Source organism: Lysinibacillus sp. CTST325 (genome assembly GCF_054665055.1).
This window is the reverse complement of record NZ_BAAFHO010000001.1, coordinates 115,343-173,013: the sequence shown is the minus strand read 5'-3', so window position 1 is coordinate 173,013 and position 57,671 is coordinate 115,343. Positions and strand designations below refer to the sequence as shown.

Here is a 57,671-nt window from a genome sequence, read left to right as displayed (position 1 = left end):
CATACTTTAGCGAGTTGAAGGGAGAAAGCGTTTATGCGTTACTTAACAGCGGGAGAGTCACATGGACCCCAATTAACAACAATTATTGAGGGCCTACCGTCGCTCTTACCAATCACAGCAGAAAAAATTAACCACGATTTAAAACGTCGTCAAGGAGGACATGGACGAGGCCGCCGTATGCAAATCGAAACAGATACAGTGGAAATAGTCGCTGGTGTTCGTCACGGACAAACACTTGGTTCTCCCGTAGCACTCGTAGTCACAAATGATGACTGGAAGCACTGGACAAAAATTATGGGAGCAGAACCGTTAGAAGAAGATGTGAATCCTGAAGATATCAAACGTCAAATTTCCCGTCCTCGTCCAGGACATGCGGATTTAGTAGGTGGCATGAAATACGGACACCGTGATTTACGTAATGTACTTGAGCGTTCTTCTGCTCGTGAGACAACTGTTCGTGTAGCAGTAGGTTCTGTTGCCAAAGCGCTATTAAATGAATTAGGCATTTCCATTGTGGCACATGTAACAGAAATCGTTGGTATTAAGGCAGACACTTCCTTAGTGGAAGGGAAATCTGCAGATGAAATTCGTGCCATTGTTGAAGCCGATCCTTGCTATTGCGTTGACCCAGAGGCTTCGGCAAAAATGGTGGAGGCAATTGATGAAGCGAAAAAAGCGGGTGACTCAATTGGTGGTGTTGTTGAAGTCATCGTTGAAGGAATGCCAGCTGGTGTTGGGTCATATGTTCATTATGACCGTAAGCTAGATGCAAAATTAGCAGCTGCCATGTTATCTATTAATGCATTCAAAGGTGTTGAATTTGGAATTGGCTTTGAAATGGCACGCCGTAAAGGCTCTGAAGTACATGATGAAATCATTTGGTCAGAGGAAGAAGGCTATACACGTGCAACAAATCGACTTGGTGGTTTAGAAGGTGGAATGTCTACTGGCATGCCAATTGTAGTACGAGGTGTAATGAAACCAATTCCTACATTATATAAACCGTTGCAAAGTGTAGATATTGAAACGAAAGAGCCATTTAAAGCAAGTGTAGAACGCTCGGATAGCTGTGCAGTACCAGCAGCATCAGTTGTTGCTGAGCACGTTATTGCCTGGGAAATAGCGAATGCAATATTGGAACAATTCCATAGCGATCAATTACCTCAACTAAAAGCTCAAATCGACGAACACCGTCGTTATACAAAGGGGTTCTAATATGCGAGTACCAGTAGCGACGAAATCGCATCAATATGAGGTTGTCCTTGGTCATAAATTTTTAGCAGAAGCAGTAAAAGCATTTGACGATAAGCTTCAAAAAGCGGATAAGCTCATTGTGTTTACGGATACTAATGTGTGGGCAGCTCAAGGAGATTATTTCAAGGCTAATTTCCCTTATCATTTTGAGGTCTTTATCTTACCAGGTGGTGAGGCATGTAAAACATTTGAACAATACAATGCAGCGCAAACATTTTTACTTGAACAAAAATGCTCGCGTAAATCATTTATTTTTGCATTTGGTGGGGGAGCTGTAGGTGATTTAACAGGCTTTGTTGCAGCCACTTATATGCGTGGGGTGCCGTTTATTCAAATCCCAACGACGATTTTGGCACATGACTCCGCAGTAGGCGGTAAAACAGCTATTAACCATCCGCTAGGTAAGAATATGATTGGTGCGTTTTATCAACCTGAGGGAGTTATTTACGATACTGTCTTTATCGAAAGCTTACCTGAACGCGAGGTACGTTCAGGGACAGCAGAAGTGATCAAGCATGCGATGATTTCTAATGCAGTGTGGTTAGAGGAATTAATGGCTGAAGAGACAGTTATTCATTTCACCACTGAAGAATTAGCGGAGCAGCTTAGAAAAGGTATTGAAGTGAAAGCGCAAATAGTAGCAGAGGACGAAACCGAGCAATCTGTGCGAAAATTTTTAAATTTAGGCCATACTTATGGGCATGCCATTGAAGCGGCCGCTTGTTATGGAAAAGTAGCGCATGGTGAGGCTGTAATGATTGGACTCGTATATTGTTTATTATTAAGTGAACGATACGGTGAATTAGATCGTAACTTCACTACAGCATTTTTGCAGTTTGCAGTGAGGAATGGCTATCCATTTGAAGCTGTAAATGAATATTCCTTTGAACAGTTAACAGAGTATTTAATGAAAGATAAAAAAGCGGAGTATGGTATTTTACAATTTGTGTTGTTGGATAAAATTGGTAAACCTTTCGTGCAACCAATTGATTTAGCGGAGTGCAAAGAAGTAGATGCCGAATTCCGACAGCTATTAGCGGAGGTGCTTGTATGATTCGTGGACTTAGAGGAGCAATTACAATTGAATCTGACAAGCCAGAGCTTGTATGGGATGAGACAGCAAGATTAGTGCGTGAAGTAGTAGCAGCCAATAATGTGGAAGTAGATGATATTGCTTCTATACTAATATCCACAACGCCTGATATTACGTCAGCATTTCCGGCACGTGCTGTACGGTTAATGGACGGGTGGCAATATGTACCTGTCATGTGTACGCATGAAATGGACGTGCCAAACGCATTGCCACTTTGTATTCGTGTATTAATCCATGCAAATGTGGAAGTAGCACAAAAGGATGTAAAACACTTGTATCTCAATGATGCAGTGAAATTAAGACCAGATTTAGCCCAAGCTAATAAATAGAGGAGATGTTTGAGATGAAATGGAAACAACAATTGGACGGAATGCAAGCATATAAGCCTGGTAAACCAATTGAAGAAGTACAACGTGAATATGGCTTACAAGAAGTCGTAAAATTAGCATCTAATGAAAATCCATTTGGGTGTTCACCTAAGGTAACTGCTTATTTACAAAATAATTCAGTAAATCATGCGATCTATCCAGACGGCTATGCGCAAAATTTACGTACAGCTGTTGCAAATCATCTAGGTGTCAAAGAAACACAGCTTCTTTTTGGTAACGGCTCTGACGATATCATTGCAATTATTACTCGTGCATTGTTGTATCCAGGTGTAAACACAGTGATGGCAGACCCATCCTTCTCTCAATACTGGCACAATGCTGAAATAGAAGGCGCAGAGGTACGCAAAGTTCCTTGTATCGAAGGTGCCCATGATCTAGATGCAATGGCAGCAGCAATTGATGGTAATACATCGATCGTTTGGGTTTGTAGTCCAAATAATCCAACTGGTGTGGTGATACCTGATGTTGAATTGCGTGCATTTTTAGCTAAGGTTCCAAGTGATGTACTAGTAGTATTAGATGAAGCATATATCGAATACGTAACGCATCCTGGTCACAAAGATACTCTACCTTTAATAGAAGAGTTTCCAAATGTACTATTAATGCGTACATTCTCAAAAGCATATGGCCTTGCTTCTTTCCGAGTTGGTTATGCAATTGGGCAACCAGAAGTAATTGCAAAGCTTGATCCAGTAAGAGCGCCATTTAATAATACAATTTTAAGTCAAGCAGTTGCGACAATCGCTTTAAGTGATCAAGAGTATATAAATGCTTGCCGTGAAGCAAATGAAAAAGGTAAAAAACAATATATTGAATTCTGTGAGAAACATAATTTGAACTACTTCCCTTCTGATACGAACTTTATTTTCTTTAATACGAATGCTGATAGTGATGTTGTCTTCAATGAGCTAATGAAACGAGGCTTTATAATCCGTAGTGGAAATGCGCTAGGATTACCTGGGTTTATCCGTGTGACAATCGGAACAGAGGCTCAAAATGCAGCATTGTTAGGTCACCTTAAAAACGTCCTAAAAGAGCAAGGAGTTTTTGCATGACGACACGCAAAGTGCTCGTTATTGGGCTAGGCCTAATTGGGGGCTCGATTGCCTTGGCATTGCAAAAGGCACCTGAAACAAAAATTATTGGCTATGATATGGATGCGAAAACACGTGAACATGCGAAAACATTAAATATTGTTCATGATATTGTGACAGATCCAAAAGAAGTTGTGGACGACGTGGATGTAATCATTTTTGGAACGCCCGTCAACGCAACGCTTGAATGGATGGAACAATTAAAAACATGGCCGTTAAAAAATAAAGTAATCGTAACAGATACAGGTAGTACAAAAAAGAAGATTATGCAAAAGGCTGGGGAACTACGTGAGTTAGGTATTACCTTTATTGGAGGACATCCAATGGCAGGCTCACATAAAAGCGGTGTTTTAGCTGCTAAGGCTCACCTTTTTGAAAATGCGTATTATATGCTAACACCGCTCGCAGGTGAAGAAATTGTCAATATGGCACAGCTTGAAAGTCTATTAAAATTTACACATGCAAAAGTTGTTAGTGTATCTGCTCGTGAGCATGATCATATGACAGCTGTAGTTAGTCACTTTCCACATGTCGTTGCTGCTTCTCTTGTGCATCAGTTGGGCGGAGAAAATGGGGAATATCCAATGACACGTTCACTTGCTGCAGGTGGCTTCCGTGATGTAACGCGAATTGCCTCGTCCAATCCGATTTTATGGCGAGATATTACATTACAAAATCGAGAAGAGCTTATTGCACAGCTAGAAGGCTGGGAAAAGGAAATGAGTCGTGTTAAGGAGTTGCTTTTCAATGGTAGCTCGGATGACATAGAAACATACTTTGCGGTTGCTAAAGAGCTAAGAGATGAATTACCGATTAGTGCAGGTGCAATGTTCACATCATTTGACTTATATGTTGATGTTCCTGACTATCCAGGGGTTATTTCTGAGGTGACAGGCTTACTTGCAGACGAAGCGATTAGTATTACAAATTTACGTATCGTCGAGTCACGAGAAGACGTTTTCGGGATTCTTGTTATTAGCTTACAAAGTGAAAGTGACCGTGAACGTGCAGCAGCGTGTATACAAAAGCGTGCTAATTATGAAACATATATTTCATAGGCATCCAGGAAATGCCTTTTTAAAAGAAAGCGTCGGAAATACGGCGCTTTCTATCTTCATATTGGAGGGAAGAAGACGATGACTGAAAAAGTATTACAATATGATAAACCTTCCTTACAAGGGACTTTAACGATTCCAGGTGATAAATCTATCTCTCACCGTTCCGTTATGTTTGGAGCCATTGCAACGGGTAAAACAACAGTTGATGGCTTTTTGTTAGGTGAGGATTGTTTAAGTACAATTGATTGCTTCCGCAAGCTCGGTGTGAAAATTGACGTAGAAGGAACAAATGTATCCATCGACAGCCCAGGTATAGAGGGGTGGCAAGAGCCTACAGAGGTACTATACACAGGAAATTCTGGTACAACGACACGCTTAATGCTAGGGATTCTAGCTGGATCTACTGTACATTCAGTAATGACAGGCGATGCGTCCATTGGAAAGCGACCGATGCGCCGTGTTATTGATCCGTTACGTCAAATGGGTGCACACATTACTGGAAGGGCAGATGGACAATATACACCATTAGCCATTCAAGGTACAGTATTACAAGCTATTGATTACCACATGCCTGTTGCAAGTGCACAGGTGAAGTCAGCTGTTTTACTTGCTGGTTTACGTGCTGAAGGTACTACAATTGTGCGAGAAATTGAAGTATCTCGAGACCATACTGAGAGAATGCTACGTCAATTTGGTGCACAGGTTGATGCGGTGGAAGGTGTTATTTCATTAAAAGGAGGCCAAACTTTAACAGGGACACATGTGTCTGTGCCAGGTGATATTTCATCTGCGGCCTTTTTCTTAGTAGCAGGGGCCATCTGTGAGAATAGTAAAATAACGCTGGAAAATGTCGGAATTAATCCAACACGAGATGGTATTATCGAAGTGCTTCATAATATGGGAGCTTCTATAACACTTATACCGGATGAAGATAGCCAATCAGAGCCGACAGCAACAATTACAATTGAAACATCAACATTAAGAGGCACTACCATTGAGGGAGATATTATTCCTCGTCTTATCGATGAAATCCCGATCCTTGCTTTACTAGCAACGCAGGCAAACGGTAAAACTATTATTAAGGATGCCGAAGAGTTAAAAGTGAAGGAAACAGACCGGATAACGGCTGTTGTGGATGAATTGAAAAAACTTGGTGCTAATATTGAAGCTACTGAGGATGGAATGATTATTGAAGGACCTACTCCATTACGTAGTGCTAGTCTTCAAACCTATGGTGATCACCGTATAGGGATGATGGGCGCTGTTGCAGCACTAATAACAGATGGGGCTGTAACTTTAGATGACGCAGAATGTATTGCGGTTTCATATCCATCGTTTTTCGAGCATTTAGAGGAAGTAAAGTAATAAGGTGCTTGACTCTCCAAGTCTTTTGGGGAGTTTTTTCTTGTTTCGAGAGAAAATGTTTTGTAGCATAAAGGTATTAATGAAAGAATAGGTGAATAACTGTGAACAATGCGATGACTGAAATGATGCAAGCACTTGAACAAGGGGACTTAGCATTAATTGAACAGCTACTTGAAACATTTTTAACGAAAGAGCTACCTGAGGACATTTATGCGCTAGCTGAAGTTTTTATGCAGTATGGATATATGAAGGAAGCTGACCGTGTACTGGAGCATTTACAATTTTTATTCCCAGAAGAGGCGCAGTTGAAAATTGATCGTGCAAACGTCTTAATGGAACTTGGCGATGAAGATGAAGCGTTAGATTTTTTATTAGAAGTAGAGGAGACAGCTCCAGAATATCCTCAAGCATTATTAGTATTAGCGGATTATTATCAAATGCAAGGATTGTTTGAAGTAGCAGAAATGCGCATTAATGAGGCACTATCTATATTACCTGATGAGCCATTATTACAATTTGCTAAAGCGGAGCTTTTATTTGAAACAGGTCGTTTCTTAGAGGCTGCGAGACTATATGAAGAATTGTATGAACAACAAGTTGAATTTGCTGGGGTAAGCCTTACTGAACGACTTGCTGAGGTGTATCGAGCAGGAGCTGCCTATGAAACAGCCTTAGACTACTATTTAAAAGCACTGGAAGATGAAGTAAAGCCAGATGTTTTATTTGGTGCAGCGTATTCAGCCTTTCAATCACAAAAATATGAAATGGCCATTAAACAATTAGAGGAATTAAAAGAATTAGATCCTGATTACTTTTCTGCCTATTTATTGCTTGCTGAAAGCTATGCCATGACGGAGGACAATAAAAAAGCATACGCTGCCATTCTAGAAGGATTAAAGCGTGACGAATACGATAAGTCCTTATTTTTATTCGCCGGTAAAATGGCTTTAAAAACTGGTTTGCCAGCTGAGGGTGAGCAGTATCTACGTGAAGCTATTGCCTTAGATCCTGAATACATGGAGGCAGTATTAGCGTTAATCTCCTTATTGGCACAGCAAGAGCGTCATGAGGATGTAATAGAATTATTTGAAACGTTGCAAAAAAATGATTTTGAATGGAGTACCTTATATCCATTTGCTGCGGTTGCATATGAAAATTTAGAATTGTACGACCGTGCATACGAATTTTACCGTTTGGCATATAATGATTTTAAGGAAGACGCAGCATTTTTAGAAAAGTATGTTTATTTCTTGTTAGAGGAAGGAAAGCGTTCAGAAGCTAAAGAAGTGCTCGGTCAATTAATAACTATTCAGCCGGGTGAACTGGAGTGGCAAGAGAAGTTAGAAACCTTAGAATTTGAGTAAAGGAGGGAGTGGGTATGACTGCTTCTGTATCAGTTGTCGATAAAAAAGCATTTGTTAGATGGTTTTTAAAAAATTATCAATTGAAACGTCGTGAGTGTGTATGGATTTTGAATTACTTATTAAGTAACGATGAGTTATTAAAACGAATTCGATTTGTTGAAGAAGCTCACTATTGCCCTAGAGCAATGGTAATGTCAACGGTCGATTCAACAGGAGTGCCGTTTCGTTTTTACAAAGGCAATGTAATGACAGCAGATGCTGAGAAATCCTTCCATGATTTACGTTTACATGAGCATGAAGATATGTATATACAATTGAATTTTCCAAATGTACCACCAAGTGCACAATACTTAGCAGTTCTTGAAGAAAACCCTTATATGCCAGAAGCACTGATTGTTAGTGAAAAAGATCGCTTACTGGCTGAAGAGCTGCTTTCCAACAGCTTACTCGTATTCCAAGAAGAAAAATTACTCGCGCAAATTGATGAAGCTCTCGATCAGGGAGATGAAGATCGCTTTTATGAATTGTCTAATTTGTTACAAGCTTTAAAGGAAACGGCTAATTTACGTTAGCTATAAGTAAAAATGGAATGTCCTTTATCTACCTCAATATGATAACATAACAAGTGAATGATTGTTTTCACTTTTTATTGGATATCCTATTGAAGAGTGGAAAAGGGCATTTTTTTATCTTCATGCAGTGGGGGTACCAAACCCCCTGGCGGATGTCACGGATTTTGAATTGTGCAGGCACAATTCAAAATCCGGACGCCATTACGCCAAGGCGAAATTGATTTATGCAACTAGAGGAGGTTTGTGAGATGTATTTTAATGCAAGTGATGTGACATTATTTATGGCACAGAAGGAATTTATCGATACAGCAATTGTTCCACTCGTAACCGTCGATTTAACTCCTGAAAAAATGAAACAGAGCGGTACAGAGGTGGATTTTTTGTTATCGCTTACATCTTTTATCGAACAACAGTTTAAAGGTCGTTTATTACTGATGCCACCATTTACGTATAGTGCAACATTAAAAAACGAAGATATGCCGAAGCAATTAGAGGCACAATTACATAATGCTGGTTTTAAGCATGTGTTCTTCATTACTTGTGACCATTTTTGGACAAATATTGGAGATGAAGTAAATGTTATTTGGTTACCAGCGATTCCGTTAGAAAGCATGGATAAAGGCGTGAAAAACTCCATTCTCGAAGATCAATTGCGACAAGTGATTCCGATGTTTTCGACCAAATGGACACAGATTTAACAATTAGTTTCAATAATTGTTCACATTCTCCAGCTTTCCACAGAATGCTATATTGACCAAGCTATGGAGTTGATATATCATAGATATGTCCTAGTATTACTATTTGTAAAAGACTGTCCGTTGGACTGACCTTTAAGTTAGAGGGGGGAAAAAAATGAGTAATAATCGAGTTTCACGTCGTCAATTCCTAAGCTATACACTAACTGGTGTAGGTGGATTTATGGCGGCAGGTATGCTGATGCCAATGCTTCGTTTTGCAATAGACCCAGTACTACAAAGTCATGCTGGTGGGAACTTTGTGAAAACAGAGCATAAAATCGCTGATATTACTGACAAACCTGTTAAAGTTGACTTAAAATTTGAACAAGTTGATGCATGGTACAAATCAGAAGTAACAAACGTAGCATGGGTTTTCAAACAAGGCGATCAAATTGTTGCATTATCTCCTGTTTGTAAGCATTTAGGATGTATGGTTGATTGGGGAACAGATTCAACACACCCAGATCAATTCTTCTGTGCTTGTCATGGTGGACGCTATGAGAAGAATGGTAATAACGTAGCAGGAACACCACCATTAGGTCCATTGGATGAATATGAAATTAAAGAAGATGATGGTTACTTATCGCTTGGGCCAATTCATCCAAATACTCTAGTTAAGTAAGGGGGTACAAAACAGTGCTAAATAAAATTTATGATTGGGTCGATGAACGCTTAGATATTACACCGATTTGGCGTGATATTGCCGACCACGAAGTGCCAGAGCACGTGAACCCTGCACATCATTTTTCAGCATTCGTTTACTGTTTCGGTGGATTAACTTTCTTCATCACGGTAATTCAAATTCTATCAGGTATGTTCTTAACAATGTACTATGTACCAGACGTAGTGAATGCTTGGAAATCAGTTTATTATTTACAAAACGAAGTAGCATTTGGTGAAATCGTACGCGGTATGCACCACTGGGGAGCTTCATTAGTAATCGTTATGATGTTCTTACATACACTTCGTGTATTCTTTACAGGTTCTTATAAGAAACCTCGTGAATTAAACTGGATGGTTGGTGTAGGTATTTTTGGTGTTATGATGGGTCTTGGTTTTACAGGATACTTATTGCCTTGGGATATGAAAGCATTATTCGCTACAAAAGTAGGTATCCAAATTGCTGCATCTGTACCGTTTATCGGTGAATGGATTAAAATCTTATTAGCGGGTGACTCAACTATTCTTGGTGCTCAAACGTTAACACGATTCTTTGCGATTCATGTATTCTTCTTACCTGCAGTATTGTTTGCATTACTTGCAGCACACTTTATCATGATTCGTCGTCAAGGAATTTCAGGGCCGTTGTAATAGTTCTTGACGGTTCGATGATTTTTTAAAGGAGGGGACATAATGCATCGCGGAAAAGGAATGAAATTTGTTGGTGATTCTCGTATTAAAGCGAATCACAAAATGCCGAACGTTCCAAAGGATTATTCCGAATATCCAGGTAAGACGGAAGCTTTCTGGCCGAACTTCTTACTAAAAGAATGGATGGTTGGTGCTGTATTTTTAATTGCTTATTTAATATTAACAGTTGCACATCCATCACCACTTGAAGGACCAGCTGATCCGACAAGAGCGTACATTCCATTACCGGACTGGTACTTCTTATTCTTATATCAATTATTAAAATACACATATGCTTCAGGTCCATATAATGTTATTGGAACAGTTGTAATTCCAGGTCTTGCATTTGGAGCGCTATTATTAATGCCATTTTTAGATAAAAGTCCAGAACGTCGTCCATCTAAACGTCCGTTACCAACAGCGTTTATGTTATTGACTCTGGCAGCTATGTTTTACTTAACATGGGAAGCAGTTGCTAACCATGACTGGGAAGCTCAAAAAGCAATGGGTGCAATTGAAACAGAAGTTAAAGTTACTATTGATGAATCACTACCAGGTTATAAAATTTGGACTGGTGAAACAAGTGAAGCAGCTCAATCTTGTATCGGCTGTCATGCGGCTGACTTAAAAGGTGGCCCAGCTGCTCCAAAATTACTTGGTAATACACTAACAGCTGACGAAGTTGAAGATATTATCCATAATGGTCGAGGCCAAATGCCAGCTGGTGTATTCAAGGGTACAGATGAAGAAGCGAAGCAAATAGCTGAATTTGTTGCGAGCTTAAAAGAAGATAAATAAGTATAGTTTAAAAGAGTCAGGAAACTGGCTCTTTTTTTCTTCTAGTATAATAATGTGACTGTTACAACTTCAAAAAAGTTCCCGCAAAATGTATTTTAGTTCTATAATATTTATGAGGACATACATACTATTTAACATAGAGGCAAATATCCCGCCTCTCCTGCGCCTAGTCGGAACGAAAATCAAACCCACATTATGGAGATTGCAAGAAAGTACTACTATATTCATTTTCGATAGTATGTAGCAAATTAAAGACTGGTTTATACATAATAACAATTAAAAAAGGCATCTTAGTAAAGACAGAAGATAAAGGAGCTTTAATTATGCAAATTACACGTGCAAACATCTGGTATCTCCTTACACATAAATCATTTTTAATATTATTACTTATTATCAATCTATTAGGAACTATTTACGGTTATTATTGGTATGGAGGCCAGCTTGCCATCACGAAGCCCATCTTTTATATTTTTGTGCCGGATAGCCCGACAGCCAGCCTATTCTTTTGTTTTGTATTGTTAGCATGGATTATGGGGAAAAAATGGCCGCTAATGGAAGTGCTAGCACTTATAACACTAGTGAAATATGGAATCTGGGCTGATGTTATGAATATTTGGACGCTGATTGAAACTGGATCTATTGGCTGGCAAGGCTGGATGCTTATAGGCTCACATTTTGCAATGGCTGTCCAAGCAATTTTGTATCTCGGTAAATATGTTTTTTCATATTGGCATATTGCTGTGGCAGCGGTATGGACATTGCATAATGATGTGATTGATTATGTATTTGGCCAAATGCCGATGTATCGTGATTTAGCAGATTATACAAGTTATATTGGCTATTTTACTTTTTGGTTATCAGTTGCATGCATTTTTGTAGCCATCTTCTCAATTAGGTGGCGCAAATATTTGCCGAATTAGGTAAATGATTATAGAATTATAGTATCGAAGTAGAAAGGGGTTAGAAAATTGTCAACAAGTATGTATATTGTTTATTTTGCAATCATAATGCTGCTACCACTTTACGCACAGATGAAAGTAAAGGGTACGTATAATAAGTTTGCAAAAGAACGTACAATGAAGGGACAAACAGGTGCAGAGGTAGCGCGTGCGATTTTAGATGCGAACGGCTTATATGATGTACGAGTTGTTCCAACACAAGGTGTGTTGTCTGATCACTATAATCCGGCAACAAAAACAGTTGCTTTATCGGAAAGTAACTTCTACGAAGCGAGTATTGCTGGTGCAGCAGTTGCTGCCCACGAGGTTGGCCATGCCATCCAGCATAAAGAAGCTTATTCAATGCTGACATTACGTAGTAAGCTAGTGCCAGTTGCAAATATTTCATCAAATGTGTCTTGGATATTTGTAATGATTGGTATTTTTGCAACTAATCCGAAATTTTTACTTTTAGGTATCGTATTATTAGCAGCAGGTGTGGTTTTCCAATTAGTAACGTTACCAGTAGAGTTTGATGCATCCAAGCGTGCGTTAGTGCAAATGAATTCTCTAGGAATTATTACGAATGAAGAAGAGCGCCCAGCACGTAAAGTGTTAAGTGCTGCAGCATTAACATATGTTGCCGCAGCAGCAGTAGCTGTATTAGAATTATTACGTTTAGTATTAATCTTTACAAATATGCGAAGTGACGACTAATAAAAAACTTGTTGTAGTGGTAATTCACTATAGCAAGTTTTTTAATCCGTTAATTTACTATGTAAAAAAAGCCTACCTTCAACGAAAAAGTAAAATGTTTTATTCGAGGAGAGCAGGCAGATTATTAATGTTAATGGAGCGGTTGTTTTTGGTCGTCTAGTGTGAAGCCTTCACCTGCAACATCTCGTACTTCTATGATAGAAACGAATGCGTGTGGATCCACCTCATGAACAATAGATTTTAAGCGTACAACCTCATTGCGACCAATGACACAATAAATAACTTCTTTTTGTTGCTTAGTAAAATGGCCATGACCTTCAAGTATAGTAATACCGCGTTCCATTCGTAATGCGATCATTTCAGCAATGGCGCTAGATTTTTCAGATATAATAAGTGCTCCACGTGCTGCATATGCTCCTTCTTGAACAAAATCAATAACGCGCGCGCCAACAAATACCGCAACGAGGGTATACATCATAGAGCGTGCATCTAAAAACGTTAGCCATGATAAGATAATGACAATGGCGTCAAAGATGAACATCGTTTTCCCCATACTCCAGCCAAAATATTTATGACCAAGGCGAGCCAAAATATCTACACCGCCTGTTGTACCACCGAAGCGAAAGACGATACCGAGCCCTAGTCCAACAAAAACCCCTGCAAAAAGAGCAACAAGTAACAAATCGTCCTCTAAATGAATAGTAAATTGATACTTTTGGAAAACTTTAAGGAAAACCGAAACAGATAAAGTTCCAACAAGCGTATAAATAAATGATTTTTTCCCTAGTAAACGATAACCAATAATAAACATAGGAATGTTTAATAGTAAATTCATTAAAGCAGGGTCCCAGCCAAGTGTGAAATAAAGTATGAGTGTAATCCCACTTAGGCCACCTTCACCAAGTTGATTTTGCATGTTGAAGTGGACGAAGCCGAAGCTAAAAATTGCAGCTCCGAGCATTATTGCAATGATATTGCTGATTTTGATCTGTTTTAGCATATGACCTCCTGAAGTTCCAAACAAATGAAGTAGTGCTATCTATTATCTGACATTTTATTGTTTTTGACAACAATGGTGTAAATTTTATACGATGGTAAGTAGGAGTGTGATTTAGATGACTGAACAAGTGACAATGCAAGCTTTACAGCAGTGTGTAGATGATTATATAGGACAATTTAAAGAAGGCTATTTCCCGCCATTCGAGTTATTGGCACGTCTAACCGAGGAACTTGGTGAATTGTCTCGTGAAGTGCAGGATGTTTACGGGCAAAAGAAGAAAAAGAGTACAGAGGAAGCAAACAGTATTGAAGAAGAATTAGGCGACTTTTTCTTTGTTTTAGTGTGCTTTGCAAATGCACAGGGCATTAAATTAGATGAAGCACTTTTACGCGTTATACATAAATTTGAAACAAGGGATAAAGATCGCTGGACTAGAAAGGATGAAGAATAATGTCAATTCGTGTAGCAATAGCAGGACCTAGGGGAAAAATGGGGGCTGAGGCTGTACATACGGTCATGAAGCATGACAAAATGGAATTAGTAGCTGTACTAGATTATAAGGAAGTAGGAAAAACATTAGCTGATTTGGAGATGTTTCCGTCAAGTTATACGGCTCCAATCTTTACAGATATGTCTGACCTTGTAGAGGCGACTGCACCAGACGTATTAGTAGATTTAACTAGCCCGCATGCAGTATACAAACATACTAAAGAGGCCTTGAATTTAAATGTACGACCTGTAATTGGTACAACAGGCTTTACAGATGAACAACTAGTGGAATTATCAGCAATGGCTAAAGAAAAAGAACTAGGCTGTATTATTGCTCCAAACTTTGCGATAGGAGCAATCCTTATGATGAAATTTGCTAAGGAAGCGGCAAAATATTTACCTGATATTGAAATTATTGAAATGCACCACGATCAAAAGCTGGATGCTCCATCAGGAACAGCTGTTAAAACGGCACAATTGATTCAAGAAGTGCGAACACAAAAGATGCAAGGACATCCAGAAGAAAAAGAAACGATCGAGGGTGCAAGAGGTGGAGAATTTGATGGCATGCGTATTCACTCAGTTCGTTTACCTGGTTTAGTGGCACACCAGCAAGTGTTATTTGGCGGTGATGGGCAGCTATTAACAATTCGTCATGATTCGTTAAACCGTAATTCTTTTATGTCTGGCGTAGCATTCTGCGTAGAAGAGGTCATGAAAATGGATCAACTTGTATATGGTTTAGAAAACATCATCTAAAGATTGGGATGGAAGCATTATGAAAATCGCATTAATTGCACATGATCGTAAAAAAGATAATTTAGTACAGTTTGCTATTGCTTACCGAAATATTTTAAATGAGCATATGTTGTTTGCTACAGGTACAACAGGACAGCGTGTTATGGAAGCTACAGGTTTAGAGGTAACACGTTTTCGTTCAGGGCCACTCGGTGGCGATCAACAAATTGGCGCAATGATTGCCAATAATGATATGGACATGGTCATTTTTTTCCGTGATCCATTAACAGCACAACCACATGAGCCAGATGTTTCTGCACTTATTCGTCTTTGTGATGTTTACCAAGTGCCACTGGCCACAAATATGGGAACAGCAGAAATATTACTAAAAGGCCTACAAGAAGGCTTTGTGGATTGGAGACTGATTCAAGAAAGACGAAATTAAAAAGACGTGATTTAGAAAGGATGATAATCGAATGAAAAAGCTAAAAATCGGCATTACCTGTTATCCAACAGTTGGAGGCTCTGGTGTTATCGCAACAGAATTAGGAAAAATGCTTGCAGAGAGAGGGCACGAAATTCATTTCATCACCTCAAGCGTACCATTTCGATTGAATAAAATTTATCCAACCGTCTTTTTCCATGAAGTAGAAGTTAACAATTATTCAGTATTTCAATATTCGCCATATGATATAGCATTAGCGAGTAAAATGGCGGACGTGATTAAGGATGAAGAACTAGATGTGCTTCATGTGCATTATGCAATACCACATGCTGTCTGTGCTGTTTTAGCACGTGAAATGAGTGGTCGTGACATTGGGATTGTCACAACGTTACACGGTACAGATATTTCTGTGCTTGGGCAGGATTCCACTCTTTCACAGGCAATTAAGTATGGCATCGACAAATCAGATATCGTTACGACAGTGTCAGAGGCATTAAAGCAACAAACCTACGAGCTTATCGATACAGTAAAGCCGATTAACTCGATTTACAACTTTGTTGATGAACGTGAATACTTCCCGCGCAATCCAGGAAACTTAAAGGAACAATTTGGAATTGAAGAAGATGAAAAAGTTATTATTCATGTCTCTAACTTCCGTAAAATTAAAAATCTTCCGCATATTATTGATGCCTTTATGAAGATTCGTGCAAATATGAAGGCAAAACTATTGCTTGTAGGAGATGGTCCAGAAAAGCATCGTGTAATGGATCAAGTAAAGGAAAGTCCTTATATGGAGGATGTTCTATTTTTGGGCAAACAAGAAAATTTGGCTGAATTGTATGCGATAAGTGACCTTAAATTATTACTATCACAGCAGGAATCATTCGGGCTAGTTTTACTTGAAGCAATGGCTTGTGGTGTACCTTGTATTGGATCAGATGTAGGCGGTATTCCAGAAGTCATTGAGCATGGTGTAGATGGCTATATAGTGGATTTAGGTGATACGGACGCAGTGGCAGAGTATGCCGTGAACCTATTGAAGGATGATGAGAAATTACAACATTTCCGAGAAGCAGCTATCCGTGCTGTTGATGAAAAATTCCATTCATCTAAAATTGTAGAACAATATGAAAAATTGTACGAAAAGGTTGCTGAAAGAAATCATGCAAAACAATAAAGAATGGCAAGCAGCCTATTCAGTTATTGAACAACTAGAAAACGCAGGCTTTGAAGCAGTGATCGTCGGTGGTGCAGTACGAGATGCTATACTCGGTCGTCCTGCCCACGATGTAGATGTTGCGACAAATGCGATGCCAGACGAAGTAAAGTCTGTCTTTAATCGCACGGTTGATATAGGGATTCAGCATGGGACGGTACTTGTTATCGTGCCAGCTGGATCGGTGGAGGTAACGACATATCGCACAGATGGTGAATATACGGATCACCGTAGACCCGAGGAAGTGCAATTTGTACGTTCGTTAAAAGAAGATTTACAACGCCGAGACTTTACGATGAATGCCATTGCGATGCGTCGTGATGGTTCTTTTGTTGATTTTTACGGAGGACGCCAAGATATTGAGGCTGGTGTAATTCGAGCTGTTGGTGATGCACAGAAACGTTTTTCGGAAGATGCATTACGAATGCTGCGGGCTGTGCGTTTTTCGGCTCAGCTTGGTTTTCTAATTGAATCAGAAACATTGAAAGCAATGCAGGACAAGGCTGATAATATTTCTTGGATTGCGAAGGAGCGCATAAAGGCAGAGCTCGATAAGCTATGGGTAGGGAAAGATGTTCTTAATGGTATAAAAAAGCTTGAGGAAAGTAGCTTAGTGAATTATTTGAATGGTACTTTTCAAGCTGATGATTGGAATGAATTTAACACGCAGGACAAGCTATTAGGCTGGGCATATTTTGCGGTATTACAGTGTGATGATTGGCGAGAAGTGCTAAGTAGCTATCGTTTATCCAATAAAGAGATGGCATTTGTAAAAGCTGTGTTAGAAGCATTAAAAGCGTTAAAAAGTGGCTGGACGAAAATGGATTACTTTTTATATGCTCAACAGGAACTAAAGGCAGCTTGTTATTTTGCGGAATTGAGACAGCTTGATGTTCAAATGCCACAGCAAAGTATCCATGAAATACAGACGAAGCTTCCCATTAGACACAAGCGAGAGCTCATTGTAAATGGTACGGATTTATTGAAATGGTCTGGAAAAAAAGGTGGACCATGGGTAAAAGAAGCGTTGCAGGCGATGCTTGAAGCTGTTGTGAATGGTGAACTTCAAAATGACCGACAACAGATAAAGCATTGGATAGAACACGATTATTTCAAAAAAGAATGATCAACATCGATTTTTAAACAAGGAGCCGTCTCAAAAAATGAATGAGACGGCTCCATTTTTTTTTTTGCTAGCATATTTTTTAGCTTATCATCAAAAGTTGGAAGTGACATTTGTTAAAACGCTTACCATGAGTATAAGTTGAGCGGAGGCAGGGCGACTCCTTGGTAATTAGCGACTCATCGGACGCCGCAGCGGGAACGGAAATCACCACTCGTTATGACGGGGATCCAACGATAGTTAAAAATAATGAATAACTAGTTGCTAAAAGATATTTGATGATAGATTGTGGTCAATTGTCATAATTTACAGTATGATTAATACAATTGAATCAAAATTATGTAAGCATAAAAATATAGCAGAGTTTAATAAAGGATTGATAGCATGAGTATTTCCATGAAGGATGAAATTTTAAAAAGAATATTAGCTGCTAATGGTGAAGCGGTTTCGGGTCAGGAGCTAGCAGATTCCCTTGGAGTATCACGTACAGCTATATGGAAACATATGCAGTCGTTACAGGAGGAAGGCTATACATTTGAAACGGTAAAGAAAAAGGGCTATGTACTGACTGGTGTGCCAAATAGCTTAAGTCCAACACAAATCGAACTATTTTTAAATACGGAACGTTTTGGACGTGAAATTCATTATTTTGACGTTGTAGATTCAACACAAACAATCGCTCATAAGCTTGCACAGGAAGGCGCTCCTCATGGCACGATTATAATCGGTGAGGAGCAAACTGCTGGCCGCGGTCGTATGGCGCGTCCATGGGAATCTGCAAATGGTACAGGTATTTGGATGACCGTTATTGTGAGACCGGATGTTACTCCTCAGCAAGCTTCATCGTATACGCTTGTCGTAGCAGTTGCAGTTACGATGGCTATTAAAACATTATATAAACATATTGAACCAGCCATTAAATGGCCAAATGATTTGCTCATTAAAGGTAAAAAATGTACCGGTATATTAACAGAAATGCAGGCTGAAGCAGACTGTGTACAAGCACTGCTAGTAGGCATAGGTATTAATGCAAACCAAGTTGAATCAGATTTCTCCCCAGAAATCGCTGATATTGCTACATCTTTACGTTTAGAAGCGGGTGAGGAAATTAATCGTGCAGCCCTCGTTGCATCTATTCTTCAATATTTAGAACAATTCACGGATCTATACGTGAAGGATGGCTTTGCTAGCATTAAAACGCTATGGGAACAAATGTCATGTACCATTGGACAACGTATTGAAGTCACGACTTTACGCGAGCGCTTTGAGGGCATTGCCAGTGGAATTACGGATGAAGGTGTACTACAGCTAACAGAGGATGATGGCACAGTCCGAACAATTTATGCTGGAGATATAAAGATTTTATAGAACATACAAAGAACGTATATTTTCAGATTGAGAATATACGTTCTTTCATATTTTTCGAGAAAAAATATTTAAATAGCTCTCTATTTTATTTTTTCTGTAACCTTATCAATATTATTCCATACATAAATAAGCTCTTCTACTATTTTCCCACCAATTTTTATTTCTACGTTATTAACATATTGTGCACCATAATATTCATAGAAATCACGTGTTTTATTTTCTGCTAATACTTCGACAAATACTTTTTCGTATCCTTTTTGTTTAAAATAGGCGAATACTTCTTTGAGTAGTTGCTTCCCGATTCCCATCCCTTGATATTCTTCTAAAAGATAGATAGAAGTTAAATCAGATGCATTGGGTACTGAATTAGTTTTTCGTTGGCCACCAGTTGCAAAACCTATAATTTCTTCTTGTTCGTTTTCCGCCACCAGTACATAATTCGTATCATCTGAAATATTCTTCTTCCAAAGTTCTATTCGCTGCTCGTAAGATAAGCTATTCAAAAAATCATCTGGAAGAATGCCTTTATAAGTCGTTCGCCAACTGTCAACATGTACTTTTCCGATACCTTGAGCATCTTCAATGTTTGCTTTTCTAATTTTCATATTGATCACCTCATAAATCGAATTTTATCTCCAAGATGATGGGGTAACTGACCTGATTCACCTCAGATATTGCCTTCACTTACAAGAACCGATTGCTCTGATGAAGATTCCTATTCATCTGCTCAAATTAAATTTTTATTTCTAAAATATGGGTACAGAATCATTGCGCAATAAACGGGAAATTCTTACTAATGTTCAGAGGGAAGAACTGAATCAAATAAACTAAAAAGGCAGAATCACAAGTGTATAAATGCTGCCTTCATAGTGTTGGAAATCTAATTGGTCAAAGAAATCTTTATGATGTTGTGGCTCTTTTAATGAAGATAAGTTCTGTCTTAGGCTACTCACCATAATCGAACAAATGTGGCATTTAATAGTGATGCAAATATTGCTGTTACACTTTTGTACATAAAAACAGCGTGTTGAAGTTTCATTTTATCATTATAATTTAGATTGAAATGCCAAAAGATACATGCTATGTGAAAAAGTTGATTGGAGTGGAGGCTGGGCGACTCCTCGGGGATCAGCGTCACAGATGAGACCCTGGAGCGAGCAACGCGAGTGAAGCGGCTCATCGGACGCCCCCAGGAAAGCGCCAGCCGGAACGTAAATCACCCCCCGTTTTGCCAAGAGCCCTTTATTTAAACCTTAACTGTAAGTCACCATGTGAAAGTGTTGCTTTTAATTGGTTATCACCGTTATAAGATTGCGATACCTTGCTGTTTTGATCCTCGTTATCAACAGTAAGATCCCCGAAGTCAGTTTGTAATTCAAAGCCAAGTGCACTCTTTTTATTTTGTAAGTGAAGTGTAGCATCCCCAAAGTTAGACGTAATAGTAGATTGACCATTTAATGTTCCATCAATATTAATATCACCATGTTCACTTTCGGCAACGAAGCCATTACTTGAAAATTGTTGTAATCTCATATCACCAAATGATTGTGTAATCTCTGTTTTACCACCAGTAGTGTCTTTAAATAGTATGTCTCCAAAATCTCCAATAAGATTTAACTCCTGATAATTCAGTCCACGAATAGTTGTATCCCCAAAATTACTATCAAGGATAACGGTTTTCAGTTTTACATCTGAAGGAACATAGATTTTGATAGAAGGAGTTCTGGAGCTGAAAAAACCGAATTCGAAACCATTCTTCTTCTTACTCTTTGTTTCAACAGTTAATGTATTATCTTTAATACTGTACGTCACATCATCATCTTTAATAACATTTGTTTCTAATGCATAACGATTACTAGTAACAATTTCAACATCTCCATAGTGATTGATAATATTGAGGTTAGTGAAATCATCTAGTTTATAGGAATTATTTACGAGTTTATTGTTCTCTGGCAATTGGATGCCCTCACCATTCACCACAAAACTCCATTTCCCACCAGAGAAATAACCAACTAGAGCTAACAGTACGCCTAAAGCGATCATAGTAATGGCAATATGGGTATGTCGGGACGTCATTAGTATCCCACCTTCCGCTTCTTCGTTATTTTATGGAACAGTTTACCTAATGCTTCAACACAAACAACAACGATTGTTTTGATCAAACGAGTAACGATTGGGAAAAGCAAGATGCCCAAACCTGTTACGATAAAGCCCACACCCATAAAGAGTAATGCTGTTGGCCAGTCCTGAGTTAAAATGAAGAAGCTTGAAATAAGTGCAGCGATTCCACCGAAAAAGATACCAAGTACAGTTGCGATAATTGCGATGATAACGCTGAATATAACTGCTCCAAATGAAAAAATAAGTGCTATTGCAACTACAAGTAGCGGTAAAGAAAGTGGGGCAGATATTATTGCTAGAATGATAAGCCAAATCGCAGACACATTCTTCTTAGTCGAAGTTGAAGTTTCTTCTAAATCCTTTAATGCATAGTCCGCCATTATTTGTGATGCAACATGAGAAGGGGAGCCTAGTTGTTGAATGATTCGCTGTTCGTTTTCCTCTCCTGCTTCATCGAAATATTCCTCATAATAGGCAAGCGCAGCATCAATCTCATGCGCTGGAAGACGTTGTAATTTCCCCCGTAGCTTTTTCAAAAAGCTTGCTCTATTCATCATATTTCCCTCCTATAAGTACACAATCAACCATTTCTTTATACTGTTGCCATTCTTTTAATAGTTCCAGTAATCGTATTCGACCTTGCTCGGTAATTTGGTAATACCGTCTATTTCTGCCTTGATAGGGCTGATCGTATGTTGTTAAGCAATTTGCTTTTTGTAAACGACGTAATACTGGGTACAGCGTAGATTCTGATATATCCATCACGGATTGTATTTGCTGTGTTAATGAGTAACCATAAGCATCCTCTTTATCGACGATGGCGAGTACACAAGCGTCAAGTAAAGCTGAGCCAAGTTGAAATGTCATCTTCTCTCACCTCACAATGTATTACCTATACAAGGTTTTATATTATACGTCGTATAGTATGATGGAAGTATATTACATATCACATTGAATTGTCAAATTTTATTAAAAACGTTCAAGAGAAAAAAGATGACAGTAGCGTCATTTTAAATTGACAATAAAAGGGATGATGACTATAATTAAAATGACAACAGTGTCATTTTTAATGTTTGGAGGTAGAGATAATGCCAAAGGTAAGCCATGAATATGTACAGGAAAAGAAAAACAGCATTTTAGAAGCAGCTATAGCAGTATGTCAAGTAAAGCCACTTTATGACATTACGATGAGGGATATTATTAAAGCGTCAGGGGTAAGTCAAGGTGGGATTTATCGTTATTATTCAGACTTGGATGAAATACTTATTGAGGTTATTAATCAAGTAAATGCTAACGCAGACTATAAACCTATTATCGATGGAATTACGGGTACGAGTAACTCTCCCTCAAAAACAATCATTAAATTATTTAGTTTTCTTGGAGAGTACATGAAGGAAAACGTATCAACAGTTGGCAAAATTCAATTTGAGCTTACGATTTTATTTGCTAACCATCCAGATAGAGAAAAGAAAATTTTATTAAACATTGTGGAAAATGAAAGTGGGCAATATTTAATGCAACAAATTTTTCATTCAATCCATAAGGGTATTTCTTCAGGATGCTTTAATCCTGAGATTTCGATAGAGGATTTATCTGCCTTTATGATGACATCTATTGATGGCATTGTGAGAGACGTTGTCTTGCAAAAATGTTACGGGATGTTCTCGAATGATCAAGTGCAGTTTGATGAGATTCGTTTGATGAATACACTTTGCAAATCCGTATTATTACTATTGGGTACGAAAGAAGGGGAGGATTAAAGTTGGGAATAGAGATAAGAAGATTTCTATTTTATACCTTTGCTACGTCTTGGATAATATGGGGCAGTTTAGCTTTGTTAACACAGCTAAATTTGCTGGAGTTTGGCAATGCAATATCAATGCTATTATTTATTCTCGGCGGCATTACTCCTGCAATTTGTGAGATTTGGTTGAAAAAGAAATATTCGACTAAAGAAGAGTTCAAATCATTTATCCATAATGTGAAAAATCCTAAGCTTCCTGTTTCATGGTACCTATTTGCAATCGGATTCGCATTTGCGGCGTGTTTTTTACCAACGCTTTGGGGTGGAGCGACTATGGAGAATCCAATGTATTTGGCGTTACTTGAATTGCCGATCATGATTATTGGAGGAGGACTAGAAGAAATTGGCTGGCGTGGTTTTTTACAGCCTACATTACAAAAAAGATGGTCTCCTTTCACAAGTACCATGATTGTGGGCGTTATTTGGGCAGTCTGGCATTTGCCATTATGGTTTGTCATTGGATCAAACCAAATGAACATGAACTTCCTATGGTTTTCTCTAACAGCTTTAGCACTATCCTTTTTATTGACAATCATTTACCTCTCCACTAAAAGTATTTTTCTCTGTATTATTTTCCACGCTTTAATTAATTCATTTTGGGATGTCGTCTTTGTACCAGTTACAAATGTAACATCTGGTTTATTCACATTTTTATTTGCCCTGTTTCTATTTACAGTGTATGAAGTTTATCGAAAATCAAACTTTCAGAAACGAATGGTTTGAATTTAGTAATATTTATTGATCGTAATTATTAGAAAATAATATTTGAAGATTACTAGGGGAATCTGTTATAGTATTTGCGAAGGGCAGTATCCTTTTGTGAACGGCACCTTCAAAAACGTAAGAACTATTTACAATAAATATCTGCCTTGATCTTTTAATGACAGGGACGGAAGAAAACAAGCGTTCAAAAATATAACTTGATTCATTGGAATGGGCAATTCTCTCAAAGAGATTTGTTTCCGTATCCCTTTATTAAGTTATGGCCTCTAATCTAAAAGCAAGAGGTGATTTTTGATGACGAACGAAACACTACCCTTCTGTCCATTTTAGGAACAGAGGGGTTTTTCTGTTTTCTTTCCTTAAAAAAGGAGGACTACATGATGAAAACAACTTCAGATTTTTTAAAGATGAAGGCAGCAAATGAGAAAATCGTTATGCTCACTGCATACGATTATCCTGCTGCAAAATTTGCCGAGGAAGCAGGCGTCGACATGATTCTAGTGGGAGATTCACTAGGTATGGTCGTACTAGGCTATGATTCTACAATGCCAGTAACAGTAGCCGATATGGTTCACCATGCAAAAGCAGTGCGCCGAGGGGCAAAGGATACGTTTGTTGTTGTGGATATGCCATTTGGTTCGTACCACTGTGATGTACACGAGACGTTGAAAACGGCAGTATCTATGATGCAGGAAACAGGGGCAGATGCATTAAAGTTAGAGGGTGCAGACGATGTTCTACCAGCAATTCGTAAATTAACGTCAGCTGGTATTCCGGTGGTAGCTCATTTAGGTTTACTACCTCAATCAGCAGGAGTGCTTGGTGGCTACAAAGTTCAGGGTAAAACAGCTGAACAAGCAACGAAACTCATTGAAGATGCAAAAAAATGTCAAGAGGCTGGAGCATGTGCAGTTGTCTTAGAATGTATTCCGCATCAGCTAACAGAGATGGTATCCGCTAATCTCATTATTCCAACGATCGGTATTGGAGCTGGTGTTGAGGCTGATGGACAAGTGTTGGTTTATCATGACATGTTAAGCTACGGTTCCCATCATGTACCAAAATTTGTGGAACAGTTTGCTAATATGGGCAAAGAAGCAAGCCATGGAATTGCTAGTTACGTAGAAGCGGTCAAGGCAGGTACTTTCCCTGCGCCGAAGCATTCCTTCACAATGAAAGAGGAAGCATTGGATCAGCTATATGGGGGCGTAAAGTAATGAAAGTCGTCACTACAATCCAAGCACTAACCATAGAAATCCAAGCAGCTAAGCAAGTTCAAAAAACAATTGGACTCGTTCCAACAATGGGATATTTACATGAGGGCCATTTAACGCTAGCAAAAACAGCTCGTGCCGAAAATGATTTAGTCGTTATGAGTATCTTTGTAAACCCAACACAATTTGGCCCAGACGAAGACTTTGAAAGCTATCCACGTGATTTGCCACGGGATACTGCTTTAGCAGAGTCTGTCGGTGTAGATATTGTTTTCGCACCGAGTGTTGAAGAAATGTATCCGCATGATGGCGGTATTCGTATTCATGCGGGTGAACAGGCAACCATTCTTTGTGGGGCGAGCCGTCCAGGACACTTTGATGGCGTTTTACAAGTCGTATCAAAATTATTTCACCTAGCACAGCCGTCACGAGCTTATTTTGGACAAAAAGATGCACAGCAGGTGGCTATTATTGCTACGATGGTACGCGATTTTAATTTCCCTTTGGAATTGCGAGTAGTACCCATTGTACGGGAAAAGGACGGTTTAGCGAAATCCTCTCGTAATGTCTATTTAAGTGAAGTGGATCGTCTTGAGGCACCAGCAATTAATGAAGCGCTACAACTTGCTCGTGATAGCTTTTTAGTGAATGGTGATGTTGCGAATGCGCTTGCTAAAGCAAAGGCACACATTGCAGCACGTACACACGGCCACATAGACTATATTGAACTATTAGCGTATCCAGATTTAATACCGGCAACTGCTGAGACGGAGCAAGTGCTTTTAGCTGTAGCCGTCTATATTGGTAAAACTCGATTAATTGATAATTGTATCTTTAATGTGAAAGAAGGATTGTAATATGTTACGAATGATGATGAACAGTAAAATCCACCGTGCTACAGTGACACAAGCAGATTTAAACTATGTTGGATCTATTACGATTGATGAGGATATTTTAGATGCAGTAGGGATGCTACCAAACGAAAAAGTGCATATCGTTAATAACAACAATGGCGCACGTTTTGAAACATATATTATTGCAGGGGAACGTGGATCAGGCGTTATTTGTGTGAACGGTGCAGCAGCACGCCTAGTACAACGTGGAGATATTGTGATAATTATTTCTTATGTGTACGTAGATAATGCAGAGGCAAAAGATCATAAGCCAACAGTAGCCATTATGGGCGAGGGCAATACAATTAAAGAAATGATATCGTATGAGCCAGAAGCAACGGTGATGTAATAAAGAGGAAGTGTGTACAGCTGTACATGCTTCTTTTTGTGTTCAATTTAAAGAGGCGAAGGGATGCCGTTGAGCCAAATTTGTGATAAAATTCATCTATCTAATGTGAACTGTGAGTTGAGATGTATGATGGAAAGTCAAAAGTATGCAATTGTTGATTTAGAGACGACTGGTCATTCACCGGCAAATGGCGACCGAATGATTCAAATAGCAATTGTTATTATGGAAGATTGGAAAATTGAGCGCACCTTTACGAAGTTTATTTATCCAGGTAAAGCTATCCCAACGTTCATTCAGGATTTAACGCATATTACGGATGAGGATGTAAAGGATGCCTTGCCGTTTGAGGCACATGCCGACTACATATATGAACTGCTTGCTGATTGTGTATTTGTCGCGCATAATGCGGATTTTGACTTATCCTTTTTACAAGCAGAATTCAAGCGTGCAGGTTTACCGAAATGGCAAGGTAAAAAGATGGACACGGTTGAGCTTGCAAAAATACTATTTCCAATGTCACTGAGCTTTAAGCTAGGTGATTTAGCGGCAGATTTAAATATAGAGCTAACAAATGCACACCGAGCAGATGACGATGCCCGAGCAACTGCTGAGCTCTTTATACATTGCTGGAAGGAGCTGCTTAGTCTCCCTCAGCTAACTCTTGAACAAATGCATAAACGTTCATTCAGATTGAAATCAAATTTATCCCAGCTGTTTTTTGAGGCACTTCAAATTAAACGACAGCATGTAACTGCTAATGAGAATGTCTCCTACTATCGCAATTTGGCTATTTGTGATGGACGAAAAAAGCATACAAATAATGCGGAAATTGTATCATATCCACAAACAGCAGCTGACAAAACGGCATTAATGACAAAGGCTATGGCGAATTTTGAGCAACGACCGGCGCAATTTGAGATGATGGACACTATTTGGCAAGCACTCAATGACAAAAGGGAATGCGTTATAGAGGCTTCAACAGGCATTGGTAAAACAGCGGGCTATCTACTTCCTGCGATTTTATATGCTCGAGCAGTCGATAAAAAAATTGCGATTAGCACATATACGTCACACTTGCAGGAGCAGCTTGTTGAAGAAGAGCTACCGAAGATTGAAAAAATCCTTGGCACTAAAGTAAATATTGCTGTTCTTAAGGGCATGCAGCACTATATTGACGTTGCACGCTTTGAGCAATGTATGGCTTATGCTGATGAAACTTATGATGATACCTTTACGATTTTGCAGATTCTCGTTTGGCTGACTAAAACAGAAACAGGTGTGTTAAGTGAGCTCAATGTATCGGGTGGTGGCCAACTATTTTTAGAGAAAATACGCAAAATGCCTGATGAAAAGCCTTCGAAGGGCTTTGATTTCTATGAGCAAGCGTTAAAAAATAGTGAATTTGCAGATTGCATTGTAACCAATCATTCTATGGTACTCAGTGATTTAGTCCGTCAAACACCGATCTTTACAAAAATTGACGGATGGATCATTGACGAAGCACATCAATTTATACAATCTGCCATGCAGCAGGACGAAGTTGTCTTCTCCTATACGCAGTGGAAGTATATTTTCGGTCAAGTAGGAACGATGGAGGAAACGGCTTTGTTCCAGCAATTTAGTCAGGCCGCTAAGAAAAAACAACGTGTTTCTATGCAAAGCTTACAGCGACTAGATGCACAATTTATACGCCTACAACGGACATTCGATGACACTATTCAGCGAGCTGTTCAAAAAATGCAGCAACAAATAAAAGGGAAACAAGCTAGTAGTAAATGCACTTTGTTTTTAGAGGATGTATCGCTAGCAAAAGAACCGCTTCTACAAGTAAGTAAGCTCACGCAGCAGTGGCTTGATCTTGCAACAGAAGTAGGACAGGCTTTTGAAAATAATATTGAGCAATTAGATAAAAATGAGCTCTATATATTATCGGAATGGCATTATTGGATCCGTGAATTAAAAGTAAAAATCGCTGAATGGGAGGAAATTTTCCTATCGTCACAGGATGATAATTCAGTGTGGTTAGAATTTGATTTACGGAGCGTTCCAGGCAGCTTGCAAGTCTTTAAAAAGCCTGTTAATGTCACGCCAATCATTGAAAAAGTACTGGCACCGCTTCGTAAGCAGGCAAGTATAGTATGGACTTCTGGTACTTTGACTGTACCAGGCAATGAGCGTTTTGTGACGCGTCAGCTCGGTATTTCTGATAGTGTGCAAGTAAGAAAGCTACAAGCGCCCCCATCCTATTATGCAGGAGCGAAGGCATTTATTGTCACAGATATGCCCGATATTCAACATGTGTCACAGGATGAATATATTGAAGCGGTCGCCCATGCGATTACACGTACAGTTCGGATGACAGAAGGACGTTGTTTTGTCTTATTTACTGCACAGGATATGCTTCGAAAAACAGTGGAGCTTATTCAAGATAGTGAACTACTTGATGACTATATGCTCTTTGCACAAGGTGTAACAGGTGGTAGCCGTATGCGAATCCTGAAATCATTCCAAAAATTTAGCCATGCCGTTCTTTTTGGTACAAACAGCTTCTGGGAAGGTGTAGACGTTCCGGGTGACGCACTTGCGTCGGTTATCGTTGTACGCCTGCCGTTCTCCTCACCAGAAGAGCCTGTATTTAAGGCGCGCGCAAAGCATATTACCGCACAAGGTCGCAATTCCTTCAACGAGCTATCACTACCAGAAGCCATCATGCGTTTTAAACAAGGCTTTGGTCGTTTAATCCGTTCATCACAGGATAAAGGAGCCTTTATCGTTTTAGACCGCCGCATTTCAACAAAGTCGTATGGTAAGGAATTTATTAAGGCATTACCACCAATTGATGTTAAGAAATTGCAGCTACCTGAGTTGTTAAAGGAACTTAATAATTGGCAGAAATAGTTGGAACCCCTTTACTGGTTAAAACCTTAAAAAGCGTGAGAAATCAATGTCTAAAGTTGATGTCTCACGCTTTTCTAATGTGAAATTTTATTAGCTTGCCTATAGATATTACTTAGATAGTGAGTCTTTGATCGACTAATACAATCATTAGATTCACTTTCTTTAGCAAAAACCTATCTCAATTTAGATAAAGGGTGTAATGCTAAAAACAATACCATGACTAAAAAAATTAATTTTTTACTTACAATTTCTTATACTCCTAAATTTAATGTTTAAAAATTCGTACCAGGGAATACCAATAAAGAATAGTGATAATAGAAGAAAAAGAAAATCATCTGTTTGGACACCATCTGCAAAAAGGATTAGTGATACGGCAAAAAATGCTAAAATCCTAATGATTATTAGTTTTTTCATAAAATACTCCCCTTTCTGTTTGTAGAATGGTGAAAACGATTTTTTTAGAGAAAATTGGTATTGAAATCATTTATAGACTATTCACATTTATTATATATAATATTTGAAATTTTTAGTTACTTAATTTTTGGAAACTAAATAAGTTAGCGTTAAGTACTATTTCAGATATATAGTTCATCACAATTTTGGTTGCTTCTTCCGAGTCATAGCTTTTTCTGTTATTTAAAATATTTGTAAACATCCCTTGCCAAATTAAAATGGTTAATTCATTGATTGAATCAACATTTTCCTCATTTAGGTACCCTTCTTTTAAAGCGATCTCTAACATGGAACGACCCCGTTTTGTCATATTATGTTCAAACAGGATAGATGCTAAATCTTCTGGAATGTTAATTAAATCATTCGGATAGATTTGATAATAATGTGTAGTAATTTTTCTGGCGTTTCCCCTAAGTCCATAATAAAAACAGCATGAAAAATTTGTGGTTTTTGAAAGGAATGTTGGCAAAAGCATTCCCAAGCCAATAAATATTTTTCAATTGGATCTTTACCTTTTTGAATGTAAATGGCGACTTCATCGGTGTAACTTTTCATAAATTTCATGGAAGCAAAAAAGATGAGATGAGAGATTTCTGAAAAATAGTTATAAATTGTTGCACTATTATAACTCGGGAAAAGCGAAAAGAAATTGCAATGCAAAGAACAATGGCCAAGTTACAGGAAACATAAAAGATTAATAGAACAGCGATCCACAGATTGCTGTTCTATTTTTTTCTGAAAAAGATGACATTATTGCAATGGTTTATGCCATACCCTGTAAGTAAATCTGGGAAAGATTAAGGAGAAAATATGGACAATTTTATTTGCAATTAAATGTAGAATCTATGAAGAGTCTCAATCACTGAATATCAAGTTACATGGTTTTACGGGCCTTTCTTCTTAAAGCCGTGTAGTAACATTGGCATCAAAAAATTCAACACAATTTCTGCCTCGTTCTTTTGCTTGATATAAAGCTTTATCACATCTTGATAATAATGTATTTCGTGTATCACCATCTACATAGCTAGTTACACCGAAGCTACTAGTTTGTCGTTGCACAACAGGGAATTGATGATTTTCTAATTGTTGACGAAGCATTTCAGAAAGCATTACAGCATCATCTAGTGTAGTTTGAGGGCAAATAACTAAAAACTCTTCGCCACCCCATCTTCCAACTGTATCCTGCTCTCGGATAGTATTTTGCAATATCTCTGCTACGCTCATTAAAACTAAGTCGCCTACTTGATGGCCAAACTCATCGTTTACTACTTTAAAATAATCAATATCTAATAGAATAATAGAAAACGGAGTCTCATGATGCTGAGCATGTTGAAATGCTTCTTCTAACACATCATCTAACTTTACACGATTTGGAATTTTAGTTAAGCGATCTGTATTTGCTAATTTTTCAAGTTCAATTTTTGCTCTTTCTAGTTCTTGTGTTCGTTCTTTTACTTTATGTTCGAGCGTTTCATTGAGCGTTTGTTGCATTTCTTGATGTTCTTTTTTAATAATATTGATTTTATCGACTAATGCTAATGACAAAAATATAGATTCAAAAATAGCACCAATTGCAGGTATCTCTTCAAATATTACGGGATGGAATGGAATTAAACTTAAAAAGGCCAATGCTTGTACAATGATGGTACTAAGCAGAACAGTCCAACCTACCATATAAAATCTAGCCATTTTCTGACCTTTTAATAACACAAATATTCCAGATAACCAAAGGAAAATAAAGACAACTAAGGCAAAAATAATTGTAAAATTATTGGTAATCGTAACATCAGGGACTATGAATGAAGCAATTAAAGAAAGAATTGTAATCCATAATAGTATATTTCCTATTTTGTGGAATTGAGGTACATATTTTTTTAGTTCTAGAAACTCTTTGCAAAATAGAATCATAAATAAAAGCAAAATATTTCCACTTATTGCGGGTGATTGTATAAAGTACCATTTAGGTAAAAGCTGTCCTACCAGCTCAATATCTAAAGAATTCAATGTGGCTTGATAGAGGATAAAACTACACATATACAAAACATAGTAAAAATAAGCCTTTTCTTTTAACGAAAAAAATAAAAATAAATTGTAAATTAATAATGCTGATAAGAACCCATAAAAAATTCCTGTTAAATATTTATAGTCAATAATCTTATTGATAAAGCTTTCCGTTGTAAAAAGATAAGAAATTGAATTTAATGGTAATTCGCCGTCTAATTTTATATAAATTTCTTGAACAGATGGATCTTGGATTTGAAATAAATTAGAGCGATAATGAATGTTTTGGTCGTCAATATTTGATATTCCTCTATTTTGAACACTATAGGAGCCATCTTCTTTCACTAGATACATTTCGATGCTATCTAGCTTGTCTGTTACCTCTAACCAGTAAGACTCCTGTTTATTCTTTAATATTTTATCGGTATCTAATCGTAGCCAAATTGTATCTTTTGTATGCCAAAAGAATAAATAATTCTCTTTACTGACGACAAAGGAATTATCATATGTACCACTTAATAAATCTTCTATCGTAATTTTTTTTGACGGGTCACGAAAAATATCATAATGCTTTCCCAATATAATAGGGTCCGATAGTTCCGCGGCATGACATGGCAAGCTGAATTGTGTAAAAGTAAATATAAGTACGATAAAAAAATAAAATACTAGGTTAGCTTTTATAATTTTATTTTTCAACATTTATTCTTTCTCCTATCCTAATCCCTAACCTTTAGTTACTAGTAAGGATGCTAATTAAAAGTAAAATAAGGTACTCTAAAAATAGAGTTTTTCCCGTAGTAACGAGCAGTAATTTATCTGTACCGAAAGCGAAGTGTAAGGTACAAGACTTTCATCTTTAATTTCAGTGTGCAAAGAAGCTAGGTGGGAGATTAGCTGCTCGTAAAGGTATGATTGATAAAGACTGATAATCGGTGAGGGGATGAAGAAACCCAATTGATTAAAGTATAACTTTATGTAAATATATCACAACTATTATATGTTTAGGATTTTTACGAATTGCAAATAGAGGATAATATAAAAAGTTACGATAATTGGTAACCGAAAGAAGATAATTTGGTTAGGATTTCTTCGATTTTTTCAAAGACCATAAGAGTAAGAATGTGGACGAAGTGAATGTATATTTCCTTATAATATGATGTCTGTAAACCAATAAGGAGGATGCAGAAGGTGAGCTGGGATTTTTAGATGCAGTATCTAATAAGCAGCTTTTTAAAAAGCGGTTTATTTCCTTCGATTTTTTAACGTTCCCTTTGATAGTAATATAACTTAGCCTAGGCATGCCTTTTGTATAAATAAGCGGTTACTGCTAAAAATAAGACCGTCAAAATGAGCGATTTAATTACACAATAAGTATTTGTAATTTTACCACTTGTTATGACAGTTTTTTGCAATATCGACGCTTTTTATACATGTGAAGAATGAACTTCAAGTGTATTGGTGGCTTCGTATATACAAGTGAAGGAGGTGTAAACGTGAGCGTAGTTTATAGAATCGCTTTAGTGTTAGTCATCGTGGGAGCAATCAACTGGGGACTTATAGGATTTTTTAGATTTGATTTAGTTGCCTATTTGTTTGGTGGACAAACAGCAGTATTGTCACGATGGATTTATGCATTCGTTGGATTAGCAGGACTAATATCCTTACCTGTGCTTATTATGCGATTTGATGAGGACGAAGATCTTGTTCCTGATTTAAATATTGATCATGACCATCATACTCGCATCGACAGAAATCCAAACTATGGTATGGAGTTTGGTGATGAAGCAGATTTTACTGCATTAAAAACAACTAATGTGCTAAAAGAAGAAAAAAAGGATTCACATAGCAAAAATAAAAACAGAAACAAAAATAAAAAATAACCTCGAGTGTATTCCTCAAAAAATTGGTGACCGTTGTGAACTGCCCCGTAAAAGTTAAACACCCATCTAACTTTTACGAGGGCACTGAAAAACTTACGTTTTCATAAAAGCGAACCTTTTTCAGATAAAAATAAGGCACTTCTTGTTCAATTTTGAACAGGAAGTGCCTTATTTCTGTCTCCATTCCTTATTCATTTTCGTTTAGAAGGTTAATATCCGTTTTAAATTGACAGCGAATATCGTTGTAGCACCTTGAATTTCCATGCCAAATAGACCCGCAGTCGATGCCGTATCGTACCCGTGTCCGTTTTTTAATTCACTATTCTTTGCTTCTACTTTGTAGCGATTTGCGGCTAATTGCTTAAAGGATTCCGTATTTTGAAATGCCTCTTGTTCGGCATGTGTATCCGACTTTTAATAATAAGTACTTAAGAGGAATGGCATTACGTCCATTGTCTAAACAATATAAATGAATGAAAAATCAACGAGTTCATTGATTTGGCGAAGTATATTATCTTTTGGTACAACTATATCGTAGATCGCCGTATATGGACTTAAATTAAGGTTTCTTGATTGGAAATCATCCGGGGCACCACCTGCACATTAATTCTTTTATTATAAAGGAAAGCGTGACTAAAAAAATAGTGTGATACATTGCGTTGTTTGGAGAAGCATCGCTCGACTCCTGCGGGAAAGTGATCTGATCCCGCACGAAGCGAAGCGTAGGAGGAGGCTCGGCGCTCGCCCGCGGAAAGCGAGCGGAATGCTTCGGAAAACAACAGTAGAGTCACAGTGCCAAATGAAAAAAGCGGGGTATTCAACGATTTAATCGTTGAATACCCCGTAATGTGAGAAGATATAGACTTTTTCAGTACCCTCCACTTTTACGGGGGTTTTTTTATGGCAAAAGTAAGTCCTGAACAACGTATTCAAGCAGTCCAACGATACTTAAATGGAAATGAACACAAACAAACTAAATTTGGATTTAAGAAGGGAAATCTTATGGTGATAAAATTTATTGATGCGTCAACACATCCTCAATCAAAAATGCAATATAGAGATTTGTTTTTGTAAATGGGTTACTTAAGTCCATATCTAATAGCGTTTCTATTTTTTTAATTTTATAAAGTACGGTGTTGCGATGAATAAACAGACGCTCACTAATCCTACGGGTACTTCCATTTTCATCGAGATAAATGCGTAGAAATTGTACATAATCAGAGTTGTGCAATTCATCATAGCGATAAAGCTGACCTAAGATGTCTTGGCTATATGATTTGATTAATGTTTGATTTTGCACGGCCATGATAATTTTGTACGCACCAATTTCTTTATATTTATATAGGAAGCGATTGTTATGAAGCTTTGCTAATTGGATTACTGTTAGTGATTCATCATAGCTTTTGCGAACATTTTCAAGCTCTTTATGATAATTTCCTTTACCAATGATAATATCCAAGTAACCATTTTTTTGCGTAATTTTGTCGTAAATTTCTTCAACAACTTTTGAGAAGGGAGTATTGGGTGTATTGATTTGTGCTTTGTCGATTAAAAAGACGAGGTGATTTTTATGCTTTAGTTTTAAGAAGCGTTTATATCTATTTTGAAAGGCAAATTGGATCATGACCTCGTAGCGGTCAATATTAGTTTGTGCACCATTTGTTGTACATGAAATAATGGCTAGTTCTCTACCTTGTGGAAAACCTAGTAGTGCTAATTGATCTTTAATATAGTTGGAGTTTTGTTTGTAGTGAAAAAGTAAGTTATAAAGAACCTTTTCTTCGATAGAAAGCTCTTGATGGTGATTGGCGATAAATTGAAATGTTGTTTTTAATAGATCGGCTATTCGATAATTCCATGGCATGTGAAAAATAGGGAAATCATGTTCATTGGCAAAAGAGATGACTGATTCTGGTATATTTGGAATATATGGTCCTGTATTAATAATGAAACCTGCTACCTTTTTAGTGAAAGCTAGTTTAACAAGTTGCTCTAAGGAATCTCCATCAGAAGATAAATTAATACCTGTAGTCACGACTAATTCATTAGGTCTACAAAACATAATTAAATCGATGCTTTCTACTACGTTAATCCCTGTAACTCTTCGATACGTTCCGTTATGTCCAGCTACTAATGTTAGCATTGGGAATTGAACTCCCTCTACAATTTTGCGAATTGTCCCCATTTTCTCCCCCCTTATTATGAACATAACTTACCATATATTATGTGCAGATGCACATATTTTTTTAGTTTGCTATCTATATCTCATAATTTTTATCTTTTATAGAATGTGTATAACTACTGTGAAAGAGAGGACTTGCATATGTATAAGTGTAATAGTAGACGATTGCAAGAGTTAATTGAACAATTTAGTCAATTTGGAGCTACTGAAAATGGTGGCGTAACTCGTTTGTCTCTTTCGAATGAGGATGTATTAGCAAGAAACTATTTTTGTGAGTGTTGTGATGAATTAGGGATGGACATCAAAATCGATGATATGGGTAATATTTATGCCATTTTACCTGGGAAAAAGGATGTTCCACCAATTGTTATGGGGTCGCATTTAGATTCTGTTGAAAAGGGTGGGAAATTTGATGGTGTATTAGGCGTTTTAACGGCTATTGAGGCTATTAGAACGTTAAAAGAAAACGAGATTGAGCTAGATATCCCGATAATGATTGTGAATTTTACGAATGAAGAAGGTGCTCGTTTTGATCCAGCAATGATGAGCTCTGGGGTTATTTCAGCGAAATTTGATAAAGAAAAAATGCTACAATCTATCGATAAAAATGGTACTAGTTTCAAAGAAGCACTGCAAGCAAGTGGCTATGAGGGAGATCAAGAAAATCGTTTAAAGGAAGCCCTTGCTTATATCGAATTGCATATCGAACAAGGGCCTGTTCTAGAGGCGAAGCAGTTGGAAATTGGCGTTGTTGAAGGTGTATTAGGTATGGTGTGCTATGAAATTACGGTTTCAGGGCAGTCCAATCATGCTGGAACGACACCGATGACAATGCGTCAAGATCCGATAATCGTAACTTCAAAAATCATTACGTATTTACATGAAGAGCTCGGAAAAATTGATGAACAGTTAGTGTTTACCTTTGGCCGAATGAATGTTTCACCAAATATTCATACCGTAATACCGAACAATGTGACATTTACGATAGATTCACGTCATCAAAAACCAGAGATTATGCAAAAGGTAGAGGACATACTGAATAATCTTCCTACAGAGGATATGGGCTGTAGCATTAAGCCAGTTAAGCTATGGGGTAGAGATACAGTCTATTTTGAACCTTATATTTGTAATGAAGTGGAAAGGGCTTGTCAGAGCTTCGGCTATACTGCTCATCGAATGTTTAGCGGGGCAGGGCATGATGCGCAATATATTGCAAGCATTGTTCCATCAGCGATGATTTTCGTACCAAGTATTAATGGTAAAAGTCATTGTGAGGAAGAGGAAACAACATTTGAGGATTGTGCGAAAGGAGCAGATGTATTACTTGAAACAGTGTTGACGCTGCAAACAAAGTTCAGTATGGGGGAGACATACACGTTTCATTAAAGTAGGTTTTCCTAACATTTATTATGATTGAGCATTCTCCATTATTTTACGAAGGGTGAGGGCAGAATGAAAAAAATTATTAAAGGTGGACGAGTAGCGACAGCTGCAGATGTTTATGAGGCAGATATTTTAATTGAAAACGGAAAAATTGTTCAAATTGGCAAAAATCTATCCGACATTGGGGCAGAAGTTATTGATGCAACAGGTAAATATGTGATGCCAGGAGGAATTGATCCGCATACACATTTAGATATGCCATTTAACAATACTGTGACTGATGATGATTGGAAATCTGGTACCATTGCAGCAGCTTTCGGTGGAACAACTACTATTTTGGATTTCTGCTTAACGGCTGGCGAGGATAAACTTTCAACTGCAGTTGAAAAGTGGCATGACAAGGCAAAAGGGAAATCGGCTATCGACTATGGATTCCATTTAATGATTGGTGATTTAACCCCTGAAACAGAAGCCGAATTGCCGCAAATCTTAGAGCAAGAGGGCATTACTTCTGTCAAAGTATTTATGGCTTATGCGAAAGAATTTCAAGCCTCAGACCGCACCCTTTTTAAAGCTTTTAAAATAGCGAAAGACCTAGGTGCTGTTGTTATGGTGCACTGTGAAAATGGTTCTGTTATTGATGAGCTTGTAGAAGAGGCGCGACGTGCAGGTCATAAGGAGCCGATTTATCATGCGCTCACTCGTCCAGCTGAATTAGAAGGCGAAGCGACAAAACGTGCGATTGAGTTAGCCCATATTGCTGGCGCTACTCTTTATGTTGTACATGTAACTTGTAAAGAGGCAGTAGATGAGATTATTGCTGCGCGTGAAAAAGGTTATGACGTTTATGGTGAAACATGTCCACCATATTTAACTTTGGATCAATCTGCTTTAGCACAACCAGGTTTTGAGGGTGCAAAATATGTTTGGTCCCCACCACTTCGACCGAAATACCATCAGGATCATTTATGGAATGCTCTAAAAGCAAAACAACTACAAACAATTGGCTCTGACCAATGCTCATTTAGTTTTAAGGGTAAAAAGCAGTTAGGAATAAATGATTTTTCTAAAATTCCTAACGGTGGGCCTTTTATTGAAGATCGCTTCAGTATTTTATATTCAGAAGGTGTAGCAAAAGGAAAAATTTCTATCAATGAGTTTGTCGATATGATTTCCACAAGCGCAGCAAAAATATTTGGTTTATTCCCACAAAAAGGAACGATTGCAATCGGTTCTGATGCCGATATTGTTATTTTTGATCCAGTGGTAAAACGAGAAATTTCGGCGAAAACACATCATATGAACGTGGATTATAATCCATATGAGGGATGGGAAGTAACAGGTGAACCAATAAGCGTACTCGTACGTGGAGAATATGTCATTAAAAATAAAGAATTTGTTGGTGTACTAGGTAGCGGGCAATATATAAAACGTGCATTAAAAACAACGACTGCAGAAGCACTAAACATTTAGTTTGTATTATGACCGATTGCTTTGGATGGAGAACAGAGCAATCGGTCTCGTAATATCTTCATTTAGCTACAGTGGACTAACTACCTCTATAGGTGGTGGGATGGATGTTGAATGTGGCTCTTTTTTCAATGGTGTAATTAATAAGGCTCATCACCAAAAGTTGTGGATGACATATGTTCAAACGTATGCCATTTATATAGGTTGATTGGAGTGGAGGCTGGCGACTCCTTGGGGATCAGCAATAGAGGAACGAAGGCTAAAACCATCACGTCCTGTGATAACGCCTTCGTGACCAACATCGTGTTGGCCCGAGACCCTGCAGCGCAGCGGATGTTTTCTGTGCGAAAGCGTAGTGCTAAGGTAGCGGCAGCAATAAAAGCGGCTCATCAGACGCCCCCAGGAAAGCGCCCAGCCGGAACGGAAATCAACCACACGTTATGGTGACGAGCCATGATAAGAAGGAAAAAAATGAACACATGAGGGGGATGTGGAAATGGCTTCGAATCAAGAAAATACAATGTCCCAACAGTTAACACGTAATTTTATGGAATTGACAAGCAGAATGACAAAGAATGAAGCAATAGAGGAATCCAATCGTTGCCTTTATTGCTACGATGCACCGTGTATTAAAGCCTGTCCAACGAGTATTCAAATCCCGAATTTCATAAAAAAAATTGCTTCTGGTAATATGAAGGGCTCTGCTACGACTATATTAGAAGCAAATCCAATTGGTGCAAGCTGTGCAAGGGTTTGTCCAACGGAGGAACTATGTGAAGGGGCGTGTGTGTTAAATTCCTCAACAAAGCCAATTAAAATCGGAGAGCTACAGCGCTATGCAACAGATTGGGCAATGTCAACGAGTGCTCAGCTATTTAAGCAAGGGCAAAGCAATGGACAGAAGGTAGCGATTATTGGTGCAGGTCCTGCTGGTTTATCGGCTGCGCGTGAATTAAGTCGATTTGGTTATCAGGTCACTATTTATGAAGCTGAAGCGAAAGCAGGTGGCTTAGGGAGCTTTGGTATAGTATCGTTCCGTTTACCAAATGAAGTCGTTGATTGGGAAATTGAACAAATCGAAAAGCTTGGAGTGGAAATCAAAACAAACACAACTGTCGGTGTAGATATTTCTGCTGAAGAAATTTTGGAGCAATATGACAGTGTTATTTTAGCAGTTGGTATGGGAGCTGTGCCGAATCTGGGCATTGATGGAGAAGATTTAGACGGTGTACATGATGCGATAGAGTTTGTCAGAAAGACAAAAATGGGACCGCTTACAAAAGGTATTGTTGGAAAGCGGGTGGCTGTCATTGGTGCGGGAAATACCGCGATTGACGGTGCTACATGTGCAGTGCGCTTAGGTGCTGACAATGTTCAAATTCTTTATAGAAGAACACAAAAGGAAATGACGGCGTACAAATTTGAATATGAATTTGCCAAGCAGGATAATGTGGAGTTTAAGTGGTTAACAGCACCGAAAAAAATTATTGGCAATGAGTCAGGTGAGGTCAAAGGCATTGAATGTGTGAAAATGAGGCTCGGTGAAGCGGGTGCTGATGGTCGTCAAAGACCAGAGGAGATTAAGGGGTCCAATTTTATTATTGAAGTGGATGCTGTTATTAAGGCAATCGGGCAAACACGTTTTGTGTCATTGATTGAAGCTTTTGGCTTACAGCACACAAATGGTGTTGTTGATATTGATGAAACGACAATGCGAACTTCGAATGACAAAGTATTTGCATGTGGAGATGTCGTCTTCGGAAATGGCCAGGGCGAGGCGATGGTTGTAACCGCTGTACAGCAAGGAAAAGACGCAGCATACAAAATCCATGAACGTTTAACTTCTTTCAGCGAAATGTCTTCTGTACCGAAAGCGTAGCGACAGGTACACAAGTCTCCCACCTCTATAGGTGGTGAGATGAACATAGATTTAAGCTACTTTTCAGCAGGTGTCCAAACACCCGCTGAAAGAAGTTAAAGCCTCCGGCGGATGTCACAGAATCGGAAAGGAATTCTTTGTGCAAGCACAAAGCCGATTCTGGACGCAATTATGCCGAGGCATAATTGATAAAAACCAAGTGAGATTGCATAAAGGGGGAACTACTATGGCAGACTTACGCATTGACTTAGCGGGCATCAAATCGCCGAATCCATTTTGGCTTGCATCAGCACCACCAACGAATTCAGGTTATCAAGTACAACGTGCATTTGAAGCGGGGTGGGGCGGTGCTGTATGGAAAACATTGGGGGATCCGATTTTAAATGTTTCTTCACGCTTTGCAGCTGTTAGCTTTAACGGACAAAGAGTAGCTGGCTTCAATAATATTGAATTGATTACGGATCGTCCGTTAGAAGTAAATTTACGAGAAATTTATGAAACGAAAAAAAGGTTTCCGCATCACGCAATTATCGCTTCCTTAATGGTGGAGCCAAAGCAAGAAAAGTGGCATGAGATTGTAAAACGAGTAGAAGATGTAGGGGTTGATGGTCTTGAGCTTAACTTTGGTTGTCCACATGGGATGGCGGAACGAGGAATGGGATCTGCCTCTGGTCAAGTACCTGAGTTAGTGGAAAAGCAAACGTACTGGGTGAAAGAGGCTGCGAAAACCCCAGTAATTGTGAAGTTAACACCGAACATTACCGATATTACGGTAACGGCAGAAGCGGCTACAAGAGGTGGAGCAGATGCCATTAGTATGATTAATACAATTAACAGCTTAGCTGGTGTCGACCTAGATACATGGAATACAGTACCTCATGTAGCAGGAAAGGGTGCACATGGTGGCTATTGCGGTCCTGCCGTTAAACCAATTGCACTCAATATGGTTGCGGAGTGTGCTCGTAATCCATTAATCAATGTTCCTATTTCGGGCATTGGTGGTATTTCCAACTGGCAAGATGCTGCCGAGTTTATATTAATGGGAGCTACTGGCGTGCAGGTTTGTACAGCAGCAATGCATCATGGCTTTAGTATTGTTGAGGATATGATTGATGGACTCAATAACTATTTAGACGATAAAGGCATTGCCTCTGTCATGGATTTAGTAGGTCGCTCAGTTTCTAGATATTCCAATTGGGGTGACCTGGACTTAAATTATAAAATCGTGGCTGAAATTAATAATGATGTTTGCATTAACTGTAACAAGTGCCATATTGCATGTGAGGATACATCGCATCAATGTATCGATTTATATTCAGAAGATGGCCGCCCAATGCTGAAAGTGCGGGAAGAGGATTGTGTAGGCTGTAATTTATGCTCAATCGTTTGTCCTGTAGATGGTGCTATTACAATGGTTGAACGCAAATCTACAGTTCCACCAATGACTTGGAATGAACGTCAATCTCTAATTAGCAGTCTAGCTAAGTAAAAAGTCTAAAATCAATTTCGCCTTGGTGTAATTGTGTTTGGAGACTTAATCTATATTAGTTTCACTACCTTCTAATGTGTTAGTAATTTGTCGAATGAAGATAAACTGAAATTCCACCTTCCTTTAGCATTTTCGTGAAGGAAGGAATAACCTCATGTAAGTTGTCACGGAAATTTGATAAAAGAAGGAGAGATTATATGGAACGTGATGGGAATTATTTAAAATCCCCGGATTTACTTCCAGTGACACATCAACAAAGAAATATTGGAACATTTGGTTTTGCAGTAATTTGGATAGGGATGGCAATTGTATTAGCGGCTTTTGCAATCGGTGGCTCGGCAATCATGAGCTTACCATTGCCAATGGTGATTTTAGCAACGTTGATTGGCTCTTGTCTAATTGGGGTATTTATGACGTTAATTGGAGATATTGGCATTGAACATGGCTTATCTTTCCCAGTATATATGCGTGCTCCGTTCGGTACATTTGGCACACATATCCCGTCACTTGTACGCGGTGTAACGGCTGCATGTTGGTTCGGTCTGAACACTTATTTTGGAGCATTAGCGATAAACGGCATTTTGAATTTACTTTTTAGTTTTGATAATTGGTTTATCTGTTTCATTGTCTTTGCAGCACTTCAATTATTTAATACATCACTTGGGATTAAATCTATTGAACGTTTTGCAGATTTGGCAGCGCCAGTTATTATTTTAATTTCCTGTTGGATGTATTATACACTGGCAGATCATGCAGTAGCTCAAGGGAAAAATATTTGGACGTGGGTGGAATCGCCGACAACTGGATTTACAGCCTTCACTGCATTTATGGTAGTGATTATGGCGAATATGGGATTTTGGGCGACACTAGCAGCCGATATGCCTTCACTTTCAAGGTTCTTTAAAGCACCGAAAAATGAACGCAATTGGTTCAAACGTAATAAAACACAGCTAGTTGGCTCATTAATCGTCATGCCGATTACAAATACTTTCATTGTGACAATTGGTGCTGTGTGCTATATGGCTGTTGCCTCTGCTGATCCTATCAATGCTTTACAACAAAGTGCAAGCGGTTTTATTTTAGGCATTTTATTGTTAATGATTGTATTAGCACAGTGGTCAACGAACACCTCTGCAAATGTTATCCCAGCTGCAACGATCTTCTCAAATATCGGTGGGCCAAAAGTGCCGTTTTGGGTTGGGGTTGTTATTGCAGGAATCATTGGTATTCTAGCACAACCTTGGAGCTTATTTGATGTGTTAGTTAATGCACTATTAATTATTGGGGGAATTTTAACAGCCATCGTTGGTATTTTATATGCTGATTATTATTTAATCCGTAAGCGTCGCGTGCATGTCAAAGCACTGTATGAATTAGATGGCCAATTTAAATATTGGAATGGATTTAACTTAGCTGGTTTAATCGCTTGGATTATCGGTGGTGCAGTGGCAAATATTTTCTCTACTTATTCTTCGTTAGTAGGGTTCTTTGTAGGGGCACTTGTATATTATGTATTAGCGAAGTACTGGTGGTTCAAAAAATACCCTCAAGCTGAGCTAGAAGATCCATGTGATACAAAATATTTAGGGATTACAGCTGGTCACAATTTGGATGAACTATTTGGACAGCAACAAACGCCAGCTCCTACTGTTGTCCCAGATGAGAATGATGTCGTTGAACAACCAGATCCGCTGTTAGATATAAAAGGTGCTGAATAAAGTGAAACTTTAATCAGTGGGGGTTCATTCCACTGATAATTAGTCTTCAACATTCGGGCTTTTACGGGCAGTTCACTCCTTTACTTTCGCTGAATTTGTAGGTGGGAGTATTGTACCTGACTCTTCGCTTTCGGTACAGATAAATTACTGCCCGTTATAGCTGGATGCACTAAACACAAAACGTGTTTTCAAGCGGTTGATAACGGAAAGGTGGAGTGTTAGCATGTCAGAATATCAACAAAGCACAGAGGAAATAAAAAAAGTGGATCATTATTTAGATAGCGGCTTTAAAATCAAATATGTTTATGAAAATCTAAGTGGGATGTTTGTAGAATTTGCGCGTCAAGAAGAGGTAGTTCTGCTGCAAATTCTAACAGCAGATGCACGCAAATATTTCTCTGCAAAGCTCCAAGAACAGACGTTATTACAGTAACCAAGTAGACTCTATTCCATTCAATGGAATAGAGTTTTTTTACGTAATCAAATACGCTTTTACGCTAAGTTGATTCGTTTAATGCTAAAGTGACGGATAGAACCGCCAAAATGATGGATAGACCCATCAAAGTGACGGATAGAACGGCCAAAATGATGGATAGACCCATCGAAGTGACGGATAGAATCTCCAAAATGATGGATAGAACCACCAAATTGACATATAGAACACCAAAATGCTCAGAATCCTTGTCTTATTATTGCAATAATCGTGTTTTTCCTAAAAATACAATTGTGTTTTTCAATAGAATTTATTATTATTATAAGATAATTCATCGTAGAAAGAACTTCAGAAAGAGGCGTAACTTAGTGGCGAATAAAGAATTAAAAAGGGGATTAGATGCACGGCATATTCAAATGATTGCTCTTGGAGGTACTATTGGCGTGGGCTTGTTTATGGGCTCTGCTAACGCCATCCAATGGACAGGGCCATCCGTGCTCCTTGCATATGCTATAGCAGGTATTTTTATTTTTTTCATTATGCGAGCAATGGGAGAAATGCTGTACATGGAGCCAAGTACAGGTTCCTTTGCAACGTTTGGCTATAAATATATACACCCATTAGCCGGTTATTTAACGGCATGGAGTAACTGGTTTCAGTGGGTCATTGTTGGGATGTCAGAGATTATAGCAGTAGGAACATATATGCAATACTGGTATCCTGATTTACCAGCATGGATTCCAGGTTTAATTGCAATGGTGATTTTAGGCGTTGCCAACTTTATTTCTGTTAAAACGTTTGGAGAATTTGAGTTTTGGTTTGCCATGATTAAAATTGTGACGATTGTTTTAATGATCGTTGCAGGCTTTGGTCTTATCTTCTTTGGTATTGGTAACGAAGGTGTGGCAATTGGATTATCGAACCTTTGGAATCATGGAGGCTTCTTTACAGGTGGTTGGACAGGCTTCTTCTTTGCGTTATCATTAGTAGTTGCAGCCTATCAAGGCGTTGAGCTTATTGGGATTACGGCAGGGGAAGCGAAAAATCCTCAAAAAACAATTACGAACGCGATTCAAAGTATTATTTGGCGTATTTTAATATTTTATATCGGTGCAATCTTTGTCATTGTAACAGTTTATCCGTGGGATGAATTAGGTACGATTGGTAGCCCATTTGTTGCAACTTTTGCAAAGGTTGGAATTACCTCTGCAGCAGGAATTATTAATTTTGTTGTCATTACAGCAGCAATGTCAGGCTGTAATAGTGGTATTTATAGTGCGGGACGTATGCTGTATACGCTTGCCATGAATGGGCAGGCACCTAAATTTTTTGCGAAGCTTTCTAATAATGGTGTTCCTATTTTCGGCACAGTAGGCGTGCTAGTTGGTTTGGTCATCGGTGTTATTCTAAGCTATATAGCGCCAAAGAATTTATTTGTATATGTATATAGTGCAAGTGTATTACCTGGGATGATTCCTTGGTTTGTGATTTTAATAAGTCAAATACGATTTAGAAAAATAAAAGGTGAACAACTGTCAAAGCACCCATTCAAAATGCCCTTTGCACCATTTACAAACTATATAACGATTGCCTTTTTAGTAATGGTGCTTATCGGTATGTGGTTTAATGATGATACTAGAGTTTCTCTCATCGTGGGAATTATTTTCTTAGCTCTTGTTATCATTAGCTATTATGTTTTTAGAATTGGAAAAGAACGTCCGGTTAATAAATAATTAAATGTTAAAAGGGTGTATTTCTACTATGAGATACATCCTTTTTGCTTTTGTAACAAAGGATTTGGCTCATTTTGCCGCAACTATAAAAAAGGGACAAAAGAGTAAATAATGCGTCTCCATAAACAAAGGTTGATTTTCACTCCGAGTTGGCGCTTTCGCGGGCTTGGCTTAATTTCTTTTAATGGGTGTCCAAACACCTGTACCTGTCGCTACGCTTTCGGTTCAAAAGACATGTGCTGAAATATAGGAACTCAGTCTAAGAACGCCACGTTTCTCTAAATTAACAAAACACGATAAAAAGAAAAACCGAACTTTTCCTAAACACTTCATGAGAGTTTCATTGGATAGTTCGGTATTTTTGTTGGCTGAAACGCATTTGTCCCAGCCTCTTTTAACTATTGTTCTTTTCGCATAATAAAGCTTAAATGTCTGCCAACCTGTTTATCTTGTCGGTAGGAAAAACCATCTGGGCTAAGGAATGTGCACGTTGTATCAATCAAAATCTGATCAGCAGGGATACCTGCAAGCTCACATTGCTTTTTCACAGTTTGTTGATTATCGATATGATATTTATTTGTTTGTGCATTGTAATACATAAAGTCCTCAGCATAGCCTAGGTTGTGGAATTTTTCATAGACATCTGTATCCACCTCAAATTTCTCCTGACTAAGTGCCATACCGATTTGTACGTGAAAATCTTGTGGATTACATTGTTCATTTTTTGTCAAATGTTGGAAAAGTCTTGGTGTGACTTCCTTAACTGTGCCTTGCCATCCTGAATGTACTACGCCAATAAGGCCATTAACTTCATTATAAAAAATGACAGGTACGCAATCTGCTGTAAAACTACATAAAAGTAAATTCGGTTCTAATGTATAAAGTGCATCGGTATTACTAATGGCAGTGTCCATTTGCTCTGCGCCGCGTCCTTTATCAGAAATCGTGACTTTATGGAAATTAGCACTATGTGTTTGCTGTGTGCAAATAAAATTATTTAAGTCACATTCTAAAGTAGCTGCTAATTTTTTTCGATTGCTTAACACATCTGCCTCATTCACACATGTATGCAGTGCCATATTGTTATGTTCTAGCTCAATGTCATCCTTTAAGGTAGTGCCTGCGATAAATTGTTCGTTATCAAAATAAATTTTATTTTTCATATCATCACCTCGTCTTACTATATATGATTGGTTAATGAATGTATAGGCGCTTACTCTTATGATTTTTAAGATCTTGAGTATTTACATATCCTTTCTACTTTCTTTTGACATAAAGAATAGATTTCATCATATAGTATGGAAAAATGATAATTAGAGGGAAGGAGTTTGTAAATATTCATCAAGAAAAATTCATATTGATCAGCCAATTCGGCATGTGGCTATTTTGGATTATTACATATATATTAATCATCAAACAAGGAATAAAGGATAAGAAATATGGGATGCCTATGGCCGCAATTTGTGCCAATATTTCATGGGAATTTATTTTTTCATTTATGTATCCACTAAATGACTTGCAAAGGATCCTTACTTTCCTATGGTTTCTTTTGGATATCTTCATTTTGATGCAATTTTTACTTTATGGTTATAAGGAGTATAAAAAAATTATTCCGAGAAAGGTATTTTATACATCTTTTTTCATAACACTCGTAGTAAGCTTTCTCACGATTTTAGCGATGATGCATGAATTCGAAGATATGGCCGGCATATATGCAGCATTTTTCCAAAATCTGATGATGTCAGGGCTTTTTATTGCCTTATTCATACAAAGAGGGAACTTAAGTGGACAATCAATGGGCATAGCCATTTGTAAAATGATCGGTACTGTGTTTGCAGCAGTTTGCTTCTATTTGTATTTTAGAACACCATTGATTACTATCATTTCGCTTGCAATCTTTATTTATGATTGGATTTATATAGTATTGATCTATAGGTTTAGTGTGAAATATGCAAAATAATAAAATTGATAAAGGGATGTTCTGTACCCTGCATCTATAAAAAACAGCGCTCTACAATGTCATTCAACTTTGTAGAGTGTTTTTAACTTAAAAAGTTAAAGCCTCCGGACGCAATTATGTCGAGGCATAATTGATTTTATAAACAAATAAAAATGATGAAATGAAACACACTATCTGGAATACACGAATAAGATGTCTCTGTAGTATGACGATAGGGAAGGTGTTTTATTTGAAAAAGAAGTGGATAACCACACTAAGTATTATTTGTACGATTGGGCTAATTGGCTGTCAAGGGAAATCTGCGGATGAGAAAAAACAAGAACAACAAATTCAAGAGTCAGAGCATAAATCTGAAGATGTAAAAAAGCCTGTTACCTTTGAACAACAACAAGCAGAGTCAGTCGTTGTTGAAATAGTGGATCCTTCTACAAAAGCCATCGTACAAACAATTTCACCGCAAGAAATGGACTATGAACGTGACAGACAATCATATACAAAGCAAATTGAGCAATTAGCAAAAGATTTAGCGAGAGGGAATGAAAAAACAACCGGCTATGATAAACGTATGATACTCGATAAGCTGGACGATCAAGGAAAAATAATTAAAGGTAGTCCTTTAATTGTTTTAAAAGAAAGTGACTTAGTAGAGAGAATATTAGAAGCATCAGCAACTGGTGGTAAAGTGGAGATGCCTCTATCTTTTACAGAAAGCGGCTATAATTTTGAAGATATTCCTTATTTAGAAGACGTAGTTGTTGCATCCTATACAACCTACTTCAATACTCGTGATGTAGGAAGAAATAAAAATATTGAACTTTCGGCGAAGGCAATTAATAATGTTATCGTTGGAAGTGGAGATTATTTCTCCTTTAATACAGTCGTTGGACCAAGAGACGAAGTAAATGGTTATCAGCCTGCGCCAGAAATCATCAACAAAAAGGTTGTGATGGGCATTGGGGGAGGTATCTGTCAAACGTCCAGCACCTTATTTAACGCGGTTGATCAAATACCAGTCAAATTTGTAGAACGTCATCACCATTCTTTAGATGTCGGGTACGTTCCAAAAGGAAGAGACGCTACAGTTTCCTACGGTGGCTTAGATTTCAGATTTCAAAATACAACTAACGTACCTTTTTTAATTAAAGCTAGCTATAGTAAAAATTCTCTTACAATTGAGATAAGAACAGCAGAAAAATATGTAGCAATTTTGAAATAGCCATAGTATTGCTCTTTTGTAAAACGAGGAGTAGATTTCCGTTCCGACTAGGTGCTTTGTCGCTGACGCTTCGCTTTCGCGCTAACGTAGCGGCAACAGCAAATGTTTTCTGTGCGAAAGCATAGCGACAGCAACACGATGTTGGTCACGAAGGCGTTATCACAGGACGTGATTGTTTTAGCCTTCGTTCCTCTATCGCTAATCCCAAAGGAGTCGCCCAGTCTCCACTCCAATCAACCACTAAATATGTATCTTCAATCTGTTCCTCTAATAAAACGAAACTACAGCAATGTTTTTTATGTGCGAAAGTGAAGCGACAGTGGTATATCTGGGACCTTAAATTATTCCCACAATAATTGTTTTCAACAACAAGAGGATCATAGCCATTTTTTAATCGCTATGATCCTCTTAGTTTATATGATATTTAAAATCTCTTGTGGGGTAGCAACTTTGTACTCGGGTTCTTCTTGTTGTACAACATCAATAGCGTCATATCCCCAACTAACCCAAACAATGGGCACGCCCACTTTTTTGCAGGCTACAATATCTCTTTGCTCATCACCAATGTATAAAACTTCTGAAGGTGTAATGCCTGAGTCCTTTAAAAACTTTTTAATCACTTTATCCTTTCCAAAAATACGGTTTGAACAAAGAACATTTGACACACAATGAATACCGTTCATTTTTAGAAATTCTGAAATGTTCTCCTGTGAATTGGAAGAAATAATAAGGATTTTATAGCCCCTTTGATCAATTTCCGTAAGGACTTCTTTAATACCATCATAAAGATGAACATCATTTAATGACTGACGATATAAGCGGTAAAACTGTGGCAAAATCATGGGCAATTTATACATAGGGAAGTCGAATAATTTACTGCGCTCCGCTATAGATAATTTTTTCAATGATTCGATTTCCTTTAACTCTATTCCTTTAAATTTATATTTTTGCGCAATCGTATTCCAAGCTGATGCAAACACTGCTGTAGAATCTGCCAGTGTTCCATCAAAATCAAAAATAATATATTTCATAACAAACTTTCTCCTTTAATTATCTAGTTGTAAAGACGTTTTTTTCTTGAAAATGTTACTGCCTATTTTTAAAATAATGACATGATTATACAGAATATGTAACAGAGTATTATTAATAACCCCAGACGAATAAATTTTTTTACTAATGGATAAATATTTCTTTAAGTAAAGGGAGGTAAGGGGTGTTCTTTGGTAAATATTGTACCGAAAAATGCATCGAATTCAATAATGAAATCATCTGAAAATTTTTATGTAGTTGAATGGACAAAAAAGTACCTGTCATCCGTTGTTTGAGCTGGGTGACAGGTAGGAATACTATGAAGCATCTTGTGTTGTATCGCGTTTTTTTGTTAAATAATATGCATTTACCGAGGAAGTAATAGGAATGATAAGTGCGATTCCAATACCTGCGCAGAATATCATAATAAGTTCAGTGGCAAATACTTTTGAATTAATAATTTCACCAATTGAATAAGATAAATCTTTAAACCATATGAGCAAGCTTAAATATCCACCAAAGAAAGCGAAAAATAATGTATTTGTATCTGTACCTAAAATGTCCCTTCCGATGCTTAAACCTGATGTAAATAATTTTTTTCTGCTAATTAACGGATTATGATGAAGAATTTCATGCATGGAAGTAGCAATAGAAATGGCAACATCTAAAATGGCCCCAATCGTACTCATAATAATAACGGAAGCTCCAATTTGCACAAAATTGACACCAATATAAAGAGAAAATATGCTAATTTCTTCTGAGGATTCTTCCCCGAATCCTCGAATCATTGATTTCTCCGTTACAAAAACAATGAATAATAATAAAATTACAATCGTAATCATGGTAGAAATGAATGCAGTTACCGTTTTACTGCTCGTTTCATTAATAAAAAATAAGCTAATCCAGCTAATGACGGTACAGGCAATGAGCGTTAATAAAATCGGACTATTTTTCTGACTGGTCATTAAAAAGATAGTTATAAAGAGTACTCCAAAGTTTAAAAATAAAGATAGAAAAGATCGTACTCCTTTTTTTCCACCAATAACGATCATCAATATGAATAAAATGGCAGTTAACCATACTAATACATTCATTATTTTTCCCTCTTTCGATTAATGAAAAAAATAGAAGTGTATAAACTGATTGGAATTGTTAAGACCACACCTATTCCACCTGCTAGTGCCCTAGCTAATTCTAATGAAAGGTTCATGGAAAGTGTTTGCCCTAATGGATAAGAGTTTTTCAAATATAAAATCAACATAGGGATTGAGCCACAAATATAAACAAAAAACAAAATACTTGTAATCGTTCCCATAATGTCTTTCCCGATGTCCATCCCTGAGGTTTTCAGTGCTTGGTCAGAAATATTTTGGTTTTGCTCAAATAAAGCGAACATTGAAGAAGCCATTGTGATGGAGACATCCATTACAGCTCCTAGTGCTCCAATAAATAACCCAGCCATAAAAATCACTCGATAAGGTCGCGTTAAAAATTGCATCTCTTCATATCGAATTCCATTTTCGTTTGTGATCCACAGAACTAAAGCGCTAATCAATAACGAAATAAATGTTCCGATAAGTGTTGCAGCAATCCCTGCATATGTTTTTTCATTCAAGCCGTTAATGAGAATTAAAGAAATGACCGTAAATAAAAGAACACATACCCCGCTAATAAATATCAAATTTATATTAGATTGTATATATAAATCCAAAGCGTAGGATAAAACAAGAGAATTTACAATTAAACTGATGATTGAAAATAACCCTTGCCTTTTACCAACGATCAGCAAAGCAAAAATAAAAATCCACGCCACTATCAAGACAAACTGATCACGTTTCACGTCTAAAATAGCCCCAGTTAAATCCCCATTTTTGTTTGTATTTGCTTTAATGGAAACAAATAATTTATTCCCAACATGGTACTCTTGATCAAAGGCTCCAGATGCTGAATACTCATTTGTAAAATGAATAAGCTTACCTTTTTTTTCACCATTTTTTAATACAGCTGTAATTTGCTGAGTATATAAATGATCTTCATTTTCATACAAATCCGTTACAGGGTTTGATTCTTTTAATTCCGTTTTTATAACTTCCGCAATTGGACGATCATAAAATGCTTCGTTGTGATAAACGAAAAAAACAGAAGCGATAAAGCAAATTGCGATAAAGGTATAAAATATAACTTTGTTAAAAGATTTTTTTTTCAAGATGTTTTGCAATAAAAAAACCTCCAATGTGAGAAGGGAATCTAATCCTAGTCGTTGCGTTCATTGTTAACGTTGGCACGAACAATGACTCACAGTGTCACTATGAATTTTAATGTCAAGCGGATTAAAAAAGTGCCATTATAATGTAACGTGCTAATTGAATAGAGGTTCCTTAATAAGTAGCTTTTAGCTTACTTAGTTTTAGCATATTTAAATTATTGTTATTCATTGTGTAAGTATATATTAATTTATTCGCTTTAGATCAATAGTATGGTTATTAGCAGTGTCTTAGGGAAATATAGACAACTTAGCATATGAAGGAAGCGGTAAAATACAGAAGAGGGGTTCGAGGGATGCAGTCGCCCCAGGACCGATTTGGATGCCATTAACTGTCTCTAGGTATCCAACGGTTGTCAAATACGTCAATAAAACGAGCGGGGCATGCGCCTACCTATATTTAGCCCCCGATGACTCATCCTTCGTTATTGGTCAAGTACTACATGTGGATGGGGATCATTACTGAAATTTAGAAATTGTTTTTGAGAATTATCTGGATAAATTAATCAAGTAGTGTTATCGTAAGAAATAGCTAAATAAAATATCCTTCAGGGTAGGGTGAAATTCCCAATCGGCGGTGATGAAGAAATTCAAAGTCCGTGAGCGCAAGCTGATTTGGTGCAAATCCAAAACCGACAGTTATAGTCTGGATGGGAGAAGGGTAAAAGTGTGAGCTTTTTAAATTCGCTTGAGTTTATAAGGTTTGTTTGAGTATGCTTTTATTTTAACTACTTCCCATTTTATAGTTGGGAAGTAGTTTTTGTTTTATTTGGCTAAAAAATTGAATAGCAGTTGTTCTTCGGGGTAGGGTGAAATTCCCAATCGGCGGTGATGAAGAAATTCAAAGTCCGTGAGCGCAAGCTGATTTGGTGCAAATCCAAAACCGACAGTGACAGTCTGGATGGGAGAAGAACGATGAGATGACAGCCTATGGAAAAAAATATTATATCCATGAGGTTTATTTGTTGACGTCTTATGTATATGAACTCCCAAACCCCTTTAATCTAAGGGGTTTTTTGTTTGAACGAAAATTATTAAATGAATGAAAGTAGGTGTAAAAATGTTTACGGGAATTGTTGAGGATATTGGTACCGTAAAAACCATGCAAAGCGATCGGCAAAGTATGAAAATTACCGTTATTTCAAAGGAAATGGTAGAGGATGTAAAGCTCGGGGATAGTATAGCGGTCAATGGTGTTTGTTTAACAGTGATACATTTTAATGAACAAGAGCTAACGATGGATGTAATGCCTGAAACAGTGAGCGCAACAAATTTACAGCAGCTCGCAGTTGGAGATCCGGTAAATTTAGAGCGTGCTATGTCAGCTAATGGACGTTTCGGTGGTCATTTTGTATCCGGACATGTTGACGGGGTAGGGAAAATAGTGCGCAAGCGGCCATTAGCAAATGCAGTCTATATTGATATTGAACTATCAACAGAGTTAACGAACTACTGTATTCCAAAGGGTTCTATCACAATTGACGGAACGAGTCTAACACTCTTTCATGTCGAGAAAAACGGTGTCACAGTATCACTGATACCTCACACATACCAGGAAACTATTTTAGGTATGAAGAAAATGGGTGATCTCGTTAATGTAGAAACCGATTTAGTTGGAAAATACATTTTGCATCAACTTAAGTGTGGACAGGAACCTCCGACCATCACAAGAGATTTCTTAGCACAAAACGGGTTTTAACTAACATTTTACGAACTGGAGGCGGCGATATTGCTACATTCAATTGAAGAAGCAATAGAGGATTTAAAACAAGGGAAGATGATTATTGTAGTAGATGACGAGGACAGAGAAAACGAAGGGGACTTACTCGCACTTGCGGAATTTATGACTCCAGAAACGATTAACTTTATGGCGACCTATGGACGAGGTCTTATATGTACACCGATTTCACAGGAGCTTGCACAAAAGTTAGCATTAAAGCCTATGGTTAGTATTAATACAGATAATCATCAAACGGCATTTACCGTTAGTATAGATCATGTAGACACAACGACTGGAATTAGCGCATTTGAACGGGCAATGACTATACAAAAAATGTTAGAACCACAAGGGAAAGCCGCAGATTTTCGTAGACCAGGCCATGTATTCCCGTTAATAGCAAAAGATAATGGTGTATTAGAGCGTAGAGGACATACAGAAGCTACAATTGATTTGGCCAAACTTTGTCATAGTGTTCCCGCGGGCATTATTTGCGAAATTATGGGCGACGATGGCAAAATGCTACGCTTTAATGACCTCATTAAATATGCAGCACAACATCATTTAAAAATGATTTCCATAGAAGCATTGGCAACATATCGTCGACAACAAATAATGGAAGAAAACACACAGACAATATAAAGGAACATCAACAAAAGTTTGGAATGACATTTGTTAAAACGTACTTTATGTATATAAGTTGATTGGAGTGGAGACTAGACAACTCCTTGGGATTAGCGACTCATCGGACGCCCCCAGGAAAGCGCCTAGTCGGAACGGAAATCAACCCCACGTTATGATGAGTAGACTAAATAATAGAGGAGAGATTCAAAATGGTTAAAACATTTGAAGCACAATTAATTGGTACGGATTTAAAAATAGCAGTAGTAGTTGGTCGTTTCAACGAATTTATTACAAGCAAATTATTAGACGGTGCATTAGATGGTTTAAAGCGTCATGGTGTGGATGAGAATTCTATCGATGTAGCATGGGTTCCTGGTGCATTTGAAGTGCCATTCATCGCGAAACAGTTAGCTGAAACAAAGAAATATGATGCCATTATTGGATTAGGTACAGTAATCCGTGGCTCAACAACACATTATGATTATGTATGTAATGAATCAGCAAAAGGAATTACAAATGTGTCACTAACTACAAATGTACCTGTTATTTTTGGCATTGTAACTACAGAAAATATTGAACAAGCGATTGAGCGCGCAGGGACTAAATCAGGAAATAAAGGCTATGACGCAGCAATGTCTGCTATTGAAATGGCAAATTTAAAAAAGTTGATTGGATAAATATTGTCGAATAATAGTATGGAAATTGCATATGTAAATTATTCTGAGAAGCATTTTAAACATTAAGTATTCTTGAATATTTTTATAAAACATGGGGAAAATATCCGTAAGTGTATTTATGTTATTACTCATAAATGTACTAATTTGGAGCTGGCTCAGTAGGAGATGAGGGATATTTCTTCAATGGAACAAGAATTAAATTTGAAATCTTTGAAGTCACTATTTCAACGCTCTGCTGATGTAATATTCCAAGAGTATTTCTTCCAGCAACATAAAGTACATTTGATAAAATGTGAAGCGATGGTTGATGAGCGGTTACTGCAGACCGTTATTGTGCAACGAGTTCAATCATTATTTACTGCAACAGCGGAGGAAATGTTAGAAGAACATATACAAAACAATTTACACGTTCCCCATCTTCAGAAAATATCAAGTAAAGATGATGCCATCACAAGAGTTTATAAAGGACATGTTTTACTCTATTTTGAAGATATGAATTTTCTGTATTCAAGTTATATCGCTAAAAAACCGAATCGGGAGCCTAAAGAAACAACTCTTGAATTAGTTGTCAAAGGTCCGAGAGATGATTTTATTGAGGATGTTTTTATCAATATAGCTTTATTACGAAAACGGTTACCTACTAATTCATTGAGTGTTGAAACATATGAACTTGGTAAACGATCAAAAACAACTGTAGCTGTACTTTATTTTGAAGATGTCGTCAATCAAAAAATGCTTGAGCAAATAAAACTACAGTTGCAACGTGTGGATACGGATATTGTATTTAGTGGGGATTTGTTGATGGAGAGAATTGAGCAGAGTGCAAAAATTCTACCTAGACATGATTATACTGGCCGCCCTGATTTTGCTGTACAAGCTTTAAGTAGAGGACGCATTATCATTATGGTTGATGGAGTATCATATGCCATCATTACCCCGGCTAATTCAATGTTACTTTTTAAATCCGGTGAGGATAATGAGTATCCGGTTATTGTAAGTTCTATGGAGCGTATACTACGAATAATAGCTATCTTAATAAGTATACTTTTACCAGGTTTTTGGCTTGCATTAACGACTCACCATCAAGAACAATTGCCATTCATCCTATTGGCAACTGTCGTTGAATCAAGAACGGGGCTCCCATTTCCAACTATTCTAGAAATATTAATGATGCTGTTTATGTTTGAATTATTTCGAGAAGCAAATATACATCTACCCAATGTTATCAGCGGTTCAATAAGTGTTGTCGGGGGATTAATTATTGGAGATGCAGCTATTAAATCGGGTGTTACGAGCCCTGCCATGATTGTAGTTATCGCTACGTCAAGTATTGCAGCTTTTACACTCGTCAATCAATCTTTCGTAACAGCAATGAGCATTCTCAGGATAATCATCATTTTAGCATCTGCCTTTTTAGGGTTATTTGGATTCTTTATTTCGGTGTTTTTCATACTTCTTTATACTGCAAACATACGAGTATTAGGTGTACCGTACTTAAATATGAGCGCAGATTTAAATTGGCAGGACATTAAAAAATCTTTAGTTCGCTTATCTCCTACAGGTTATCGAATGCGACCTGAATTTTTAAATGTACAAGATGAGACAAAGACATCAAGTAGGAAAAATAAATAGTTAGAATGAAGAGATCAGGCTTTTATAGGCCTGGTCTTTATATGTCTTATTTCACTGGACCTTTTATTTACTTGAAGCATTACGATGAATATAGAAACCAATTACAGTAGGTAAGGAGAGAAAATTAATGAGATTTTATGAAGAATTAATCGTAGAAGTTGTAAATCTAAGGGGCAGTTACTATCAAATTGGGCTTCAGCAAAGTAAAGAACTACTATCAACTTTTCATCCAATACAAAATGAATCTCTGAACTTTATAAATGTCCAAATGGCAAAACAATTACTACAATTTCATTCCCCTAGTCTTTTGCAAGAAATGGAAGGATTGGCCGTTGGATTAGCTCAAATGCTGGATTCTGTCATTGATATGTATAGTGGCTATAATATTACCTTTCCTGAAATGGGCTGTACTTCTTTTGTGCAAGACGGAAATTATATTAGAAACTATGATTTTAGTCCAACATTGTATGATGCAAGACTTGTATTTTCTAATCCAATGAATGGATATGCGAGTGTTGGATTTAGCCAACAAATTATAGGTAGACTTGATGGAATGAATGAATATGGGTTAGTTGTTGGTCTACATTTTGTCAACAATGAGTACAATGGTGAGGGCTTTATCGCTTCAACGATTGTCCGAATATTATTAGAGCAATGTAAAAATATTGAAGAAGCACTTAAATTAATTACAGAACTCCCACATGGTTATTGTTACAATTACTCAATGACAGATCAAAGCGGACAATCTATAGTAGTAGAAGCTTCCCCACATAAGCAGGAATTAAGATATGAAAATCCGTTAATTTGTACGAATCATTTTCA

Annotated in this window: 57 protein-coding genes, 3 pseudogenes and 2 riboswitches (1 of these 62 cut by a window edge); of the genes and pseudogenes, 42 read left to right on the top strand and 18 right to left on the bottom strand. The window is 37.7% G+C overall.

Going from position 1 to position 57,671, the window contains the following annotated elements:
- Positions 1-33: 33 nt before the first annotated feature.
- The 14 genes from aroC (at position 34) to ACYQ73_RS00810 (ending at position 12,729) form a co-directional block, all read left to right on the top strand.
- Entirely contained in the window at positions 34-1,215 is a 1,182-nt protein-coding gene (gene aroC / locus ACYQ73_RS00875; RefSeq protein ID WP_460010717.1) for a chorismate synthase, read from the top strand.
- A 1-nt stretch (position 1,216) separates the two neighbouring features.
- Positions 1,217-2,308: a 3-dehydroquinate synthase gene (aroB, locus tag ACYQ73_RS00870; protein ID WP_460010716.1), complete on the top strand. Its 1,092-nt coding sequence runs from the start codon at positions 1,217-1,219 to the stop codon at positions 2,306-2,308.
- Positions 2,305-2,676: a chorismate mutase gene (gene aroH / locus ACYQ73_RS00865; RefSeq protein WP_460010715.1), complete on the top strand. Its 372-nt coding sequence runs from the start codon at positions 2,305-2,307 to the stop codon at positions 2,674-2,676. Before aroB ends, aroH begins: the two co-directional genes overlap by 4 nt.
- A gap of 14 nt (positions 2,677-2,690) precedes the next feature.
- A complete protein-coding gene (hisC, locus tag ACYQ73_RS00860; RefSeq protein ID WP_460010714.1) occupies positions 2,691-3,791 on the top strand; it encodes a histidinol-phosphate transaminase in 1,101 nt (366 codons plus the stop codon).
- Complete coding sequence (locus ACYQ73_RS00855; protein WP_460010713.1) at positions 3,788-4,888, top strand: prephenate dehydrogenase; 1,101 nt, start codon at positions 3,788-3,790, stop codon at positions 4,886-4,888. The genes hisC and ACYQ73_RS00855 overlap by 4 nt, the downstream gene beginning before the upstream one ends.
- Positions 4,889-4,966: 78 nt before the next feature.
- Positions 4,967-6,253, top strand: coding sequence for a 3-phosphoshikimate 1-carboxyvinyltransferase (gene aroA, locus ACYQ73_RS00850; RefSeq protein ID WP_460010712.1), 1,287 nt, complete (start codon positions 4,967-4,969; stop codon positions 6,251-6,253).
- Positions 6,254-6,366: 113 nt separating this feature from the next.
- Positions 6,367-7,617 (top strand): tetratricopeptide repeat protein, encoded by a 1,251-nt coding sequence (locus ACYQ73_RS00845; protein WP_460011496.1) that lies wholly within the window; start codon positions 6,367-6,369, stop codon positions 7,615-7,617.
- A gap of 14 nt (positions 7,618-7,631) precedes the next feature.
- Positions 7,632-8,189 carry a ReoY family proteolytic degradation factor gene (locus tag ACYQ73_RS00840; RefSeq protein ID WP_370075883.1) on the top strand — a complete coding sequence of 186 codons (558 nt, stop codon included), beginning with the start codon at positions 7,632-7,634 and terminating at the stop codon, positions 8,187-8,189.
- Between the two features lie 248 nt (positions 8,190-8,437).
- Entirely contained in the window at positions 8,438-8,887 is a 450-nt protein-coding gene (locus ACYQ73_RS00835; protein WP_132359228.1) for a DUF2487 family protein, read from the top strand.
- A gap of 154 nt (positions 8,888-9,041) precedes the next feature.
- Positions 9,042-9,548: a Rieske 2Fe-2S domain-containing protein gene (locus tag ACYQ73_RS00830; protein WP_460010711.1), complete on the top strand. Its 507-nt coding sequence runs from the start codon at positions 9,042-9,044 to the stop codon at positions 9,546-9,548.
- 14 nt (positions 9,549-9,562) lie between these two features.
- Positions 9,563-10,237, top strand: a complete 675-nt coding sequence (gene qcrB, locus ACYQ73_RS00825; RefSeq protein ID WP_053482547.1) for a menaquinol-cytochrome c reductase cytochrome b subunit — start codon at positions 9,563-9,565, stop codon at positions 10,235-10,237.
- Between the two features lie 42 nt (positions 10,238-10,279).
- Complete coding sequence (locus ACYQ73_RS00820; RefSeq protein ID WP_460010710.1) at positions 10,280-11,074, top strand: c-type cytochrome; 795 nt, start codon at positions 10,280-10,282, stop codon at positions 11,072-11,074.
- Between the two features lie 323 nt (positions 11,075-11,397).
- Complete coding sequence (gene lhaT, locus ACYQ73_RS00815; protein ID WP_460010709.1) at positions 11,398-11,994, top strand: lipoprotein heptaprenylglyceryl N-acetyltransferase LhaT; 597 nt, start codon at positions 11,398-11,400, stop codon at positions 11,992-11,994.
- Positions 11,995-12,054: 60 nt separating this feature from the next.
- Positions 12,055-12,729 (top strand): zinc metallopeptidase, encoded by a 675-nt coding sequence (locus ACYQ73_RS00810; RefSeq protein ID WP_323654128.1) that lies wholly within the window; start codon positions 12,055-12,057, stop codon positions 12,727-12,729.
- A 130-nt stretch (positions 12,730-12,859) separates the two neighbouring features.
- Here the strand turns inward: ACYQ73_RS00810 and ACYQ73_RS00805 are convergent, their stop codons facing one another.
- Complete coding sequence (locus tag ACYQ73_RS00805) at positions 12,860-13,729, bottom strand: YitT family protein (protein WP_415730371.1); 870 nt, start codon at positions 13,727-13,729, stop codon at positions 12,860-12,862.
- Positions 13,730-13,844: 115 nt separating this feature from the next.
- Between ACYQ73_RS00805 and ACYQ73_RS00800 the strand changes: the two genes are divergently transcribed.
- The 6 genes from ACYQ73_RS00800 to ACYQ73_RS00775 all read left to right on the top strand — a co-directional run bounded on the left by ACYQ73_RS00800 (position 13,845) and on the right by ACYQ73_RS00775 (position 19,108).
- On the top strand, positions 13,845-14,180 hold the full coding sequence (locus ACYQ73_RS00800) for a nucleotide pyrophosphohydrolase (protein ID WP_460010708.1): 336 nt from the start codon (positions 13,845-13,847) through the stop codon (positions 14,178-14,180).
- Complete coding sequence (gene dapB / locus ACYQ73_RS00795) at positions 14,180-14,977, top strand: 4-hydroxy-tetrahydrodipicolinate reductase (RefSeq protein WP_460010707.1); 798 nt, start codon at positions 14,180-14,182, stop codon at positions 14,975-14,977. The genes ACYQ73_RS00800 and dapB overlap by 1 nt, the downstream gene beginning before the upstream one ends.
- Positions 14,978-14,996: 19 nt before the next feature.
- Positions 14,997-15,401, top strand: a complete 405-nt coding sequence (gene mgsA, locus ACYQ73_RS00790; RefSeq protein WP_323654074.1) for a methylglyoxal synthase — start codon at positions 14,997-14,999, stop codon at positions 15,399-15,401.
- Between the two features lie 31 nt (positions 15,402-15,432).
- Positions 15,433-16,578: an N-acetyl-alpha-D-glucosaminyl L-malate synthase BshA gene (gene bshA / locus ACYQ73_RS00785; protein WP_460010706.1), complete on the top strand. Its 1,146-nt coding sequence runs from the start codon at positions 15,433-15,435 to the stop codon at positions 16,576-16,578.
- Positions 16,565-17,743, top strand: coding sequence for a CCA tRNA nucleotidyltransferase (locus ACYQ73_RS00780; RefSeq protein ID WP_460010705.1), 1,179 nt, complete (start codon positions 16,565-16,567; stop codon positions 17,741-17,743). The genes bshA and ACYQ73_RS00780 overlap by 14 nt, the downstream gene beginning before the upstream one ends.
- A 381-nt stretch (positions 17,744-18,124) precedes the next feature.
- Positions 18,125-19,108 carry a biotin--[acetyl-CoA-carboxylase] ligase gene (locus tag ACYQ73_RS00775; protein WP_460010704.1) on the top strand — a complete coding sequence of 328 codons (984 nt, stop codon included), beginning with the start codon at positions 18,125-18,127 and terminating at the stop codon, positions 19,106-19,108.
- 80 nt (positions 19,109-19,188) lie between these two features.
- Here ACYQ73_RS00775 and ACYQ73_RS00770 read toward each other — a convergent pair whose 3' ends face one another.
- The 5 genes from ACYQ73_RS00770 to ACYQ73_RS00750 form a co-directional block, all read right to left on the bottom strand.
- The gene (locus ACYQ73_RS00770; RefSeq protein WP_460010703.1) at positions 19,189-19,713 is read right to left on the bottom strand and encodes an N-acetyltransferase family protein; all 525 of its coding nucleotides are present in this window, start codon (positions 19,711-19,713) and stop codon (positions 19,189-19,191) included.
- A 344-nt stretch (positions 19,714-20,057) separates the two neighbouring features.
- Positions 20,058-20,288, bottom strand: a complete 231-nt coding sequence (locus ACYQ73_RS00765; RefSeq protein ID WP_460010702.1) for a hypothetical protein — start codon at positions 20,286-20,288, stop codon at positions 20,058-20,060.
- Between the two features lie 62 nt (positions 20,289-20,350).
- On the bottom strand, positions 20,351-21,184 hold the full coding sequence (locus tag ACYQ73_RS00760) for a DUF4097 family beta strand repeat-containing protein (RefSeq protein WP_460010701.1): 834 nt from the start codon (positions 21,182-21,184) through the stop codon (positions 20,351-20,353).
- Positions 21,184-21,783 (bottom strand): DUF1700 domain-containing protein, encoded by a 600-nt coding sequence (locus tag ACYQ73_RS00755; RefSeq protein WP_460010700.1) that lies wholly within the window; start codon positions 21,781-21,783, stop codon positions 21,184-21,186. The genes ACYQ73_RS00760 and ACYQ73_RS00755 overlap by 1 nt, the downstream gene beginning before the upstream one ends.
- Positions 21,776-22,096, bottom strand: coding sequence for a PadR family transcriptional regulator (locus ACYQ73_RS00750; RefSeq protein WP_460010699.1), 321 nt, complete (start codon positions 22,094-22,096; stop codon positions 21,776-21,778). The genes ACYQ73_RS00755 and ACYQ73_RS00750 overlap by 8 nt, the downstream gene beginning before the upstream one ends.
- A gap of 221 nt (positions 22,097-22,317) precedes the next feature.
- Here ACYQ73_RS00750 and ACYQ73_RS00745 point away from each other — a divergent pair, with 221 nt between their 5' ends.
- The 6 genes from ACYQ73_RS00745 (at position 22,318) to dinG (ending at position 29,110) form a co-directional block, all read left to right on the top strand.
- Positions 22,318-22,989, top strand: coding sequence for a TetR/AcrR family transcriptional regulator (locus tag ACYQ73_RS00745; RefSeq protein ID WP_460010698.1), 672 nt, complete (start codon positions 22,318-22,320; stop codon positions 22,987-22,989).
- A gap of 2 nt (positions 22,990-22,991) precedes the next feature.
- Complete coding sequence (locus ACYQ73_RS00740) at positions 22,992-23,756, top strand: CPBP family intramembrane glutamic endopeptidase (RefSeq protein ID WP_460010697.1); 765 nt, start codon at positions 22,992-22,994, stop codon at positions 23,754-23,756.
- 380 nt (positions 23,757-24,136) lie between these two features.
- A complete protein-coding gene (gene panB, locus ACYQ73_RS00735) occupies positions 24,137-24,973 on the top strand; it encodes a 3-methyl-2-oxobutanoate hydroxymethyltransferase (RefSeq protein WP_460010696.1) in 837 nt (278 codons plus the stop codon).
- On the top strand, positions 24,973-25,827 hold the full coding sequence (gene panC / locus ACYQ73_RS00730) for a pantoate--beta-alanine ligase (protein ID WP_460010695.1): 855 nt from the start codon (positions 24,973-24,975) through the stop codon (positions 25,825-25,827). Before panB ends, panC begins: the two co-directional genes overlap by 1 nt.
- A gap of 1 nt (position 25,828) precedes the next feature.
- Complete coding sequence (gene panD, locus ACYQ73_RS00725; protein WP_460010694.1) at positions 25,829-26,212, top strand: aspartate 1-decarboxylase; 384 nt, start codon at positions 25,829-25,831, stop codon at positions 26,210-26,212.
- A gap of 126 nt (positions 26,213-26,338) precedes the next feature.
- Positions 26,339-29,110: an ATP-dependent DNA helicase DinG gene (gene dinG / locus ACYQ73_RS00720; protein WP_460011495.1), complete on the top strand. Its 2,772-nt coding sequence runs from the start codon at positions 26,339-26,341 to the stop codon at positions 29,108-29,110.
- A gap of 526 nt (positions 29,111-29,636) precedes the next feature.
- On the opposite strand, the gene ACYQ73_RS00715 is transcribed toward dinG, so the two are convergent.
- From ACYQ73_RS00715 to ACYQ73_RS00705, 3 genes are all read right to left on the bottom strand, one after another.
- Complete coding sequence (locus ACYQ73_RS00715) at positions 29,637-29,873, bottom strand: hypothetical protein (protein ID WP_460010693.1); 237 nt, start codon at positions 29,871-29,873, stop codon at positions 29,637-29,639.
- A gap of 44 nt (positions 29,874-29,917) precedes the next feature.
- Positions 29,918-30,118 (bottom strand): hypothetical protein, encoded by a 201-nt coding sequence (locus ACYQ73_RS00710; protein WP_460010692.1) that lies wholly within the window; start codon positions 30,116-30,118, stop codon positions 29,918-29,920.
- Between the two features lie 345 nt (positions 30,119-30,463).
- Complete coding sequence (locus tag ACYQ73_RS00705) at positions 30,464-32,263, bottom strand: sensor domain-containing diguanylate cyclase (RefSeq protein ID WP_460010691.1); 1,800 nt, start codon at positions 32,261-32,263, stop codon at positions 30,464-30,466.
- A gap of 794 nt (positions 32,264-33,057) precedes the next feature.
- Here ACYQ73_RS00705 and ACYQ73_RS00700 point away from each other — a divergent pair.
- Positions 33,058-33,444, top strand: a complete 387-nt coding sequence (locus ACYQ73_RS00700; RefSeq protein WP_460010690.1) for a DUF378 domain-containing protein — start codon at positions 33,058-33,060, stop codon at positions 33,442-33,444.
- Between the two features lie 187 nt (positions 33,445-33,631).
- Here the strand turns inward: ACYQ73_RS00700 and ACYQ73_RS00695 are convergent.
- The 3 genes and pseudogenes from ACYQ73_RS00695 to ACYQ73_RS00685 all read right to left on the bottom strand — a co-directional run.
- Positions 33,632-33,858, bottom strand: a pseudogene (locus ACYQ73_RS00695) (transposase); the annotation flags it as partial.
- A pseudogene (locus ACYQ73_RS00690) lies at positions 33,857-34,028 on the bottom strand (IS5/IS1182 family transposase); the annotation flags it as partial. The pseudogenes ACYQ73_RS00695 and ACYQ73_RS00690, both read right to left, overlap by 2 nt.
- A 431-nt stretch (positions 34,029-34,459) precedes the next feature.
- Positions 34,460-35,629 carry a PucR family transcriptional regulator gene (locus ACYQ73_RS00685; RefSeq protein ID WP_460010689.1) on the bottom strand — a complete coding sequence of 390 codons (1,170 nt, stop codon included), beginning with the start codon at positions 35,627-35,629 and terminating at the stop codon, positions 34,460-34,462.
- Between the two features lie 138 nt (positions 35,630-35,767).
- On the opposite strand from ACYQ73_RS00685, the gene ACYQ73_RS00680 reads away from it, so the two are divergent.
- The 3 genes from ACYQ73_RS00680 to ACYQ73_RS00670 all read left to right on the top strand — a co-directional run bounded on the left by ACYQ73_RS00680 (position 35,768) and on the right by ACYQ73_RS00670 (position 38,687).
- Positions 35,768-37,012, top strand: coding sequence for an allantoate amidohydrolase (locus ACYQ73_RS00680; protein ID WP_460010688.1), 1,245 nt, complete (start codon positions 35,768-35,770; stop codon positions 37,010-37,012).
- 66 nt (positions 37,013-37,078) lie between these two features.
- Complete coding sequence (gene hydA / locus ACYQ73_RS00675) at positions 37,079-38,482, top strand: dihydropyrimidinase (RefSeq protein ID WP_460010687.1); 1,404 nt, start codon at positions 37,079-37,081, stop codon at positions 38,480-38,482.
- A gap of 25 nt (positions 38,483-38,507) precedes the next feature.
- Positions 38,508-38,687: a hypothetical protein gene (locus ACYQ73_RS00670; protein ID WP_460010686.1), complete on the top strand. Its 180-nt coding sequence runs from the start codon at positions 38,508-38,510 to the stop codon at positions 38,685-38,687.
- Here ACYQ73_RS00670 and ACYQ73_RS00665 read toward each other — a convergent pair.
- Positions 38,675-38,869 carry a hypothetical protein gene (locus ACYQ73_RS00665; RefSeq protein ID WP_460010685.1) on the bottom strand — a complete coding sequence of 65 codons (195 nt, stop codon included), beginning with the start codon at positions 38,867-38,869 and terminating at the stop codon, positions 38,675-38,677. The two genes, ACYQ73_RS00670 and ACYQ73_RS00665, sit on opposite strands and share 13 nt — an antisense overlap.
- A 106-nt stretch (positions 38,870-38,975) precedes the next feature.
- On the opposite strand from ACYQ73_RS00665, the gene ACYQ73_RS00660 reads away from it, so the two are divergent.
- The 4 genes from ACYQ73_RS00660 to ACYQ73_RS00645 all read left to right on the top strand — a co-directional run bounded on the left by ACYQ73_RS00660 (position 38,976) and on the right by ACYQ73_RS00645 (position 43,998).
- Positions 38,976-40,358: an NAD(P)-dependent oxidoreductase gene (locus tag ACYQ73_RS00660; protein ID WP_460010684.1), complete on the top strand. Its 1,383-nt coding sequence runs from the start codon at positions 38,976-38,978 to the stop codon at positions 40,356-40,358.
- A 226-nt stretch (positions 40,359-40,584) separates the two neighbouring features.
- Positions 40,585-41,847 carry an NAD-dependent dihydropyrimidine dehydrogenase subunit PreA gene (gene preA / locus ACYQ73_RS00655; RefSeq protein ID WP_460010683.1) on the top strand — a complete coding sequence of 421 codons (1,263 nt, stop codon included), beginning with the start codon at positions 40,585-40,587 and terminating at the stop codon, positions 41,845-41,847.
- A 197-nt stretch (positions 41,848-42,044) separates the two neighbouring features.
- Entirely contained in the window at positions 42,045-43,565 is a 1,521-nt protein-coding gene (locus ACYQ73_RS00650; RefSeq protein ID WP_460010682.1) for an NCS1 family transporter, read from the top strand.
- A 223-nt stretch (positions 43,566-43,788) separates the two neighbouring features.
- Positions 43,789-43,998, top strand: a complete 210-nt coding sequence (locus ACYQ73_RS00645; RefSeq protein ID WP_460010681.1) for a hypothetical protein — start codon at positions 43,789-43,791, stop codon at positions 43,996-43,998.
- Between the two features lie 64 nt (positions 43,999-44,062).
- Here ACYQ73_RS00645 and ACYQ73_RS00640 read toward each other — a convergent pair whose 3' ends face one another.
- Positions 44,063-44,191 carry a hypothetical protein gene (locus ACYQ73_RS00640; protein ID WP_460010680.1) on the bottom strand — a complete coding sequence of 43 codons (129 nt, stop codon included), beginning with the start codon at positions 44,189-44,191 and terminating at the stop codon, positions 44,063-44,065.
- A 175-nt stretch (positions 44,192-44,366) separates the two neighbouring features.
- Between ACYQ73_RS00640 and ACYQ73_RS00635 the strand changes: the two genes are divergently transcribed.
- A complete protein-coding gene (locus ACYQ73_RS00635; protein WP_460010679.1) occupies positions 44,367-45,731 on the top strand; it encodes an amino acid permease in 1,365 nt (454 codons plus the stop codon).
- A 398-nt stretch (positions 45,732-46,129) separates the two neighbouring features.
- Here the strand turns inward: ACYQ73_RS00635 and pgeF are convergent, their stop codons facing one another.
- Positions 46,130-46,894, bottom strand: a complete 765-nt coding sequence (pgeF, locus tag ACYQ73_RS00630; protein ID WP_460010678.1) for a peptidoglycan editing factor PgeF — start codon at positions 46,892-46,894, stop codon at positions 46,130-46,132.
- A 143-nt stretch (positions 46,895-47,037) separates the two neighbouring features.
- On the opposite strand from pgeF, the gene ACYQ73_RS00625 reads away from it, so the two are divergent.
- Both ACYQ73_RS00625 and ACYQ73_RS00620 read left to right on the top strand, forming a co-directional pair.
- Positions 47,038-47,691, top strand: coding sequence for a transmembrane-type terpene cyclase (locus ACYQ73_RS00625; RefSeq protein WP_460010677.1), 654 nt, complete (start codon positions 47,038-47,040; stop codon positions 47,689-47,691).
- A gap of 229 nt (positions 47,692-47,920) precedes the next feature.
- Entirely contained in the window at positions 47,921-48,907 is a 987-nt protein-coding gene (locus ACYQ73_RS00620; protein WP_460010676.1) for a VanW family protein, read from the top strand.
- 413 nt (positions 48,908-49,320) lie between these two features.
- Here ACYQ73_RS00620 and ACYQ73_RS00615 read toward each other — a convergent pair whose 3' ends face one another.
- The 3 genes from ACYQ73_RS00615 to ACYQ73_RS00605 form a co-directional block, all read right to left on the bottom strand.
- On the bottom strand, positions 49,321-49,938 hold the full coding sequence (locus tag ACYQ73_RS00615) for an HAD hydrolase-like protein (RefSeq protein ID WP_460010675.1): 618 nt from the start codon (positions 49,936-49,938) through the stop codon (positions 49,321-49,323).
- A gap of 315 nt (positions 49,939-50,253) precedes the next feature.
- Positions 50,254-51,030 (bottom strand): YibE/F family protein, encoded by a 777-nt coding sequence (locus ACYQ73_RS00610; protein ID WP_460010674.1) that lies wholly within the window; start codon positions 51,028-51,030, stop codon positions 50,254-50,256.
- Positions 51,030-52,145 (bottom strand): YibE/F family protein, encoded by a 1,116-nt coding sequence (locus ACYQ73_RS00605; protein ID WP_460011494.1) that lies wholly within the window; start codon positions 52,143-52,145, stop codon positions 51,030-51,032. Before ACYQ73_RS00605 ends, ACYQ73_RS00610 begins: the two co-directional genes overlap by 1 nt.
- Before the next feature lie 594 nt (positions 52,146-52,739).
- Positions 52,740-52,865: riboswitch (FMN riboswitch) on the top strand.
- A gap of 125 nt (positions 52,866-52,990) precedes the next feature.
- Positions 52,991-53,116: riboswitch (FMN riboswitch) on the top strand.
- Positions 53,117-53,259: 143 nt separating this feature from the next.
- Between ACYQ73_RS00605 and ribE the strand changes: the two genes are divergently transcribed.
- The 5 genes and pseudogenes from ribE to ACYQ73_RS00580 all read left to right on the top strand — a co-directional run.
- Entirely contained in the window at positions 53,260-53,898 is a 639-nt protein-coding gene (ribE, locus tag ACYQ73_RS00600; protein WP_460011493.1) for a riboflavin synthase, read from the top strand.
- Between the two features lie 30 nt (positions 53,899-53,928).
- Positions 53,929-54,522 (top strand): annotated as a pseudogene (ribB, locus tag ACYQ73_RS00595) (3,4-dihydroxy-2-butanone-4-phosphate synthase); the annotation flags it as partial.
- A 227-nt stretch (positions 54,523-54,749) separates the two neighbouring features.
- Positions 54,750-55,217: a 6,7-dimethyl-8-ribityllumazine synthase gene (gene ribH / locus ACYQ73_RS00590; protein WP_460010673.1), complete on the top strand. Its 468-nt coding sequence runs from the start codon at positions 54,750-54,752 to the stop codon at positions 55,215-55,217.
- A gap of 183 nt (positions 55,218-55,400) precedes the next feature.
- The gene (locus ACYQ73_RS00585; protein ID WP_460010672.1) at positions 55,401-56,849 is read left to right on the top strand and encodes a spore germination protein; all 1,449 of its coding nucleotides are present in this window, start codon (positions 55,401-55,403) and stop codon (positions 56,847-56,849) included.
- A gap of 127 nt (positions 56,850-56,976) precedes the next feature.
- Positions 56,977-57,671, top strand: partial view of a C45 family autoproteolytic acyltransferase/hydolase gene (locus ACYQ73_RS00580; RefSeq protein WP_460010671.1) — the 5' portion only. The gene runs 340 nt beyond the window's last position; only the first 695 of its 1,035 coding nucleotides appear in the window; it begins with the start codon at positions 56,977-56,979; the stop codon falls past the right edge of the window.

Excerpts from the sequence above, each read along its gene's own strand:
- aroC (WP_460010717.1), top strand. The coding sequence starts at position 34 with ATGCGTTACTTAACAGCGGGAGAGTCACATGGACCCCAATTAACAACA.
- aroB (WP_460010716.1), top strand. The coding sequence starts at position 1,217 with ATGCGAGTACCAGTAGCGACGAAATCGCATCAATATGAGGTTGTCCTT.
- aroH (WP_460010715.1), top strand. The coding sequence starts at position 2,305 with ATGATTCGTGGACTTAGAGGAGCAATTACAATTGAATCTGACAAGCCA.
- hisC (WP_460010714.1), top strand. The coding sequence starts at position 2,691 with ATGAAATGGAAACAACAATTGGACGGAATGCAAGCATATAAGCCTGGT.
- ACYQ73_RS00855 (WP_460010713.1), top strand. The coding sequence starts at position 3,788 with ATGACGACACGCAAAGTGCTCGTTATTGGGCTAGGCCTAATTGGGGGC.
- aroA (WP_460010712.1), top strand. The coding sequence starts at position 4,967 with ATGACTGAAAAAGTATTACAATATGATAAACCTTCCTTACAAGGGACT.
- ACYQ73_RS00845 (WP_460011496.1), top strand. The coding sequence starts at position 6,367 with ATGACTGAAATGATGCAAGCACTTGAACAAGGGGACTTAGCATTAATT.
- ACYQ73_RS00840 (WP_370075883.1), top strand. The coding sequence starts at position 7,632 with ATGACTGCTTCTGTATCAGTTGTCGATAAAAAAGCATTTGTTAGATGG.
- ACYQ73_RS00835 (WP_132359228.1), top strand. The coding sequence starts at position 8,438 with ATGTATTTTAATGCAAGTGATGTGACATTATTTATGGCACAGAAGGAA.
- ACYQ73_RS00830 (WP_460010711.1), top strand. The coding sequence starts at position 9,042 with ATGAGTAATAATCGAGTTTCACGTCGTCAATTCCTAAGCTATACACTA.
- ACYQ73_RS00820 (WP_460010710.1), top strand. The coding sequence starts at position 10,280 with ATGCATCGCGGAAAAGGAATGAAATTTGTTGGTGATTCTCGTATTAAA.
- lhaT (WP_460010709.1), top strand. The coding sequence starts at position 11,398 with ATGCAAATTACACGTGCAAACATCTGGTATCTCCTTACACATAAATCA.
- ACYQ73_RS00810 (WP_323654128.1), top strand. The coding sequence starts at position 12,055 with ATGTATATTGTTTATTTTGCAATCATAATGCTGCTACCACTTTACGCA.
- ACYQ73_RS00805 (WP_415730371.1), bottom strand. The coding sequence starts at position 13,729 with ATGCTAAAACAGATCAAAATCAGCAATATCATTGCAATAATGCTCGGA.
- ACYQ73_RS00800 (WP_460010708.1), top strand. The coding sequence starts at position 13,845 with ATGACTGAACAAGTGACAATGCAAGCTTTACAGCAGTGTGTAGATGAT.
- dapB (WP_460010707.1), top strand. The coding sequence starts at position 14,180 with ATGTCAATTCGTGTAGCAATAGCAGGACCTAGGGGAAAAATGGGGGCT.
- mgsA (WP_323654074.1), top strand. The coding sequence starts at position 14,997 with ATGAAAATCGCATTAATTGCACATGATCGTAAAAAAGATAATTTAGTA.
- bshA (WP_460010706.1), top strand. The coding sequence starts at position 15,433 with ATGAAAAAGCTAAAAATCGGCATTACCTGTTATCCAACAGTTGGAGGC.
- ACYQ73_RS00780 (WP_460010705.1), top strand. The coding sequence starts at position 16,565 with ATGCAAAACAATAAAGAATGGCAAGCAGCCTATTCAGTTATTGAACAA.
- ACYQ73_RS00775 (WP_460010704.1), top strand. The coding sequence starts at position 18,125 with ATGAGTATTTCCATGAAGGATGAAATTTTAAAAAGAATATTAGCTGCT.
- ACYQ73_RS00770 (WP_460010703.1), bottom strand. The coding sequence starts at position 19,713 with ATGAAAATTAGAAAAGCAAACATTGAAGATGCTCAAGGTATCGGAAAA.
- ACYQ73_RS00765 (WP_460010702.1), bottom strand. The coding sequence starts at position 20,288 with ATGAGCCGCTTCACTCGCGTTGCTCGCTCCAGGGTCTCATCTGTGACG.
- ACYQ73_RS00760 (WP_460010701.1), bottom strand. The coding sequence starts at position 21,184 with ATGACGTCCCGACATACCCATATTGCCATTACTATGATCGCTTTAGGC.
- ACYQ73_RS00755 (WP_460010700.1), bottom strand. The coding sequence starts at position 21,783 with ATGAATAGAGCAAGCTTTTTGAAAAAGCTACGGGGGAAATTACAACGT.
- ACYQ73_RS00750 (WP_460010699.1), bottom strand. The coding sequence starts at position 22,096 with ATGACATTTCAACTTGGCTCAGCTTTACTTGACGCTTGTGTACTCGCC.
- ACYQ73_RS00745 (WP_460010698.1), top strand. The coding sequence starts at position 22,318 with ATGCCAAAGGTAAGCCATGAATATGTACAGGAAAAGAAAAACAGCATT.
- panB (WP_460010696.1), top strand. The coding sequence starts at position 24,137 with ATGAAAACAACTTCAGATTTTTTAAAGATGAAGGCAGCAAATGAGAAA.
- panC (WP_460010695.1), top strand. The coding sequence starts at position 24,973 with ATGAAAGTCGTCACTACAATCCAAGCACTAACCATAGAAATCCAAGCA.
- panD (WP_460010694.1), top strand. The coding sequence starts at position 25,829 with ATGTTACGAATGATGATGAACAGTAAAATCCACCGTGCTACAGTGACA.
- dinG (WP_460011495.1), top strand. The coding sequence starts at position 26,339 with ATGATGGAAAGTCAAAAGTATGCAATTGTTGATTTAGAGACGACTGGT.
- ACYQ73_RS00715 (WP_460010693.1), bottom strand. The coding sequence starts at position 29,873 with ATGACAAAACGGGGTCGTTCCATGTTAGAGATCGCTTTAAAAGAAGGG.
- ACYQ73_RS00710 (WP_460010692.1), bottom strand. The coding sequence starts at position 30,118 with ATGAAAAGTTACACCGATGAAGTCGCCATTTACATTCAAAAAGGTAAA.
- ACYQ73_RS00705 (WP_460010691.1), bottom strand. The coding sequence starts at position 32,263 with ATGTTGAAAAATAAAATTATAAAAGCTAACCTAGTATTTTATTTTTTT.
- ACYQ73_RS00685 (WP_460010689.1), bottom strand. The coding sequence starts at position 35,629 with ATGGGGACAATTCGCAAAATTGTAGAGGGAGTTCAATTCCCAATGCTA.
- ACYQ73_RS00680 (WP_460010688.1), top strand. The coding sequence starts at position 35,768 with ATGTATAAGTGTAATAGTAGACGATTGCAAGAGTTAATTGAACAATTT.
- hydA (WP_460010687.1), top strand. The coding sequence starts at position 37,079 with ATGAAAAAAATTATTAAAGGTGGACGAGTAGCGACAGCTGCAGATGTT.
- ACYQ73_RS00670 (WP_460010686.1), top strand. The coding sequence starts at position 38,508 with ATGGAGAACAGAGCAATCGGTCTCGTAATATCTTCATTTAGCTACAGT.
- ACYQ73_RS00665 (WP_460010685.1), bottom strand. The coding sequence starts at position 38,869 with ATGAGCCGCTTTTATTGCTGCCGCTACCTTAGCACTACGCTTTCGCAC.
- ACYQ73_RS00660 (WP_460010684.1), top strand. The coding sequence starts at position 38,976 with ATGGCTTCGAATCAAGAAAATACAATGTCCCAACAGTTAACACGTAAT.
- preA (WP_460010683.1), top strand. The coding sequence starts at position 40,585 with ATGGCAGACTTACGCATTGACTTAGCGGGCATCAAATCGCCGAATCCA.
- ACYQ73_RS00650 (WP_460010682.1), top strand. The coding sequence starts at position 42,045 with ATGGAACGTGATGGGAATTATTTAAAATCCCCGGATTTACTTCCAGTG.
- ACYQ73_RS00645 (WP_460010681.1), top strand. The coding sequence starts at position 43,789 with ATGTCAGAATATCAACAAAGCACAGAGGAAATAAAAAAAGTGGATCAT.
- pgeF (WP_460010678.1), bottom strand. The coding sequence starts at position 46,894 with ATGAAAAATAAAATTTATTTTGATAACGAACAATTTATCGCAGGCACT.
- ACYQ73_RS00625 (WP_460010677.1), top strand. The coding sequence starts at position 47,038 with ATGATAATTAGAGGGAAGGAGTTTGTAAATATTCATCAAGAAAAATTC.
- ACYQ73_RS00615 (WP_460010675.1), bottom strand. The coding sequence starts at position 49,938 with ATGAAATATATTATTTTTGATTTTGATGGAACACTGGCAGATTCTACA.
- ACYQ73_RS00610 (WP_460010674.1), bottom strand. The coding sequence starts at position 51,030 with ATGAATGTATTAGTATGGTTAACTGCCATTTTATTCATATTGATGATC.
- ribE (WP_460011493.1), top strand. The coding sequence starts at position 53,260 with ATGTTTACGGGAATTGTTGAGGATATTGGTACCGTAAAAACCATGCAA.
- ribH (WP_460010673.1), top strand. The coding sequence starts at position 54,750 with ATGGTTAAAACATTTGAAGCACAATTAATTGGTACGGATTTAAAAATA.
- ACYQ73_RS00585 (WP_460010672.1), top strand. The coding sequence starts at position 55,401 with ATGGAACAAGAATTAAATTTGAAATCTTTGAAGTCACTATTTCAACGC.